At 45.8% G+C, this 47,323-nt stretch carries 33 protein-coding genes; 16 read left to right on the forward strand and 17 right to left on the reverse strand.

Translation table 11 applies throughout. The annotated features are described in order from the left end of the window. Positions 1 to 348: 348 nt before the first annotated feature. Together Q0174_RS09505 and Q0174_RS09510 are read right to left on the reverse strand one after the other, a co-directional pair. Positions 349 to 567 carry a hypothetical protein gene (locus Q0174_RS09505; RefSeq protein WP_298043568.1) on the reverse strand — a complete coding sequence of 73 codons (219 nt, stop codon included), beginning with the start codon at positions 565 to 567 and terminating at the stop codon, positions 349 to 351. A 342-nt stretch (positions 568 to 909) separates the two neighbouring features. Beyond that, positions 910 to 1,266 (reverse strand): histidine triad nucleotide-binding protein, encoded by a 357-nt coding sequence (locus tag Q0174_RS09510; RefSeq protein ID WP_298043569.1) that lies wholly within the window; start codon positions 1,264 to 1,266, stop codon positions 910 to 912. A 128-nt stretch (positions 1,267 to 1,394) separates the two neighbouring features. Here Q0174_RS09510 and pheS point away from each other — a divergent pair, with 128 nt between their 5' ends. From pheS to serA, 6 genes are all read left to right on the forward strand, one after another. Further along, positions 1,395 to 2,390: a phenylalanine--tRNA ligase subunit alpha gene (pheS, locus tag Q0174_RS09515; protein WP_298043570.1), complete on the forward strand. Its 996-nt coding sequence runs from the start codon at positions 1,395 to 1,397 to the stop codon at positions 2,388 to 2,390. After that, entirely contained in the window at positions 2,387 to 4,717 is a 2,331-nt protein-coding gene (pheT, locus tag Q0174_RS09520; RefSeq protein ID WP_298043571.1) for a phenylalanine--tRNA ligase subunit beta, read from the forward strand. The genes pheS and pheT overlap by 4 nt, the downstream gene beginning before the upstream one ends. Beyond that, entirely contained in the window at positions 4,714 to 5,988 is a 1,275-nt protein-coding gene (gene aroA / locus Q0174_RS09525; RefSeq protein WP_298043572.1) for a 3-phosphoshikimate 1-carboxyvinyltransferase, read from the forward strand. The genes pheT and aroA overlap by 4 nt, the downstream gene beginning before the upstream one ends. After that, positions 5,978 to 6,814, forward strand: coding sequence for a 4-hydroxy-3-methylbut-2-enyl diphosphate reductase (locus tag Q0174_RS09530; RefSeq protein ID WP_298043573.1), 837 nt, complete (start codon positions 5,978 to 5,980; stop codon positions 6,812 to 6,814). Before aroA ends, Q0174_RS09530 begins: the two co-directional genes overlap by 11 nt. Positions 6,815 to 6,926: 112 nt before the next feature. Next, a complete protein-coding gene (locus Q0174_RS09535; RefSeq protein WP_298043575.1) occupies positions 6,927 to 8,594 on the forward strand; it encodes a 30S ribosomal protein S1 in 1,668 nt (555 codons plus the stop codon). A 56-nt stretch (positions 8,595 to 8,650) separates the two neighbouring features. Then, a complete protein-coding gene (serA, locus tag Q0174_RS09540) occupies positions 8,651 to 10,228 on the forward strand; it encodes a phosphoglycerate dehydrogenase (RefSeq protein ID WP_298043577.1) in 1,578 nt (525 codons plus the stop codon). A gap of 599 nt (positions 10,229 to 10,827) precedes the next feature. Here serA and Q0174_RS09545 read toward each other — a convergent pair. The 3 genes from Q0174_RS09545 to Q0174_RS09555 form a co-directional block, all read right to left on the reverse strand. Next, the gene (locus tag Q0174_RS09545; RefSeq protein WP_298043578.1) at positions 10,828 to 11,778 is read right to left on the reverse strand and encodes a DUF3137 domain-containing protein; all 951 of its coding nucleotides are present in this window, start codon (positions 11,776 to 11,778) and stop codon (positions 10,828 to 10,830) included. Positions 11,779 to 12,018: 240 nt separating this feature from the next. Continuing rightward, positions 12,019 to 14,322, reverse strand: a complete 2,304-nt coding sequence (locus tag Q0174_RS09550; RefSeq protein WP_298043579.1) for a DUF1007 family protein — start codon at positions 14,320 to 14,322, stop codon at positions 12,019 to 12,021. A gap of 3 nt (positions 14,323 to 14,325) precedes the next feature. Continuing rightward, positions 14,326 to 15,252 (reverse strand): zinc ABC transporter substrate-binding protein, encoded by a 927-nt coding sequence (locus Q0174_RS09555; protein ID WP_297963392.1) that lies wholly within the window; start codon positions 15,250 to 15,252, stop codon positions 14,326 to 14,328. 113 nt (positions 15,253 to 15,365) lie between these two features. Between Q0174_RS09555 and Q0174_RS09560 the strand changes: the two genes are divergently transcribed. Continuing rightward, positions 15,366 to 15,719, forward strand: coding sequence for an HTH domain-containing protein (locus Q0174_RS09560; RefSeq protein WP_298043581.1), 354 nt, complete (start codon positions 15,366 to 15,368; stop codon positions 15,717 to 15,719). A 133-nt stretch (positions 15,720 to 15,852) separates the two neighbouring features. Next, positions 15,853 to 16,293: a hypothetical protein gene (locus tag Q0174_RS09565; protein WP_291939615.1), complete on the forward strand. Its 441-nt coding sequence runs from the start codon at positions 15,853 to 15,855 to the stop codon at positions 16,291 to 16,293. A gap of 861 nt (positions 16,294 to 17,154) precedes the next feature. Here Q0174_RS09565 and Q0174_RS09570 read toward each other — a convergent pair. The 4 genes from Q0174_RS09570 to rpmB all read right to left on the reverse strand — a co-directional run bounded on the left by Q0174_RS09570 (position 17,155) and on the right by rpmB (position 20,157). After that, the gene (locus Q0174_RS09570) at positions 17,155 to 17,385 is read right to left on the reverse strand and encodes a YdcH family protein (protein ID WP_005873127.1); all 231 of its coding nucleotides are present in this window, start codon (positions 17,383 to 17,385) and stop codon (positions 17,155 to 17,157) included. 245 nt (positions 17,386 to 17,630) lie between these two features. After that, positions 17,631 to 18,824 carry a bifunctional glutamate N-acetyltransferase/amino-acid acetyltransferase ArgJ gene (gene argJ / locus Q0174_RS09575; RefSeq protein ID WP_298043583.1) on the reverse strand — a complete coding sequence of 398 codons (1,194 nt, stop codon included), beginning with the start codon at positions 18,822 to 18,824 and terminating at the stop codon, positions 17,631 to 17,633. Continuing rightward, positions 18,817 to 19,947, reverse strand: a complete 1,131-nt coding sequence (locus tag Q0174_RS09580; RefSeq protein WP_298043585.1) for a potassium channel protein — start codon at positions 19,945 to 19,947, stop codon at positions 18,817 to 18,819. The genes argJ and Q0174_RS09580 overlap by 8 nt, the downstream gene beginning before the upstream one ends. Before the next feature lie 18 nt (positions 19,948 to 19,965). Next, on the reverse strand, positions 19,966 to 20,157 hold the full coding sequence (gene rpmB, locus Q0174_RS09585; protein ID WP_040304421.1) for a 50S ribosomal protein L28: 192 nt from the start codon (positions 20,155 to 20,157) through the stop codon (positions 19,966 to 19,968). A gap of 145 nt (positions 20,158 to 20,302) precedes the next feature. Here rpmB and rpe point away from each other — a divergent pair, with 145 nt between their 5' ends. Both rpe and Q0174_RS09595 read left to right on the forward strand, forming a co-directional pair. Further along, entirely contained in the window at positions 20,303 to 20,944 is a 642-nt protein-coding gene (gene rpe, locus Q0174_RS09590) for a ribulose-phosphate 3-epimerase (RefSeq protein WP_298043586.1), read from the forward strand. 21 nt (positions 20,945 to 20,965) lie between these two features. Beyond that, positions 20,966 to 21,772, forward strand: coding sequence for a 3'-5' exonuclease (locus Q0174_RS09595; RefSeq protein ID WP_298043588.1), 807 nt, complete (start codon positions 20,966 to 20,968; stop codon positions 21,770 to 21,772). A gap of 1,859 nt (positions 21,773 to 23,631) precedes the next feature. Here Q0174_RS09595 and Q0174_RS09600 read toward each other — a convergent pair. The 8 genes from Q0174_RS09600 to bamD form a co-directional block, all read right to left on the reverse strand. Next, on the reverse strand, positions 23,632 to 24,768 hold the full coding sequence (locus tag Q0174_RS09600) for a glycerate kinase (protein ID WP_298043590.1): 1,137 nt from the start codon (positions 24,766 to 24,768) through the stop codon (positions 23,632 to 23,634). 393 nt (positions 24,769 to 25,161) lie between these two features. After that, positions 25,162 to 26,538 carry a GntP family permease gene (locus Q0174_RS09605; RefSeq protein ID WP_298043592.1) on the reverse strand — a complete coding sequence of 459 codons (1,377 nt, stop codon included), beginning with the start codon at positions 26,536 to 26,538 and terminating at the stop codon, positions 25,162 to 25,164. 1,150 nt (positions 26,539 to 27,688) lie between these two features. Next, the gene (locus tag Q0174_RS09610) at positions 27,689 to 28,111 is read right to left on the reverse strand and encodes a Sua5/YciO/YrdC/YwlC family protein (RefSeq protein WP_298043594.1); all 423 of its coding nucleotides are present in this window, start codon (positions 28,109 to 28,111) and stop codon (positions 27,689 to 27,691) included. Positions 28,112 to 28,124: 13 nt separating this feature from the next. Beyond that, the gene (locus Q0174_RS09615) at positions 28,125 to 29,024 is read right to left on the reverse strand and encodes a DMT family transporter (RefSeq protein ID WP_298043596.1); all 900 of its coding nucleotides are present in this window, start codon (positions 29,022 to 29,024) and stop codon (positions 28,125 to 28,127) included. A gap of 244 nt (positions 29,025 to 29,268) precedes the next feature. Continuing rightward, positions 29,269 to 29,820: a hypothetical protein gene (locus Q0174_RS09620; RefSeq protein ID WP_298043598.1), complete on the reverse strand. Its 552-nt coding sequence runs from the start codon at positions 29,818 to 29,820 to the stop codon at positions 29,269 to 29,271. A 2-nt stretch (positions 29,821 to 29,822) separates the two neighbouring features. Next, a complete protein-coding gene (locus Q0174_RS09625; protein ID WP_298043600.1) occupies positions 29,823 to 31,112 on the reverse strand; it encodes an ATP-binding protein in 1,290 nt (429 codons plus the stop codon). Between the two features lie 518 nt (positions 31,113 to 31,630). After that, positions 31,631 to 34,138, reverse strand: a complete 2,508-nt coding sequence (lon, locus tag Q0174_RS09630; RefSeq protein WP_298043602.1) for an endopeptidase La — start codon at positions 34,136 to 34,138, stop codon at positions 31,631 to 31,633. Positions 34,139 to 34,146: 8 nt separating this feature from the next. After that, the gene (bamD, locus tag Q0174_RS09635) at positions 34,147 to 34,794 is read right to left on the reverse strand and encodes an outer membrane protein assembly factor BamD (RefSeq protein WP_298043603.1); all 648 of its coding nucleotides are present in this window, start codon (positions 34,792 to 34,794) and stop codon (positions 34,147 to 34,149) included. Between the two features lie 254 nt (positions 34,795 to 35,048). Here bamD and Q0174_RS09640 point away from each other — a divergent pair, with 254 nt between their 5' ends. From Q0174_RS09640 to lepA, 6 genes are all read left to right on the forward strand, one after another. Further along, positions 35,049 to 35,795 carry a type II secretion system protein gene (locus Q0174_RS09640; protein ID WP_298043605.1) on the forward strand — a complete coding sequence of 249 codons (747 nt, stop codon included), beginning with the start codon at positions 35,049 to 35,051 and terminating at the stop codon, positions 35,793 to 35,795. Positions 35,796 to 35,807: 12 nt separating this feature from the next. Further along, complete coding sequence (locus Q0174_RS09645) at positions 35,808 to 36,872, forward strand: type II secretion system protein (protein ID WP_297894025.1); 1,065 nt, start codon at positions 35,808 to 35,810, stop codon at positions 36,870 to 36,872. An 8-nt stretch (positions 36,873 to 36,880) separates the two neighbouring features. Continuing rightward, the gene (locus tag Q0174_RS09650) at positions 36,881 to 37,405 is read left to right on the forward strand and encodes a hypothetical protein (protein ID WP_298043607.1); all 525 of its coding nucleotides are present in this window, start codon (positions 36,881 to 36,883) and stop codon (positions 37,403 to 37,405) included. Between the two features lie 15 nt (positions 37,406 to 37,420). Further along, complete coding sequence (gene raiA, locus Q0174_RS09655) at positions 37,421 to 37,963, forward strand: ribosome-associated translation inhibitor RaiA (RefSeq protein WP_177388896.1); 543 nt, start codon at positions 37,421 to 37,423, stop codon at positions 37,961 to 37,963. A gap of 284 nt (positions 37,964 to 38,247) precedes the next feature. Beyond that, complete coding sequence (locus tag Q0174_RS09660) at positions 38,248 to 44,325, forward strand: hypothetical protein (protein ID WP_298043608.1); 6,078 nt, start codon at positions 38,248 to 38,250, stop codon at positions 44,323 to 44,325. Positions 44,326 to 45,046: 721 nt separating this feature from the next. Continuing rightward, on the forward strand, positions 45,047 to 46,843 hold the full coding sequence (gene lepA, locus Q0174_RS09665; RefSeq protein ID WP_298043610.1) for a translation elongation factor 4: 1,797 nt from the start codon (positions 45,047 to 45,049) through the stop codon (positions 46,841 to 46,843). Positions 46,844 to 47,323: the final 480 nt, after the last annotated feature.

A 47,323-nucleotide genomic window follows, 5' to 3' on the forward strand; every position in this document is an offset into this window, starting at 1 on the left:
GTAGGAATAGAACAAGGTCCAATATCCATAACATCTAATTCTTTTCCAGCAATTTCTTTTAAAGTAAAATAATCTTCAATATTAGAATTTGGTTGTAATTTATTTTTAACCTTTTCCCATTTTTCTAACCATTCTTTTGTTGGTTGCATAATTATCACTCCTTGTTATAAATTATTTAATAAATTTTTCATTTATATTTTTACTTGCGACAAAAGCGCTACTCCAAGCCCATTGTAAATTAAATCCTCATGTTTTACCTGTAACATCAACAACTTCTCAAATAAAATATAGTCAAGAAACTTTTTTCGCTTGCATATGATTATCTAGCTCATTAGTAGAAATTCCTCATCAAGTTGCTTTTGCTTCTTTCCAACTTCTCCAGTTTTGTAAATCCAGGTTGATTAAATTCTTTTCAGAACTTAGTTCAAAAAATTTTAAAATTCTAAGATTGTAATTTTGCGCTAAAATTTTAAATTCTGCTTGAAAACTGAAGCTAAATCGCTCATTCAAAGCAAAATTCATGTAGGTTTTAAATTTCATATCATCGAAATTTAACTCATTTGCCATGTAAAAACATAACTCTTTTTGTAAAGCTCGGTTTCATTTAAAATTTTGCCGCGTCGTTAAAATTTCTTGCCGATTTCAAATTTCATAGCCGTAAAAATTCTAAGAGCTAAGGCTTTGTAGCTAAAGAGTGGCATTTGCTAAGAGTTCGTTTGTGATAAATTTATATTGCTCTTTAGCCGTCTGATGATAAATTTTAGCTTGTAGTTTTACTATTTTGATTATTTTTAAAACTTCGGTGTTTATAAATGAAGCGGAATTTTAAAAATTTCAAAGAATTTCGCAAATTCCGTAAAATTTTATAATTTCACGGAATTTTAGTTTTTATAGAATTAAGCTCTAGTCTTAAAAATTCTCTTCGGTATTGCGGTCGCTGACACGGTCCCACGGTAGCTTCATTCCGCCGAGGATATGAAAGTGCAGATGCATCACCTCCTGACCCCCATTTTCGCCACAGTTGCAAACGAGACGGTATCCGCTCTTATCAAGCCCCATTTTGCGAGTTACTTCTTGGATAAAAGCGCTCATTTTGCTCATCACTTCAGGCGGTGTTACTTGAAAGTTTTCGTAGCATTTTTTAGGGATCGCCAGGATATGGATCGGCGCTTTTGGGTTGATGTCGTGGAATGCCAAAAATTCGTCGTTTTCAAGCACTTTGTTGCACGGGATTTCGCCGTTTACGATCTTTTCGAAGATGTTCATTTTAGATCCTTTTATGAGGTTGAAATTTAGCCGCGATTATAGCCAAAAAATCCAAACACGCAAATTTACCTAGCTTTTATCAAATTTTAACTACAATCGCGCCATTAATTTAACCACAAGGATAGAATTTGCAAGAGATTAAAGCAAAAATCGACGCCGCATCGAGCCTAAGCGAGCTGGAAGCCGTGCGCTTGGAGCTTTTCGGCAAAAAAGGCATCATAACGGCGCTTTTTTCCGAGCTCAAATCCGCAGCGCCCGAGCAGAAAAAAGAGCTTGCCGTAAGCGCGAATGAAAAGCGCGATTATTTCAGCGAGCTCATCGCCGCAAAAAGGGCGAGCTTGGAAGAGGCGGAGCAAAAAGAGGCGATGAAAAATGAAGCGAGCGACGTCACGCTTTTTAACGAAAACGTAAGCTGCGGCGCGCTGCACCCCGTGATGGAGACGATGGATAAGATCATTGACTACTTCATCGCGCAAAATTTCAGCGTCGAAAGCGGCCCGCTCATCGAGGACGACTTCCATAATTTCGAGGCGCTAAATTTACCCAAATACCACCCGGCACGCGATATGCAAGATACGTTTTATCTTGGCGACGGGCGGCTGCTGCGCACGCACACTAGCGGCGTTCAGATTCGCACGATGGAGAAATTTAAAGCTCCGCCTGTGCGTATGATCGCCCCGGGCGCGGTATTTCGCCGCGATATGGATCTAACCCACACGCCGATGTTTCATCAAGTGGAGGGTCTCGTAGTCGAGCAGGGAGACCGCGTGAGCTTTGCGAATTTAAAATACGTTTTGGAGGAATTTTTGCGCTATATGTTCGGTAGCGTACAGGTGCGCTTCCGTCCGAGCTTCTTTCCGTTTACGGAGCCTAGCACCGAGGTCGATATCAGCTGTATTTTCTGCCACGGCGAGGGATGCCGCGTCTGTAAGCAGACGGGCTGGCTCGAGGTGTTAGGCAGCGGCGTGGTCGATCCTAACGTCTTTAAAGCGGTAGGCTGGAAAAACGTCAGCGGATACGCATTCGGGCTCGGCGTGGAGAGATTTGCGATGCTGCTACATGGTATCCCCGATCTGCGCTCGCTATTTGAAGGCGATATTAGATTATTGGAGCAGTTTAAATGATAATAACGAGAAATTGGTTGCAGGAGTGGATCGACATAAGCGAAATTTCAAGCGAAAGGCTGCTTTCTACGCTAAATTCTATCGGTCTTGAGGTTGACGCTCACGATAAAATTTCACTTCCTAAAGGCGTCGTAGTAGGACTCGTAAAAAGTAAGCGTCGTCACGAGAATTCCGATCATCTAAATGTCTGCGAGGTTGATGTCGGTAAGCAGAGCCTGCAGATCGTCTGCGGCGCGAAAAACGTCGAGGCAGGGCAATATGTCGCGGTTAGCCTCGTCGGCGCCGTGCTGCCTAGCGGACTTGAGATAAAGCCCGCCAAACTTCGCGGAGTGGAGAGCTTTGGCATGATCTGTTCGGCAACCGAGCTCGGGCTTGCTAAGACGAATGACGGCATTATGGTGCTTGATAGCAGCATCGGCGAGCTCGTGCTGGGCAAGGAGCTGCGCGAGTATGAAATTTTTAATGATGATCTTATCGAGATCGAGCTTACCGCTAATCGCGGCGATTGCCTTAGCATCTTAGGCATAGCGCGCGATCTAGGCGCAGCGCTTGATCTGCCGCTAAAGGAAAAGCACGAGTTTGAAGATGCCGACGGAGCGCCTGGTATCGGTAGAATTTTAAGCGTGCGTGCAAGCGATGAGGTAAGCGCTAAATTTGCTTTTCGAGCTTATGAGATCAAAGGCGAGCTGAAGTTAAATTTAAAGCAGACCTTGCGTCTTGCAAGCGTTGGTATTTTGCAAAGCTGCGCGGTGCAAAATTTCATCAACTACGCTACTCATTCTACCGGAGTGTTGCTGCGTGCTTATGATTTTGAAAAGATCGCTTCCGCAGACGGCAAGGTGGCGCTTGACATAAAGCCTATGCCAAACGGCGAGTTCGGCGTTTATGCGGGCAAGAGATTGCTTAGCGTAGCAGGGATTTGCCAAGACGCGGAGCTAAAGGCGTGTTGCAGTAGCAAAGTGGTGCTATTAGAGGCAAACTACACCGCGCCACTAATTATCGCCAAAGCAGTAAACGAAAACAAAGGCCTAAAAGGCGACGAGCATGTGTATCGCTCAAGTAGAGGCAGCGAGCCAAAGCTTAGGGCGGGGCTCGATCTGCTATTTAGATTGCTAGCAAAAAACAGCGCCGTTAGCCTATATGCGGGCACACAAAAGATTTCAAATGCTTTGGAGCCGCTTATCGTGGGTTTTAGCGAAAAAGAGATAAACTCAATGATCGGCGCGCAAATTCCACGCGACAAGATCGTAAAAATTTTAAAAAGGCTGGGCTTTGATGTGGGCGTCGAAGCCGATCTAATCACCGCCAAGGTGCCGCCTTTCCGTCACGATATCGTAAATTCTCACGACGTGTGTGAGGAGATCGTGCGCATCGTAGGCATCGACAATATCGCCGCAGCGCCGCTAAGCTTCTACGAGAAAAACCGCCTAAACGATACCTACGTAAATTTACAAAACGGGTGGAAGCTTCGCAGCAAGGCGGCCGCAGTGGGATTTTTCGAGTGCGTGCATTATGTGTTTGACGACGGGAAAGCGCTGGAAAGCTTAGGCTTTGCGCCGTGCAAGGTTAAAATTTTAAATCCGATAAACGGCGAGCTGGACGCGCTAAGACCGACGCTGATTAATCATCTGCTGGAATCTGCTGAGCGAAATTTAAAGAATTCTCGCAGAAGCGTCAAGCTTTTTGAGCTAGGAGAGGTGTTTGATGCGGACGGCAAACAGAGTCTAAGACTGGGCTTTATCGCTAGCGGACTAAAAGCCGAGCCCTCTATTGCGGCCGGCGCAAAACCCGCCGCGGTCGATTTTTTGTATTTTGCAAATTTAATCCAAAGCGTCATCGGTAAATTTAACGTCAGGTTGCCTGGCGAAAATTTGAAATTTTTAAGCGAATTCGAGCAAGCTCAGATCGAGCAGGGCGGGCAGATAGTGGGCTTTATCGGGCGCGTGGATTACGCCGTAGAAGCGGGGCGCGATCTGGATAAAAGCTATCTGTGCGAGATCGATTTTTCCAAGCTTAAATTTAAAAATATCGTAGCGGACGTTTATTCGAAATTCCCTAGCGTATCGCGCGATCTAAGTATTTTGGTGCCGAGCGGAATGCGCTTCGAGCAGATCAAGCAGTGCATAGACGCCCTTAAAATCGAGGCGCTAAAGGAATTCATCCCGAGCGATCTTTACGGTGACGAAAGCCTGGGCGATTCAAAGAGCCTAACGATCAGGCTTATATTTCAAGACCTTCAAAAAACGCTCTGCGACGAGGAAGTAGCGGGTTTTACCGATAAAATTTTGGCCGCGCTTAGCAGCGAGCTAGGGCTTAGACTGCGATGAGAATTTTTGCGCAAGCGAGCCCTTTGCGAGCGGATATCTCAAACATAGCCGCGGATAAATCGATCTCGCATCGTGCGGCGATCTTTTCGCTGCTAGCGGAGGGGACGAGTAAAATTTCAAACTATCTAGCCGCTGAGGATACGCTAAATACGCTAAAGATTGTGGAGCTTTTGGGCGCTAGCGTGCAGCGCGTAGGGGGCGAAATTCTGATCACTCCGCCGGAGGTTATTAAAGAGCCTAACGTTCCGCTTGATTGCGGCAACTCGGGTACGGCGATGCGGCTATTTATGGGCTTTTTGGCGGGACGAGAGGGCTTTTTCGTGCTATGCGGCGATCGCTATCTAAGCGAGCGCCCGATGAGGCGCGTTGCGGATCCGCTTTGCAAAGTAGGCGCTAAAATTTACGGACGAGCAGGCGGCGAAAAGGCGCCGATTGCGGTGCTGGGGCAAAAGCTTGGGTATTTTGAATACGCGAGTAAGATTGCGTCTGCGCAGGTAAAGACCGCCCTGATTTTAGCGGCCTTGCGCGGCAGCGGATGTAAATTTAGCGAGCCCGAGCTTAGCCGCGATCACAGCGAGCGGATGATGAAAGCGATGGGTGCGCAAATTTCGCGAAACGGCCTTGCGATCGAAGTCGCGCCGCTTAGCTTGCCGCTTAAACCGCTTGAAATTTTTATCCCAAACGATCCCAGCTCGGCGTTTTTCTTCGCCGTAGCCGCAGCGATAATCCCAGACTCGCGCATCGTGCTAAAAAATATGCTGCTAAACAAAACTCGCATAGAGGCGTATGAAATTTTAAAACGCATGGGCGCCGAGGTTAAATTTAATAAAACGAGCGAAATTTACGAGCAGATCGGCGATATAGAGGTCGCTTACGCGCCGCTTCACGCCGTGGAAGTGAGCGAAAATATCTCGTGGCTGATAGATGAGGCGCCTGCGCTTGCGATCGCTTTTGCCTGCGCGCAGGGAAGTAGCGTGCTTAGAAATGCCGCCGAGCTGCGCGTGAAGGAGTGCGACCGCATAAAAGTAACCTGCGAAGGGCTTCGCGCCTGCGGTATTAAGGCGCGCGAGCTGCAGGACGGCTGGCAGATCGAAGGCGGCGAGGCAAACGCGGCGATCATCACGCCGTGCGGAGATCACCGCATCGCGATGAGCTTTGCGATTTTGGGCTTAAGATCGGGGATGATCATCGAAGATAGCGATTGTATCGCGACGTCGTTTCCAAATTTTGCCGCGATTTTAAGACAGATCGGAGCCGGCGTTGAAGATTGAGATGGCCAAAAGCTACGGCTTTTGCTTCGGCGTCAAGCGCGCGATCAAGATCGCAGAAAGCGCCGGCGAGGCCGCTACGATCGGCGAACTCATACATAACGCCGAAGAGATCAATAGGCTAAGGCAAAATTTCGGCGTCAAAACCCTGGGGGGCGTTAGCGAGATCAAGGACGAGCAAAAGCTCATCATCCGCACGCACGGCATCCAAAAGGACGATCTGCAAAACCTAAAAGCGCAAAACAAGCAGCTCATCGACGCTACCTGCCCCTTCGTGACTAAGCCGCAGCAGATCGTAGAAAAGATGAGCGCGGAGGGCTATGATATCGTGATCTTCGGCGATAAAAATCATCCCGAGGTAAAGGGGGTGAAATCCTACGCCAAAGGAAGAGTTTACGTAGTGCTAGAGCCCGCGGAGTTGCTACAGATCAAGCTTGGGACTCGCGTCGCGCTCGTTTCGCAGACTACGAAAAAGATAGAAAGCTTTACCAAAATCGCGGATTTTTTGATGCAGCGCGCTAGGGAGCTGAGAATTTTTAATACGATTTGCAATGCGACGCTGGAAAATCAAGAGGCCGTAAAAAGCCTGTCGCAAAAGGCCGACGTGATGATAATCGTAGGCGGGAAAAATTCCTCCAACACCAAACAGCTTTTTTTAATTTCGCAGAATTTTTGCAAAGACAGCTATCTCATAGAAAACGAAAGCGAGCTTGAACGCTCGTGGTTTGAAAACAAAAGCCTCTGCGGCATCTCTGCAGGAGCTAGCACGCCTGATTGGATCATCAAAAAAGTAGTAGCGAGAATCGAAAGTCTAACGCAGAATTTATAAGCCCTCTTATCAAATTTACTCTTAGAAATTTATCAAATCGAAAGCAAATTTTGGCTAGAATCGCGCATTTTAGTTCTTTTCAAAAAAGCACAAATAAATTTAAAGGAAGCATATGGCTGAGGTGAACGAGAAGGTTCAAAACCACGCAGAGGAAGATTTTGCGACATTGTTAGAGGAGTATGACGCCGGGAAGTCTCGCGACGAGGTCGTCACAGGTAAGGTTATCGCCCTTAAGGACGGCGAGGTTTTCATAGACGTAGGCAGGAAGTCGGAGGGCATTTTAGATGCCGCCGAGGTGAGCGACGATCAAGGAAACCCGCAGGTTAATGTAGGAGATGACATCAAAGTCGCTATTATCGGAAGCAGAGGCGGTCGCCCGGTCGTATCGTATAAAAAGGCTCTAAAGAAGGAAAAAGTAAAGGCGTTCATCGACTCCTATGATGAAAACGCAGAGAATGTCTATGACGTTAAAATTCTATCATTTAATAAGGGCGGTTTCGTTTGCGCTAACGCAGATGATGTGGAATTTTTTATGCCTCGCTCGCAAAGTGCGCTTAAAAACCCAAATGGCGCTGTCGGTAAAAATTTCAAGGTAAAGATCATCAAAGTAGATAGAGACGAGCAAAGCGTCGTCGTATCGCGCAAGAAGCTACTTGATGAGGATCGCAAAGCAAGCAAAGAGGCGATCGAAAAGGTGGTCGCTACCGAAGGCATTATCGAGGGCGTCGTCAAAAAGATCACTACCTACGGTATGTTCGTAGACGTAGGCGGCGTGGACGGGCTCGTACACTATAGCGAGATTTCATATAAAGGCCCGGTAAATCCAAGCTCGCTTTACAAAGAGGGCGATAAGGTTCCGGTTAAAGTTATCAAATACGACAACGATAAAAAGCACCTCTCCCTTTCGATTAAAGAGGCGATGCCCGATCCTTGGAACGAGATCAAAGATAGCCTGGAAGTGGGCGATACTATCCGCGTAAAAGTAAGTAATATCGAGCCTTACGGCGCGTTTGTCGATCTTGGCAACGACATCGAGGGCTTTTTGCATATCAGCGAAATTTCGTGGGATAAAAATATCAAAAATCCGAAAGATTTCATCAGCGAGGGTGAAGAGCTTGACGTTGAGGTCGTAGAGATCAACCCTAGCGAGCGTAGATTGCGCGTGAGCCTTAAAAATTTACTCACCAAGCCTTTTGACGAGTTCGTCGCTAAATACAAAGTGGGCGATGTGCTAAAAGGCAGCGTCACTACGATTACGAATTTCGGCGCGTTTGTGAGGATCGACGGCGTAGAGGGACTTTTGCATAATGAAGACGCTTCGTGGGATCGCGGCGAGAAGTGTAAAAATTTATTCAAAGTAGGCGACGAGATCGAAGTTAAAATCATCAAGATCGACAAAGACACTCAAAAAATTTCTCTAAACCACAAAGAGCTCGGCGATAGCCCTATTAGCGATTATGCCAAGAGCCACAATCAAGGCGATGTCGTAAAAGGCAAGATCCGCGATATTAAAGAGTTCGGAATTTTTGTCGAGCTTGGAGGCGGTATCGACGCGCTTATCCGCAAGGAAGATCTTGGCAACGTAAGCGTAGATAGCCTAAAAGTGGGCGACGAGATCGAGGCTGCGATCGCCTTCATCGACGAGAAGAAAAATAGAATCCGCCTAAGCGTGCGCAGGCTGACTCATCAAAAAGAGCGCGAGGCGCTAAACGAGATCAATAGCAACGACGACGAGAAGCAAAGCCTAGGGGATCTGATCAAAGATCAACTAAATAAATAAAACTCTTTCCGCAAGGCATCTCCGCCTTGCGGACCTACTTCAAAAGGTTAAATTTAATGAAAACTATCATAGTCTGCGACGCAATCCACAAAATCGGTTTTGATCTGCTTAAGCAAGAATCGGACATTAAAGTAATCGACGCTACGAACGTGCCCAAGAGCGAGCTTTACGGAATTTTAGGCGATGCGGACGTCGCGATCACCAGAAGCTCTACGGCGGTGGATGAGAAATTCCTTGGCGCAGGCACCAAGCTAAAAGCGATCGTGCGTGCTGGCGTGGGCGTAGATAACTGCGATATCGACGGCTGCTCCAAGCGCGGCATTATTTTGATGAACGTACCTACGGCAAACACCATCGCCGCGGTCGAAATGACCATGTGCCATCTGCTAAATGCGGCGCGCAAATATGTAAATTCCTGCAACGATCTGAAAATTAATAGAATTTGGAAGCGCGAGAAGTGGTACGGCACCGAACTTTATAAAAAGAGCCTCGGCATCATCGGCTTTGGAAACATCGGCTCGCGCGTGGGGATGCGCGCGCTTGCGTTTGGGATGAACGTCATCGCCTACGATCCGTATATCGAGCCTGAAAAGGCCACGAAGCTCGGAGTAAAATATACGAAGAATTTCGATGAAATTTTATCTTGCGACTTCATCACGATCCATACGCCGAAAAATCAAGAGACGATAAATATGATCGACGAGCCGCAAATAGCGAAGATGAAGGATGGTGTGCGCCTAATAAACTGCGCCAGAGGCGGACTTTACAACGAAAAAGCACTTGCAAACAATCTACGCAGCGGCAAGATCGCATATCTCGGCATAGACGTTTTCGACAAAGAGCCTGCTACCGATCACGAGCTTTTGGATATCGAAAATTTAAGTGCGACTCCACATCTTGGCGCAAATACGCTCGAATCGCAAAGCAATATCGCCAGGGAAGCCGCAGAGCAGGCGATCAGCGCCGCGCGCGGCTTAAACTATCCAAACGCTTTAAATTTGCCGCTTAAGCTTGAGGATCTGCCGCGCGGTATCGAGCCGTATATAAATTTGGTCTCGAAAATGGCCTATCTTGCGGCGCAGATCAACAAGGGCCCGATCAAATCGATCGCAATCGAGGGCAGCGGCGAGGTGGTGCAATATCTAAAATCGATGCTCGTTTTTGCGATCGTAGGCGCGCTGCACGATTCTTTGGGCGATTCGCTAAATTACGTCAATGCTAAATTTCTTGCGGATGAAAAGGGGATCGAGACGAGCTTCGGCGAGCTTGCAAACAGCGTCTATAAAAGCGAGATCGCGGTAAAAATCATGACCGACGAGGCGATCTCAAACGTCGCGGGCACGGTCTTTGACGGAAGCGAGGAGCGTATCGTAAATATCGGCGGATTTAAGACTGATTTTAAGCCGAAGGGCAAGATGATAATATTCAAAAACACCGACGTGCCGGGCGTTATCAAATCCGTAAGCACGATCCTAGCCGACGAAAACATCAATATTGCGGACTTCCGCTTAGGCAGAGGCGAGGAGGGGGACGCTTTGGCGGTCATTTTGGTCGATTCCGAAGTGCAAAAAGGCACGCTTGATAAGCTGGCGGCGCTTCAAACCTGCCTAATGGTGCGCTACGCGGCGCTTTAATACCTTCTCTGCTTAAGAGGCGGAATTTTAAATTTCGCCTCATCCAAATTCTTTAATAATTTAAATTTACAATCCAACCTACGACGGCGTTTGATTAGGCGATGCAGGAGTGCGAGGCTAGGATTTTAGCGGAACTTGAGTACGTGCAGGCAAGCGCTTGCGGTACGTTGTGGCTGTGTCCAGGCAGACACCTTTTGGCGCGCGGCTTTTGTAAACGCCGCGCGTGCTCTAAATTTAACTCTCGCCCTGAGCTTGCTTTTAAATTTAAATTTCTTCCTTGCAGAGCTGCTTTTAAATTTAATCATCGCGGGCGCCGCCGATTAAATTTTGCCGCTACCTAGGTTTGGCGCTCAAAGCACTGTGCCACGATACAAAACGCGGTCAAATTTTATTTATTAGACACGGCAAGGCGCTTTTGATTCAAATTTATGCGCGGCAGGCGCTTCATCTCTCTAATCGTATCGCCAGTTTAAATTTATGCAGCCGCCGAGAGATTGCGCCGCTGATTAAATTTTACGTTTTGCCCAAATTACGCTTCGGTGAAAATTCCGCCCGGCCTAAATTTAGTCGATGCAAAATTTCAGCCGTAATGCGCCCTGCTAATTTGTGAGTTTAAGTGTTTCGATTAAGCTTAAAATTTTGCGGATCTGCGTTTGGTATTCGCGCGCGAGCTCTATGCTAGCGGGCCTATCAAAAAGCGTAGTTTCAAAAAGATCGGGCGCACCGTTTAAAAATAGATATAAGCGCTCATCCATAAATACCGCGCTCAAGCTGAACTCGCCGCTCGTTTCGCGATTTATTTCGCGCAGACGCTCCATAAACGCGGGCGTTAGCAGATAACGCGCTTCTACTTTGTCATCCGCAAACACGCGAAAATCGCGCATAAAATCCACATCATCCATCATCTCTTTTTCGCCGAAGATCTTGGCGTTTAGCTCCCTGCTTACCACTATCGTTTTGCCCGAGGTTTTTTTCGCGAGCTCGCAGATCAGTACGTTGCCGTCAAAGTCCATATAGTTATCGTAGAATATCTTGATCAACATAATCGCCGCTATGAGCGGATTATCCGTTTTCATGTAAAACCTGCTATTGCTATGTACCTCGCTGAGGCTAAATTTAATCCCGCAGTGCGCACCCGTAATCCGATCCTCGCTTTTGATCCTAGATTTCCTATAAATTCTAAATTTTTGAAATTCCTCTTCTTGCATACCGGTATATGGATCATATTTTAAACCGGCATCTATATCGTTTATTACGGCGCGGACGAATATCTCTTTGTAAAATTTGTAGTAGCGAATTTCTGCTTCAGTTTCTTGACCGGCACAATGAAGAAGAAATATCCAAAAGATCTGAAAAAGGATCAAGACGCCCAAAAATTCGGCAATTTCTATTAGAGGAGTGTCTGCTTTAACGCCGTTTAGAAACACTAATACGAACAGGACCGCAAAAAAGGCGGCTATACTGAGGTAGCGGTATCTATTAAAAATTTTAGCGCACGCTTTTTGCTCGATTAAAGTTTGCGAAATAGCATCTTGCAAAGAAGGCGACATATCTATCCTTGAGAAAATTTCGCCAGTATTGTAGCGAATTTAGCGGAATTCATAAAGAGCGAATTCCACTGCATAATTAAATAGTAGAGATCGAAATTTAATTTACGCAGTCCGTGAGGCGTAAAATTTTAAAATCTTACTCTTTGAAATCAGATCCGCGCCGGATTTTAAAATTTAACGCATTGCGTAAGCTTATATTTCACGCGAGCCGCTTTTGAAATTTGCGTTTAAATTTTGCGATCACAGTATCCTGAGGCTGTCTGAGATGAAATACATAAAAATCCCGAGCCCGAACATCACGAAAAGCCCCAAAAATTCGACGTAAAGCTTCAAGCTTACGAGCCGTTTTGAGCTTAGTTCGTTTGCTTTCGCGCCGAAAAGCGCGGCTAAAAATATCACGACGCTCATTCCAAAACCGATGAAAAGCGCACTCGCGACGCTAAGCGCGAAGCTTCCGAGGCTGAAGGCAAGCACAAAAATAAGGATCGTGCCGGGGCAGGGCACGAGCGCCGCAGCAAGCGCGATAAGCCACTCTCGCCCTTTCTCGCCGCCGCTAGTCGCGCCATTTTGTAGCGAGCGAGATGAGGTTTGGTTTTTGAAATTTGTAGAATTTAAAGCCTTTTTTTGCTCGTTTTGGCTAGACGAGTTTTCTTGTAAATTTGCGGTTAAATTTGAATCCGAATTTAGCTCTGCCGTTGCGGCGCCTAAATTTTTGGCATCCAAATACTGCGCGGATTCGCCGCTAGGGGTTTTAAATTTAGAAAATTTATAGCTCTTTGATGCTGCGTGAGCGGAATCCCCAGCGTTTGTAAACGCCGTATTTTTTAAGTGCGCGTCCGTCCCTGCAGTGTTTGCGGCGGAAGCGCAAGCGGCGCAGGAGCAGCCCGCATCGTGGCGGGCGCCCGATCTTACGCGGCGAGCTTTGTCGTAGATGATGAGCGCCGTTATGACGATGATCAGAAGCGCCGAAATTTTCGTAGTGATCGAGGCGGAGTTTGCAGAGACGAGGCCTGCGACGTTTTGCAACACAAACATGCTCGCGCTTACCAAAACGAGCGCTCCTAGGACGTGTAGAAGCCCGATTTTAAGGGCAAATCCGAAGGCCTTGACGTAGCTGCCGCCATGGGCTAAGAAATAGCTCGCCGTTAGCAGCTTCGCGTGTCCCGGACCCGCCGCGTGGAAAAAGCCGTATATGAAAGAAAGCGCTAAGACCCATAGAATGGTACTTGCGCTTGCATGCTCGCTGCTTGCGCGAAACGCCGTTTTGAGGTTTTTCATAAAATCCACCGTCTTTTGCGCGATAAATCCCAGAGCAACCTCTTCGTGCGGCTCGTTTGAAATGTCGCCGCTACCGGACGCGGCGCCGTTTTTGCTCGCTCCATTTTGCGCCAAATTTAAAGAGCTCTCCTCAGGCGGCGTCGCAAAATTTTGCGTAGAATGCGCGGAATTTAAAGAATTATCTTTAGCCGCCGCTAAATTTCTGTCCGCGTATTCATCTGCAGGCGCCGCAGAATTTGCAAATTTGTTAGAATTTATCGCAGCGCTCCTGTCGCCTCCGTTTTGCGCTAAATTTGAATCATCGCCTAAAGAAGCCGCGGTTTTTTCGCCGTTTTTTGCGGCGGCTTCTAAGCTTTCGCTGCCTAAGTGGCCTGAATTTGCGGGACCACCTTTTGCTTGCGCGTCCTTTTTGGCGGCTTTATTAATCTGCGCGAGAGCATCCGAAGCGGCGATATTTTTTTGCGCCTCTACTGCAGCCTCCGAAACGATATCACCAACCGATCTTTGGTTTGATCTGCGCGCCGAGCTGACATTAGGTTTTCCTTGCCCGCCTTGCGCAAGTTTATCCTCTGAGCCCGCAAGGCTCTGCTCGCTAGATGTAAGTTTGTTCTGCGTTAAATCGGAGTTCGGCGCGCCTGAAATTGGCGGCTTTTTATCTGCGATCTTTGGTTTTTCGCCGCTAAATTCTATAAAAGTGGTGGCTAAATTTGAATTAGGCTTCGCTACAAAGCCCTCGCCTAGATTAATGGGCTTGTCGTCAAGCATTTTGAAATTGAAAAATCCCTGATCGTCGTTAATGGAAATTTTAAGAACGCGGTTATTGCGCAGCTCGAAGCCGACCTTTTGATCGAACTCAAACACGAGTCTGCCCTTTTTGACGAGGCTTATTGCGTTTTTAAAATTTCCTTTGATCTGCGTGCCTACGAGGTTGCTAAGCGCAGGCTTTGCGTTTTTTGGCGCTTGATCGTAGAATTCCGCCTCGCAAAGATAGTTTTTGGGGGTTAGATAATCGGTCATCGCCTTAGTTATCTCGGCAAGCTCGCTATTTTCAAGCTTGCCATTGGAATTTATATCGTAGGTCTGCATTATGACGTCGGTAAAATTTTGAGAGAAAAGCCACGAAAAATGCAGGTTCACGATCTTGCCGTCTTGTGCGACGGGAGTGATGCTAACGTGCGCAGTGGGCGTGTATAGGGCGCACAGAGCGCACGCAAATATCCGCGAGCTAAAGATCGCGGATAAAAGTAAAATTTTAATAAATTTCATCAACTACAAATTTTCTCCGAAAACGTCGATCGTCTTTTTCATCGTCTCGTACCAATCTAACGGCAGCTGATCGATCTCCATCACCTTTGCGCCTGTTTGTGCGGCGATAGTTTGCGCTGCCTTTTTGGAAAACTGCGGTGCGACGAAAATCACCTTGATCTTTTCCTCTTTGGCTTCCTCGATCAGCTCGGCTAAATCCGCAGGCTTAGGCTCTTTGCCCTCCACTTCGACCGCGATCTGCTCCAAATCGTATCGGTGCGCGAAATAGCCCCAAGACGGATGATAAACCATAAATTTCTTTCCCTTGACGCCCGCTAATTTCTGCTTTGCGTAAGCGTCCAGCTCGTCAAGCTTTTTAGCAAATTTATCGAAATTTGCTTCATAAATTTTAGCATCCTTAGGATACTGTTTGGTTAACGCGTCTTTAATATTTTTAGCTTGAATTTTTACAAGCTGCGGATCGAGCCAGATATGTGGGTCTAAACCGCCGTGATGATGATGGTGCTCATGCGCCTCGTGGTCTTTGTCGCCATGCTCATGATGCGCGTCATGATCGTGATCATCGTGATGTGCGCTATGATCATGTTCGTCGTGATGGTGATGCTCTGCCATAGCCATTTTGGTAATGCCATCTTCGGTGCGGATTATTTTCATCTTTGGATACGATGCGGCAAGCTTTGGTAGCCAGACTTCATCAAATTCTATACCGACTGCAAAATACAGATCGCTATTTTCTAGCATTTTCATCTCCGAAGGCTTAGGCTCGTATGTGTGCGGATCAGCGCCTTTGCCGACCATCGTATTTACCTGCAGGGTATCGCCTGCGATCTGTTCAACAAAATACTTCGTAGGAAGTATGGTCGTGGTGACCGTAGGTTTGGCGAATGCTACGCAACTAGCTGCTAAAAGCGTGAAAACAAGCTTTTTCATAAAATTCCTTTCCAAAAAAATTGCGGAAGTATATCAAAAGCAACTTAGTTGCAACTTAATATAAATTTATCTAAATTTCGCTATCATCGCTTAAATTTTAAAAAAGGCGTAAAATGGATCCCAAAGATTTTTTAGCGAGTCACGATATCGCTCCTACAGCGCTTAGAGTGCAGATCGTGCAGATCCTAAGCGAGAAAAAATGCCCGGTAAGCTATGATGAACTAGTAGAACTAACAGGTGCTAATAAAACCACGATATATCGCAATATAGCGCTTTTGGAAGAGAAAAATTTGATAATTACCAGCGAAAATAATCATAAAAGCTTTTATGAGCTCACCGATGGCGCCAAAGCGTATTTTGTCTGCGAAAGCTGCCATAAAATGGAGGAGATTTCGATGCCCACTTTGCCACAAAAAAATGTCAAAAGCGTACTCGTGCGAGGATTGTGCGACGAATGCGGCGGTTGAGGCGGGAAATTTAATCAAAAGCGCTCAAAAAGCTTGGCTAAAATGCTAGGGCAAAATTTAACCGATTTTTAACGGATTTTTATAAAACAAACGATATAATCCGAGCGTTTCATATTTTAAAAGGGAAAATTTAGTGAATAAAAACGATACGATAAAAGCAATAGAGAAGTTTGTAAGTTCTCAAGAAATGACGATGTTTCGCCTGAAAAAGGGTATCTACGGCGATGCGATGAAAAACCTGGATCAGGTTTTTACGCCGTATAAGGAGTTTGCCGAGTTTTTCAAAAATCCCGCGAATAGGCTGCAGGAGCTGTTAGGCAACATCGCGTACGAATCGATTTTAAACTACACTGAAGCAGGGCTATCGCACTGCGAGAAGATCCACTCGATCTATTTTGTGGAATCCAAAGGACTTTTCAAAAGTGGTCTAAAGTATATTGAGCCTGATGCGACCGCGAGAGAAAGAGCCAAGAGCTATTACGACAAATTGCTGGAAAACAATGAGAAGCTTAACGAATATATCGATATCGGCTTGCAAAGGCTACATGGCTTAGAAGCGAAGGTTTTCGAGTAGGCTAGGCTAGCTTTGGGATTTGATTTGCGCGGCGAAATTCTATCGCAAATCCTTAGCGCTTAAAATTCTATGATTAAATTTCATACCTTTTGTAGATCGCAAACTTATACTATTTAATTCCGCGTTAGCGCCGCTTTTAATTGCACATATGGTAATAGGGCGGCTTGAGCAATTCCGTGGCGGTAGGCATTATCCGATACGATCAAAGAAATAATCTAAATTTTTAAAGCTCAACGAAGCGGGTTAAAATAAGCAAGCTTGGCTAAATTCTTTGAAGAGATTAAAGCAGGCTCTAGCATAAACTAGCGCTTGGTCGGAGTCTGCGAATTTGAAATTTCGCGGTTAGCGCGAACGGGAATTTAAAATTCTAGCGCCACTTTAGATTTCTGCGAAATGCGGAATTTTAAAAGTAGGTATTGCGCCTGAAACAAGCAAAACGCAAGATTTGAAATTTACTAGAAAATGCTCGCTGCAAATTAAAATTTAAAAGCCAGGCTGCAGGGCGATGCAGTATAAATTTAATTTACTCTGTAGCGCAAAACGAATTCAGCAAGAGATATTTTCGGAAACAGAAGGGGCGATAGAGAGCCGTAACGAATTATATTTGATTGCGCTAATACGGGCATTGTTGGTATATGCAGTGATGTAGCCGATGCGTAAAAATTATTTAGCGGTGTCAATATGGTGAAGCGTGCGGTATAAATTTTAACTCGTTTTGGCGCGCTGTTTTTATTTATCGTGCGAGGCAAACTTAAGCGGTAAACTTATTGAGATTAGAAAATTCTAAACACGGATTAAAGCTTAGCGGCGAAATTAGCCTTGCTAGCATTCTGCTGCATCTTAATTTCGCCGCAAGCAACTTTATTTATCTGCCTTTTCGGCTTTATATTGCGCTAGCAAGCTGCCTAGCTCATCTTTTATGCGAAGCTTTTCTTTCTTCATCGCATCGATCTCCAGATCGCTCATATGCACTCTGCCGGCCTGCGCGTCGGCGATCTTGTGATCCAGCTCGTCGTGCTTCTCAAATAGCGAATCAAATCGCGCGTTTTTGCCTTTTAACTCAGTGATTAAATCTCTGTATTCATGAAACATGCCTACTCCTTTGAAAAATTTATTCAAGTATATCAATAAAGCGCTTAAAACCTAATTTCAGCTATCAAATTTAGACTGAATTTCACGCATGAGATTCCAGATTTTAAGAGGTAGAATTTTAGCTTTAAAAATTTAAAACAGGCAAATTTAAATGATAAAATTTTAAGAGCAGAGCTCTAAAACCCTGCCGCTATTCGCTATTTTCGAGACGAGATTTTTATTATTAAAGAGTAAGCTGTGAATCTTTATGATCTATAATCGGCGTTGATTTTTACGTAGTCGTAGCTAAGATCGCAGCCGTACGCGCTAAAATCGCCCTCTCCGAGCCCTAAATCGCACCAGATCGTAAAGCTTTTTTGCTGCATCACGGCGTGAGCCGCAGCCTCACGCGCGGCGTCCAGCTCGCGATTTTGCGCATCATAAAGCAGCACATCGTCGTATTTGATGCGCAGCTTTTCTTCGTCGCATTCGATACCGCAGGCGCCTATGGTGGAGGCTATGCGACCCCAATTCGGGTCTTCGCCGAAGATCGCCGTTTTAACAAGTGGCGAATTGCTTAGCGCCTTTGCCGCCGTGCGGGCGTCTTCGGCGTTTGCGGCACCGCTTACTCTAAATCGCACCAGCTTGGTCGCGCCTTCGCCGTCTTTTACCAGCATTAGCGCAAGCTCGCGCGTCAGGGCGTTTAACGCGGACGCGAAGGCCTCCTTTTCGTAGGCGCATTTGGCGCTGCTGCAGAGCATAATCGTATCGTTGGTGGAGGTGTCGCCGTCGACGCTTACTGTGTTGAAGCTCTGCTCCGCTGCTTTTTTTAGTAGTTCGTCCATATCCGCGCGCGGTATTTTTGCGTCGGTTAGGACGAAGCAGAGCATGGTCGCAAGCGCGGGATTGATCATGCCTGCGCCCTTGCAAACGGCTGCGATGTGAAATTTCTCGCCGTTTTCTAAAGAAATTTCATATGCAAGCTCCTTTTTTATCGTATCTGTCGTCATAATGGCGGTGGCTAGGGCGTTCGAGTTTCGTGCCGAGAGGTCAAAATTTTGCGCGGCGGTGATAATTTTTTCCTTTTTGAGGCGGTATCCGATGACGCCGGTCGAGCTCATGACGGGGTTTATCAGAGGGATTTTTTTGCCAAGCTCGCTAAAAATTTCATCGATATCGGCGATGCCTTGCTTCCCGGTCATAGAGTTTGCGTTTTTAGAATTTACGAGGATAAAATTTGTTTTAAGCTCTCCGCCCGCGCGCTCTTGCGCCCTTTTGAAATGCCTAATCGGCGCGGCTTGAAATTTATTGCTCGTAAAGATCGCGCTTACGGCAAAGGGCTCATCTGCGCGGATAAATCCTAGATCGTTCCCCTCTTTTTTAAAGCCCGAATTTACGCCGTCAAAATAAAAGCCCCCGACGTTTTGTAAGCCGCCATCGAGCTTAGTGATTTTAAACATATCTCATCTCCTGCGGCTTGTATTTGCTGCGGATCAGTTTTTTGGTGTTACGGATGCCCTCTGCCGTGCCAATGACTAAAAATTTCACCCCAGTACCGATGAGGTAGTCGCCATCCGGCATCGGGATAAAGCGGCTGTTGGGCTCTTTGATTCCCACGACGTCGGCGTTTGTAAAATCGCGCAAGCGAGTTTCTTTTAGACGCTTGAAGCGGATCCACGAAAAATCGGGCACCGTGATCTCCTCGATATCGATGAGAGAGTCTTTTTTATACAAAAACCGCTCCAAAATGTTTTCCATATCAGGACGCACACTGATTGCAGAGAGCCTTTGTGCGGCGAGCTTAGAGGGTGAGACGATAGAATTTGCGCCGAGTTTTTTTAGCCTCTCGGTGTCGCTGTCATCATCGCTATTTGCCATGATGAAGTAGGGGGTGATGCGACCAAGCTCCTTTTCGTAGAGGCGCACCAGCGAGATTATTGCAATATTATCGGCTAAATTTGAAGCCAGCGTGATGACGCATTTGGCCGATGAGAGGTGGGCTTTTAGCATCGTGGTTTCCACGTGCGGCTCGCCTACGATGAAGTAGGGGTAGCGGTTTTCTTCGGCGATTTTGGCTAGAGCGGGATCGGGGTCTATCACGACAAAAGGTAGATGATTTTCGCGAAACTGCTTGGCAAGCTCGGCGCAGTAGATGTTGTTGTAACAGATAATGTAGTGGTTTTTGAGCCTTGCGATGTTGTTGATCATTCGTTGCTCCCTAAGTAAATTTTGAAGTTTGCCGTTTTTTATGACCTCGACGACGACGCCCAGGCAAAACGAAAAGGTTCCAAAGCCCATGAGGATGAATAAGACGGTAAAAATTCTACCAGCGGGCGATATCGGCGCTACTTCGGTAAAACCTACCGTCGTAAAGGTCATGCCTGCTTGATAAAAGGCGTCTACGAGCGAAAAGCCCGCTATAAAAACATAGCCTAGCGTGCCGATTAGCATCATCAGCACGATGGTTATAAGCGGTAAGCGAAAAGGGCGTAGCTGGTCGTAAATTTCTGTATAGAGGTTGATGTCCGGCTTAGTCGAGCCGGACCAGTCGAGGAATCGCTTGATCTTGTCCAAAACAGACATAAATTCCTCTTTAAGAGGTTATTTTGATTGTTTTTTCATAGTTCGTAGAGTTGAGGCGGCGACTTTGATTCGTCTGGTTGAGCCGTCTTCTAGCTGAACGCGGATGGTGCGTAGATTGACCTGGAATTTCTTTTTGGTTCTGTTATTTGCGTGGCTGACATTGTTTCCTACCATCGCACCTTTGCCGGTGATTGCGCATCTTCTTGCCATAATAAATCCTTGATGATTAAAATAAATGGCGATTATAGCGAAAAAATTTCAAATTATGCTTAAAATCCGCTGCGGTTTAAATTTAGCGAAATTTATGACAAAACTAAGTAAAATTTCGCATCTTGAAATTTTATAAGGAATCTTAATGTATGTAGCACCCAGCATTTTATCGGCGGATTTTGGAAAGCTTGCGGAGGAAATCCGCGCAGTCTGCGAAGCGGGCGCCGATCTCATTCACGTAGATGTGATGGACGGGCATTTCGTACCCAATCTCACGATCGGACCGCTCGTAGCAAGCGCCGCGGCAAAGGCGAGCAGCAAGCCTTTAGACATCCATCTGATGGTTAAAAACGTGCCGTTTTTCGTCGATCTTTTTTTGCCGCTAAAGCCAAAATTTCTTAGCTTCCACATCGAGGAGGAGCAGCACCCTCTGCGCCTCATAGATCATATCCGCCGCAGCGGCGTCTCGCCCGCGGTCGTGCTAAATCCGCACACTCCGCTTAGCGCGCTGGAGTTTATCTTGAGCGAGGTCGATATGGTGCTTTTAATGAGCGTCAATCCAGGCTTTGGAGGGCAGAAATTTATCCCATCGGCGCTTGAGAAAATTAAGCAGCTGCGCGAGTTGATAGATCGCAAAGGCGCAAAATGCCTCATCGAGGTCGACGGCGGAGTAAACGGGCTGAATATCGCAGATATCGACGAAGCTGGCGCCGACGTCGTGGTAGCGGGCAACTACATATTTTCTTCAAAAGACTACGCGGAGGCGATCCGTGCGCTTAAAATTTAGGCGCGGCACGGGAGTAAAATTTTGACGCGTCAGATCGAAAATTTAATAAATTTACTGGCTCAAAAGAGCATAAATTATTACGATTTTATCTCAAAAGCAAGCGATATTGCCGAAATTACCGAGCTTTTCGAGCCCAAAGACCTTTCGATGTGGCGGGCGCTGGGCATAGAGATAATAAAGCTCGACAACGGCAAAATCACGCTCAAAACCCGCGAAACGGATATTTCGGATGAAATTTTTTGCTTCGTGGACATCGAGACGAACGGCGGGCTCTCAAACGGCCAGATCATCGAAATCGGCGCGATAAAAGCGCGCGGCACGCAGGAGCTGGGCCGCTTCGAGAGCTTCGTTTACGCGCCCGCCGTGCCCGAAAATATCACGGAGCTTACTGGTATCCGCACGGACGATCTAGTGGGCGCGCCGCCGCTAGCTAGCGTGCTGGAGCGGTTTAGACTGTTTTTAGGAGATAGCGTTTTTGTGGCGCATAACGTCAAATTCGACTACGGCTTCATCGACGCAAGCCTGCAAAAATGCGGCTTCGGGATGCTTTTAAATCGCAGGCTCTGCACCGTCGAGCTCGCGCGCCGCACGATCGAGGCGCAAAGATACGGGCTCGGCTCGCTAAAAGAGCTTTTAGGGGTACAAAACGTCCACCACCGCGCATTTAGCGATGCCGTTTCCTGCTTTGAAATTTTCAAATTCGCGCTCTCGCGGCTACCGTGGAGCGTGCAAAGCACCGAGGATCTGATACTTTTTAGCAAAACCGCAAAGAGCCTGGCGCTGCCTAAGCCGCAGATTTCGGGGCGCGGCGAGGGCGAAATTTTATAAATCGCACGCCGAATTAAGAGATGAAATTTTAGTAAAATTTCGCGCTGCCGTTTGAGGGGTAAATTTTGCGCTTTTAAGCGACGGCGCTTTAATCTGCGCGGATTGCGGTAGCATAAATTCGATCCGAGCGATTTTGGGCGGCGCAAATCGGCGCGTATGGACCTAGATTTTGAAATTTTACCCTTGCCGTAGCGATTGAATACGCACAAATCGCGGCGGCGCAAATTTAAAGCGCTACTGCGGCGAGATGTGATTGCGAGCGAACCGAAACGGCGCGAATTTAAGCAGGCGTGGTTTTAAATCGCAATGCGATCGCACCGGATTTAAGTGTAAATGCCCGCAGCGGCGCACTCCGCGTATGCCGGCTAGGCGGATCATGCGATTTTAATTTGCTCGGGCGGGTGCGGCAGCGAGTGCTCGTGGAGCCTTTTTGCTTTCGCGGATTTTATTTTCGCGGCGATAAATTTTGCGGCCGCCCGCGGTTTTACAACCTTGCTTCGGGCGAATTTTATGAGCGCTTGCAGTCGCGCGGATGCGCCCGAAGCGTTGCGCGCTTTAAATTTAAAATTTAGCCTAGACGCGCGAATTCGATGCTTTAAACGCTAAAATCAATAAATTTTGCCCGCGCCTGCGCGTCTTTTGCGTCCTAAAAGCGATAAATTTAGCGTGCCCGTACCAGCGCCGCAGATACGCTAGGCGCGAGGGTTTTCCGCATTCGTCGCTTGGAATTTTGATATTTGATTTTGGCTTGACGACCTGATCAGTACGTGCCCGTGCCGCAAATTTTAAAATGGAGTGTTATAAAATTTTTTGGCGCCGATCGCAAATGAAATTTCATAAATTTCTATCGCAAAATACAGCGCGATCGGAGCAAATTTAAACGCAAGCCAGGCTTTGTCCTAGCGGCGTACGGAGACCGCATCCGCGCTAAATTTAGCGATAAGCAAATCCGCGATCTTAATAATACAAATTTACGCAGACGCAACTCGCCTCTCATCAAAGCGTCATCGGAAGACTGACGGGCGTTGTGAGTGAGCGGAGTAATGCGTCGCCGTCATCTTTGCAAGAAGCGCGATCTTGCGATTGGGCGGTCTTTTACGCCTCAAAAAGGGCATATCGCGGACTAAAATTCGAAACGGAATTTCATAAGGCGGATCGCTGCTTTTAAATTTACGTTGCAAATCTCATAGGCTGCGAATACAGTGATTAAATTTTAAAATTCTGTCTGTCTTAATCATGCCTTGAGGTTATGTATTGCGAGGGTTCGCGAACCGCTTGATTGGAAAATGAGTTTTAGATCGCGCCTTGCGTATATCCTGCGTGCAGCGAAGTAAAATTGCGCCATAAAATTCATGTCGCCCGCCGCTACGCTACTGCCGAGCCGCCCGTGCCTTTTCGAACCGGCTAAATTTCAGCGAAGCTCCGCTTGGGTTTTGCTCTAATGCAAAATTTACTCGCTTGCCGCAGACTGCGGCGGATGAAATTCTGCCGCTCGCCGCAAGCTGTGCGCGGTATTTGCTTGTCGTGCATGCGCGTCACGGCCCAGCGGGGTTTTTTCGTATCGGTTGTGCGGTTTGCTTACCGCGTATACGCGTCATGGACTAGCATCCGTCTGCCGCGAGCCGTCGCCGCTCATCCGTCTCGTTACGCATATTTTTGTGCTGTAAGCCACGCGAGCGCTGTATCTGCGTCAAGGCTGCACCGCGTTTTTCAAAAGCACGAAAATTTATCCTACTACAATTTTCGCTTCTTTGCCGCGTCGCCTGCTGCGAACTGTCGCCGCGCTGTATCCCTGCCCGCACTCGCCGTACCCGCTTCGAGTTTTAGCGGATGCGCCTTAAAATTTTGGTCCAAAAGCCCTATTTGGCGCCGCGTCCGAGCATAAACAATCTCACTGCTTGTTCGGCGACGCGGGCTAAATTTTGTGTCGCGATCTCTTTTCCCATCGCGCGCTCAAGGCTCATCGGTTCGTTTAGGATGCAAAAAAATGCGCCTATGCCACGCTCGTTACAGCCGCCGGCACAGGGCGAGATACCGCCTGCCAGCGCGATTACGGGCACACCGTAGGAAGCGGCGATTTTCGCAACACCGCAAGGGGTTTTACCCATCGAGCTTTGAAAATCGAGCCTTCCTTCGCCTGTGATGACGAGCTCGGTGCCTTGCATATCGCGCTCTAGCCCGATCTCTTCGGTGATGATGTCGATGCCCGGCTTAAGCGTCGCGTTTAGAAAGCTTACAAAACCAAAGCCCAGCCCGCCGGCAGCTCCTGCTCCGGGGCTATTCCAAAGCTCGCGTCCGAGGTGTTTGCTTACGACGCTTGCGAAATTGATAAGTCCCGCATCGAGCTGCTTTACCATCGCCGCATCCGCGCCCTTTTGCGGGGCGTAAATATATGCTGCGCCGTTTTCGCCAAAAAGCGGATTATCTACGTCGCAGGCGATAAGAAACTCACACTCTTTAAGATGTGGTAGCACCGAAGTGCAATCTATCGTGGCGAGTTTAATCAGATCCTCGCCCGCTCCCGCAAGCTCTGCGCCATTTGCATCTTTAAATTTAAAGCCGAGCGCGCGCAGCATCCCCATGCCCGCGTCATTCGTAGCACTTCCGCCGATGCCGATGATAAACTTTCGCGCGCCGTGTGCGATCGCATGCGCTATCATCTCGCCAAAGCCATAAGTGCTCGTTTTTAGCGGATTGCGGCGCGATTTTTCGATGAGCGGCAGACCCGATGCGGACGCCATCTCTAAGATGCCTAGCTCGCCTTTTAAGGCGTAGCGCGCGGGCGTTTTTTCGCCTAACGGATTTGCTACGATGACGTCCATGAACCTAGCTTTTAGTGCGTCGGCAAGGGCTTCAACGCTTCCTTCGCCGCCATCTGCGATAGGCTTGACGAGCACCTCGCAGCCTAGCTTTTCGATGCCTGATTTTACGGCGTTGCCCGCCTCAAGCGAACTAAGCGAGCCCTTAAACGAGTCGATCGCGACTAAAACTTTCATATTTTTCCTTTGGCTGGTATTTTAAAATTTTGGAATTTTACAGCGCGTAGGCTAAATTTACGATGACGAGACTGAAACAAGAGTAGAATTTTAAAATCTCGTTGCCGAATTTATGGGGCAAATTTTAAAATTTCATGTCGTGGAATTTTAAAATTTTGTAAGCCACAGAATTTCGGCTAAATTTTAAAATTCCGTAGCGATAGAATTTTAAAATTTCGCTCCTTGAGGCTTTGTGTGTAAATTTAAAACTCCGCTATACGAAATTTTAATATTAAGGCATTTGCGCGGTACGGCTAGCTACGTAAATTTAAAGAATCTTATGTAGCTAGCCGCTGGTAGATGCCCGTAGCGCTCCGCACTGATTTAGCGTGGTAGCGGCTAGAATAAGCTAGCTTAGATCAAAAACAGCGACAAAACCCACACGCTGATCATGCCCGTAATGCCCATAATTAGGGTTAGCATAGTTTGGGTGCGGTAGCCTTGCTGCGGGTTCATCTTGCTGAAATTCGTAACGACCCAGAAGTAGCTGTCATTAGCGTGCGAAACCGTCATCGCGCCCGCTGCAATCGCCATTACCACAAGCGCTCCGGACATTTCGGAGGTGAAGCCCAGTACCTGCATTAGCGAGCCATCTGCGTTAAATGCGCCCATAATCGAAGCTGTAGTGATGATCGCAACGGTGGAGCTTCCTTGCGCGGTTTTTAAGACGGCCGAGATTAAGAACGGGAAGAAAATCCCCGCGGCTTTAATCGCGGTCGCATTGTCCTTGATGTAGGTTACGAAGCCGGCGTCGGTGATGACCTTGCCTAGCACTCCGCCCGCTGCGGTTATAAAGAGGATCGGGCCTACGATCTTTAAGGATTCGTTGGTGATCTCGCTAAATTCGCCTAGTTTGCCGGTTTGTGCGAGCAGAAATACCGCAAAAACTACGCCCAAGGCTAGCGCGATGATAGGATTTCCTAAAAATTGCGAAATTTCGCCCGCAAATCCGCCTACTTTTAGGATCTTGGCGACGGAGCCCAGTGCCATAAATAGGATCGGTATCAAAATAGGGGCTAAGCTTAAAAATCCGCCCGGCAATTTGCCGTATTGTTTAAGCAGATCGTCGTAGCTTTTTGCGATGACTTCATTCGCTTCAGCCTCGCTTATATGCACGCTCTTGGCGACTTTTTTAGAAAAAAAGTATGTGGCGATCAGCACCGGCAAGGACACCACCGCGCCCATTGCGATTACGAGCAGTAGATTGCCGCCTAGACCCACGGCGCCTGCTGCGGCGATCGGCCCTGGAGTCGGCGGGATGAATACGTGCGAGGCATAAAGTCCGCCGGAGAGCGCTACTGCAAGAGCGATCGGATTTTCGCCGATTTTTTTGCTGATCGCTTCTCGGATCGGGTTTAAAACGACGAAGCCGCTGTCGCAAAATACGGGGATACCTACGATCCAGCCCATTATGAGCATCGCAAGCTCGGGGCGCTTTTGCCCGACTACGTTTACGACCATATCGGCGAGTTTGAGCGCCGCGCCGGTCTTTTCGAGCACGGTGCCGATGAGCGCGCCGAAGATTATGACGATACCGATACTCTTAAACGTGCCGCTGAATCCGTCGCCGATAATCGCGGGAATCTTGGCTAGCGGTATGCCCGCGACGATCGCGAGCGCCAGAGAGATAAGCATTAGCGCCAAAAACGGGTGAACGCCTGCTTTGGAGATCAAAAAAATCATCACGACGACCGCTATGGCGAAGCAGATGATTAACGCAACACCGCTCATAAAAGCTCCTTGAATGGATTTAATTTGCCCGCAAGCGGTTTAAGCTAAGCCGTTTGCGCTTCAAATTTAATGCGGTAATTTTAGCGAAATTTTAATATAAAGCAAGAATGGCGGCGTTAAATTCATGAAAATTTATGATTTATACGTGAATGAAGGACTAGCTGGCGGAATTTATCGGTTGGAGTTTATCGGTTGGAGTTTATCGGTTGGAGTTTATCGGTTGGAGTTTATCGGTGCCGCGCGGCGAGAGCGGTTAAAATTTTAAAATTTGCAGCGTTTGCTTTGATACACTGCGCGGCGGCGGAAATTTTATCGCGGTTCAGTTGTCGTCGTGACACAGCAATGGCAGTGCGCTTGCGCTTTACGCGCAGCTTTGGCAGCTAAAGGGCGTGAGCGACGCGGACGCTTTGCGACGTTTGCTGCGGCGACAATAGCGGCGAGGTAAAGTAGTAATAACAGCGATGGAGGTGACGGTGATAGTATCGGCGACGGCGGCTATGAGGCAGCGGTGGAATTTTTGATATATAATCGGCGATGATAGAATTTCGATTGGAATTACTCGCACGCGGCGATGAAATTTTAATCAAAACTATCGGCAGAAGCGGCGAAATTTTAATTGAAAGCAGGCAACATAGGTAGAGCTTCGATCAAAATATCGCGCGTAGCGGCTCTGGTAAAAATCGGCGGTAACGCCTGAGCTACAAAATTTAGATCGAAAACACTCGGGATGCGAGAATTTCTAGCGATAATCTTAGCTCGCCCAATTCGGAATTTTGATCGAGAGTATTTGGGCGATAAAATTTCATTCAAAGGCTATCTGCGGTGGAATTTTGCGTTTTTGAGAACGGCAGGAATTTTACTACTTGAAAGCAGCGGGGATTTGCGGCTTTTTATATAATTTTTCTGCGAGTCTGCCGTGATCTTTTTTGGATTTTTCAAAATTCCTGGCGGTCTTTGCGCGGTCTATCTGCGGCGGGATTTCGCGGCTTGGCTAAATTTACAGAGCCATTTTAAATTTTAGAAGGTCGTTTAAAATTGTGCAGAGGACAAAGTACCGAAACGAGGCATCCGGTTTTAAATTTGTAAAGCGGATTCGCTCTCGCCTCTTTTTTTGAGCGCTCTTAGCACGCATAAATTTTAATCGGCAGCTCTATCTAATCCGCAAAATTTTAGTTTTTGAGATTTTATAAATTTTCGAGCTTTCGTTTTGGCTGAAATTTTGATCCACGACCTGATCCGCCGCCGCTTTCGCCCAGGCTTCATCGAAATTTTGCCCGTTTAAATTTGCGCTGCTGGAGTAGAGCCAGTCAAATTTACGTAAAAACTCCTCGTGGGCGCACTCTTTTACGACACGCACGGCTTTGGCGTTTGGATATAAAAAGGTCGTTTTCCTCGCGCGGCGCACTAAATTTTTAAATTTAGCTGGCACGCGAGCGAGATTTTTTAGCTCGCTAAGCTTCGCCGTCGTTATGAGGCATGGTTTATCCGCAGGACGGCGTTTGAGCGCGTTTATCTCGCGAAAATCCTTACTCAAAAACCCCGCCGTCGTATCCGTCTGCGCCAAATAGATCATCTCTCCTCCAAATTTACGCCTTTTTCCTATCTTTAGCCAGCAAAAATATGCACGAGATAATGAGCGTAAAGCCCGCAAAATCAAGAAACACGAACTCCGTCCCCAGCCAAAAATAGGCAAACGCCGCCGCACTCACAGGCTCGATGCACGCTATCATGCTCGCCCTGCTCGCGCCTATTATCTTTAGCCCCGTCATGTAAAAGCTAAACGCGCATATCGTGCCCAAGATCACCACCGCCGCAAGCGCCGCAAAGCCGTCAGCGTCGCTCACGCCGCCTAGCTGCCAAACACGTGTATAAAGCGCAAGCGCGCCGCCGCCGATGACCATGCCCCAGCCTAAATTTAACGCGACGGGGTATTTTTGATTTAGCTTAGTCGGGATGAGGCTGTAGATCACGACGCCAAGCGCGCTAATTAGGCACCAAACCAGCGCCTCCGCGCTGATAACCAGCGAGCCAAGATCGCCGTGGGTGGCGAGCAGCACGACGCCCAGCACCGCGAAAATGAGCGCGATGAGCTCGACCTTTTTAGGCGCGCGCCGCTGTGAAAAGCAAACGACGGCAAGGATGAGCGCGGGCGCGGAGTACTGGATCACGGTCGCGACGGCGGCGTTTGAGAGCTCGACACCGCAAAAGTACGAATACTGCGTCATCATAAGCCCAAAAAACGCGTAGATGAGCAGCTGCGGCAATAGCGCGCGATCTTTTAGCGGCGCGAGAGCTGCGCGCGGCGAACGCGCTAAATAGTACGCCACCATCGCAAGCCCGGCAATGCTCAGGCGGTAGGGCACGAGCCAGTCGGCGCTGACGCCTTTTTGCGTGAACAGATACTGCCCGCAAACACTGCTAAATCCCCATAATACGCCGCCAAGAAGGGTGATAAATACGCCAAAAAATTCGCTCTGAGATCTCATTTGCCGCCTTAAATTTAAAGCCAAAGTATATAAGCTTATGCTTAAGCTGGGGTTAAATTTTGGGGTTTGAAAATTGTAAATAGGTGGTAGAAATAAGCAGAAATTTTAAAGTTTGATTTTGAAGGCAATATATAGAAGTTTAAAAATTTAAATCATTTGGATTATAAAATTTACACACTATTAAAAGCCGGGATAGATGATGGTCTAGAGATAAAAATTTGATAAATCATTTGAATTACATTAGCTAATCTAGGCTAACAGGAGATAACCCATTGCAATCTATTTTATCCCATTGCTTGGGCGGTAATGACAACTCTTTGCATCCCACAACTGTTCTAACTTGTTTTACACAATAGCTATAATCTTTACAATCTTCCTTATATTTCGACATTTGATAAAGCTTTTTGGCTAGCTTCGTACGCACGCTATTTATATTTTTAGGTATTTGCGAAAAACTGTCGCTTACTATAAAAGCTCTTAATTTTATCTTTCCTGAAATAAAGTCATTTTTATACTTTTGTTCTAAGATTTCTAAAGATGTTAGAAGTTGTTTAGGGGCATCAGACAAATTACTGGCACCTTTAAGCTCAACTAAATATAAAGATTTCTTACCGGAGATTATATAGTCGCACTTATAAGAATTATTATCGTTACACAAGCCTTTATCAAATTTCGTTACACATAGCTCATTTATTGCTTTAAAAAATAATTTAGACTTATTTTCTGAAATACAATCGCTTTTTTCTTGTTGTACAATTCTTGAAAAGCTCTTAAATTTATTACACAAATCAACCATTATTAACTTTCCAGACCAATAAGCTTTGTGTATTGATTATTTATTATATCTGAAACTTCATCGATAAGCTCCGATTTTATATCGTTTTCGTCTTTTACTTTAAGATCTTCTTTTATTGTATTATTTTTATTATCGATTGAAATTTTATATATATTACTATTTTCCGGGTTTATATACTTGTATTTACCAGTCACTTTTTCCGAATTGATATTTTTTAGCTTTAAAGCGCCGGCATAATAAAGTAAATTTGAGTTAGTTAGCATATACGGACTATGTGTTGTAATTAGTACCGTACTACCAGTAATATTCATAAAGTAGCATATAAAGTCCAATAAATATTTTTGCATAGTTGGGTATAAGTGAGCTTCTGGCTCTTCTATTATTATAAAATTTTTTTCATCTTTTAAAAGCCAAACATAAAGCAAGTTTAATACCCATAGTGCTTCTTGCTGACCTGATGATATGTAGTTTATTAATACATTATCATCTCCTACCTTTAAATACTCTCTTTGACCTTCATTAAAATATTCCCCCTTTAGATTTTTTATAATATCATTTGCTATAAGACCTGGATCAAATTTTCTCTCATTTTTTGGATAGAATTTTGCTAAATTTTGTATACCGCTATTAAAATTTGGACTAAATATCTCAATAAGATTCATAAAGTATCTTGTAACTAAGTCTATATTATCGTAACTGAGTCTCGTTTTTTGATTTGTCAATAATGTCAAAAGGCTTCTGCCTGCTGGAATATAATATGTTGGCAACTCATCATCACCAAAAATACTATTTACAACTTTACTTATATTTTCTCTAAGCATATTATTGATATTCAGACTTATAGAATAGATATTTTGCTTTTTATGATTATTAAGTGCCTCACCTTTTAATTCTCTAATTTTTTTAAGGAGTTGAGAGTTAAATTTAATTTCTAGATAATTCTTATTATTCTTTTTATTTAACAATACATCAATTATGATTTTATCTGTATATTCGTAGCTAAATTTTAAATTCTCTGGCATATCCCAAGTATATCCAAAAAGTAATACAAAAAGTTCCTTGTTTTTACTATTTAAAGCTTGCGGAAAGTGACTATTTTTTTCACGTTCGCCATTAATACTTATATCGTAAAGGTACTCTACAATATTACTTTTTAGTAACCTAAAAAAATAAATTGCCTTGCATATCGTACTTTTGCCAACACCTTGTTGCCCAATCAAAATATTGAATTGTTTAGTTTCAAACTCAACATTATGCAATGGACTTAAATTTTCTACTATCAGTCTAGACATTTCTTATCCTAATTAAATTTTTTATTTATCTTAACATAAGCCTAAAGACATATTTAAAACCAGATATGCTTTTATAGCCTACCTTTTATATTGTCTGGTACTATTTTAAAATATGGATTTAATTTCTATGCCTATATCTTACTTTATTTATTTTAAATTAAGACTTAAAATTTATCAATTTATACATTAATTTAATTTATATTCTTTTAGATGCTCTTGTAAGTTCTTACATTCAGTGCGTTGATATCACCGTAAAATTAAATCTTAAAATGTGCGATATTTTGTCATCCTTGCTATTCGGCTTGTTGGCGAGAGTTCACAAATTCTACATCGCGCGATTACGCGAATGCAAAATTCTACGAAATTTTACGTTCGCCACATCGTTACAAGAAATTTTGCCGCAAGCGCGTCAATGTCCAGTTGTGCAATAAAAAACGCCGCTACAAATATTTTAAAATTCCGCCGGAGCGCGCGGCTAAAGTGGCTAAAGCGGCTAAATTTAAAGCGGCGCTTTAAATTTAAACGAGCGCCAGCTTCAGCACCTCTTCAATCCGATCCACCGGCGTTATTTTCAGATCATTTTTGACCTCGTCCGGGATCTCCGCTAGGTCGCGCTCGTAGTTTTTGCGCGGGATCAAAACCTCGGCGATTTTGGCTTTGTGCGCGGCGATGAGCTTCTCCTTAAGCCCGCCGATCGGCAGCACCTTGCCGCTTAGCGTGATCTCGCCCGTCATCGCTAGATCGGCGCGTACCTTGCGCTCGCTTAAAATCGACGCGATCGCCGTGCTCATCGTGATGCCCGCGCTCGGTCCGTCCTTCGGTGTCGCGCCTTCTGGCACGTGGATGTGAAGGTCGAATTTATTATAAATCTGCTCGGAACTTTTGGAATTCTCCTCCGCGTCTAAATTCTGTGCCGCCGAGCTTTTAGATGCGCCGCCATTTGCGCGTAATGCGGAGTTTTTGCCCGCGCGTGAGGCTTTTGCGGCGCCACTCTCCGCGTCTTGAGCGGCTTTGAGCTTGCCCTCGTCGATCAGCACCTTTACGATGCTAAAGGCGATCTGCGCGGATTCTTTCATCACGTCGCCGAGCTGGCCCGTGATCGTCATCGCGCCCTTGCCTTTGATCTTGACTGCTTCGATCTTGAGCACGTCACCGCCTACCGCAGTCCACGCAAGCCCGTTTACGATACCGATTTGATCGCGCTTTTCAACTTCGTCGATCTCGAAAACCTTTTTATTTAGAAATTCGCTTAAATTTTTCGTCGTAACGACGATTTTTTTAAACTCTTTGTCTTTTAAAATTTTAACCGCAACCTTGCGGAAGATCGCTGCGATCTGGCGGCGCAGGTTTCGTACGCCGCTTTCGCGCGTGTACTCTTCGATGATCTCGGAAAGGGCTGCCGGGTTGATCGCTACGTCGGCGGCTTTGAGCCCGTGGCGCTGCAGCTCCTGAGGGATCAGATAGTCCTTAGCGATCTGAAATTTCTCCTGCGGCGTGTATGAGCTAAGCTCGATAAACTCCATCCTGTCGCGCAGCGGCGCGGGTATGAGAGATACGTCGTTTGCCGTGGCGATAAAGATGATCTTGCTAAGATCGATATTGAAATTTAGATAGTAATCCCTAAAGCTCGAGTTTTGCTCCGGGTCTAAAATTTCAAGCAGAACCGCCGTCGGATCGCCCTTGTATGAGCTTGAAATTTTATCGATCTCATCAAGCACGATGACGGGGTTCATCTGATTTGCCTCGATGAGGCCCTGCACGATGCGGCCCGGCATCGCACCAATGTAGGTGCGGCGGTGTCCGCGTAGCTCGTTTACGTCCTCAAGCCCGCCCAAAGCGATACGGATGAGTTTGCGCTTAAGCGCGGTCGCGATAGAGTTCGCAAGGCTCGTCTTGCCCACGCCGGGAGGGCCGTAGAAGCATAAAATCGCGCCGCCGTTTTTGCCGTCCTCTTTGCTTTTCTTACCGCTTGTGCCGCGAAGCTCTAAAAGCTGCTTTAGCGCGAAATATTCTTCGATACGCGCCTTGGGCTTTTGCAGGGAGTGGTGGTCTTTATTCAGCTGAGCGGTAACGCCCTCGATGGACATCTTGTGCTTGGCGGTCTTTTCAAAAGGCACCTCCAAAACCCAGTCCAGATAGCTCTGTACTAGCCCCGCATCGGCGCTATCGGGGTGCAAGCGGGCAAATTTATCGATCTGCTTTTTGATCTCTTTGTAAGCATCCTCGCCTAAATATGGCTTTTTGGCTTCCAGCTTTTTGCGGTACTCCTCAATCTCGACGTCGCGATCGGCGTCGCCGCCGAGCTCCTTTTGGATCTGTTTGAGCTGCTCTTTTAAAAAATACTCTTTGTTCGTCTTATCGATCTTGGAATGAACCTTGCTTTTGATCTCCTTTTCGAGCCTCTGCGCTTCGATCTCGTCGGAGATGTAGTTGATGAGGTTGAAAAGGCGCTTTTGCAAGTTGCTCTCTGTAAAAAATGAGTAGGCTACCTGCTTTTTTAGGCGCAGCGCGCTTAAAATCAGGTCGCAAACGCGCGCTGCGTCGGTGCCGTCGTCGATGGTTTTTAGTAGATCGTTCGGGAAAAAATGCGTAAGCGTGCTAAGCGTCTTGGTTTTTTCCTTTAGCACGCTTACCAGAGCGTCTAGCTTCTGATCGTTGCCGCGCTCGTCGTGGATGATATCGACGGTAGCGATTAGCGGATCTTGTGAAATTTCTTTTACGATTTTGCCTTTTAGCGCGCCTTGGAATAAAATTTTAACCCGACCGTCAGGAAGCGGCACGGTTCTCATCACGGAGCCCACTACGCCTGCGTTATAGATACCGCCGAAGCTTCTATCGCCGCTAAATTCCGACTTTGAGCTTACGACCATTATCATAGATTCGTTTTTGGCGGCTAGATCGAGGGCTTTTTTGTTATGCTCGTCGCCGATGAAAAGGGGCGCTATCATAAACGGATATAAAAATAGCTCGTCCTCGACGATGATGGGTAGATCGCTAGGGAAGGTTGTATTTTGCATCAGTTGCATCGCTCCTCCTACTCAAAAATCGCGCGATACCAAGGTGAGCGCGGTTTGATGACGTCGGTACCGTTTAATGGGGATTCTTCGATGCGCTGCTCGTAAATTTTGGCAGAACTTTCGCGGTCGGTGCGCTGGTAAAGGTCTTTGATGTCGATATTTAGCTGATGCTCGGCAAGCCTTAGCTTCGTTAGCATCGTCTCAAGTAGCGGACGATACTCGCTCTGCGGGTATTCAGCTATAAATTTTCTAATTTCGTCGATGCTGTTTAGCATTAGTTTTTGGTTGCGATTTGGGCGGCTAAAGGAGTCGAAATTTGCTCTGATCTTTAGAAATCTCGCGTATTCGATCTTTTGCGTCGTGCCGTAGAGGCGGATGTATTCGTCTAGGTATTTGTTTGCTTTCTCGTAGTTTTCGTCCTCCACAAAAGCCCACGCCATAATGAGTGTCATCTCCTCAAGCAGCGGAGAGGCGATATGCTCGCTCGAAAAGCTAGTGTAATGCTTCTCGGCATCCTCCATGCTGGCGTTATTGATATCTTCTAAAATTTTAGAATACCACGCTTCGGGGCTTAGATTAAAAAGCTCGCCGTCGCCTTTGCCACTGCAGCCGCCGATAAAAGCGACAAATAGGGCGTAAAATAGAATTTTGTTTAGATTTGTCATAAAGAAATCCTTGGAATTTATTTAGCTTGTAATTTTATAGTCTTAGGGTAAATGCAAGCTTAAATTCCGCGTTCAAATTTAAAAATGAAATTTCTTTAAAATTTTTTATGCGTTCGGGCTTAAAAATCTTTGTAAACCAAAAAAATTTACGCGATAAATTCTAAATTTAAGTTTAACAATAGTATAATTAGCGCCGATAACGCAGAGTAAGTTTGCGTTTCCGTAATTTCAAAATTTTAAAGAAAGGATGTAAGATGAAAAAAGGTTTTACTCTAATCGAGCTGATCTTTACCATCGTGATTTTGGCGATCACGACGATGGCGATCCCGCGTATCGTCGCGCAAACCACCGAGCTAAACGCCCTCGCGATCAAAGAGGAGCTCGTATATAACGCCAAAGCTTTAATGTCTCGCGTATCTAAGGCGCAATGGGATAGTGCGTATGCTAATGATGCTACATGCGGAGGCGATGCGAGCTGCATGGATAGAATTTTGACCGTAACTCCAGGCGTAGATGATTCGGGCAATAGTACCAAGGAAGTTAGACCGGGGATTTTGCCGGAAGCTAGTCAGCGTGGAATCAGCTCCCAAACTCCGGCTACAAAAAAGCAATTTGGTAGAAATGGAATTTCTTTTGGTGGCGGTCGTTATAACGATATCGACGATTTCGACCAGTTCACGACCGATATAACAGTCGGTAATTTGGTGGGCTCTAGCAGTAGAGGTGATTTTATCCTCAATACTAGGATTAATGTCGATGTAGATTATGTAGCAGAGCCTTTTAGCGCGGCGGAATATGCTTCCGGTACCGATATAAGTGGTGTTCTTAGCGATCAACCATCTAATGGCGCCGTTACCAATATCAAGATGGTTAGGGTTGCTGCTACGGATCTAAACGACGCCGTAGCGAGAGACGGTGCTGCTAAATCAGTTGTTTTAAAGGCATTTTTATCTAATATCGGCGTCGGCGTTCAGACAACCGTCACTAGACTACATAACTAATAGGAGCGCGAGATGAAAAGAGGCTTTACCCTTATAGAGCTTGTGTTTGTTATCGTAGTGCTAGGGATCATCTCGATGTTTGGCGCTGATCTATACACCAAGATCTATAAATCTTACGTGCATGTACGTGCGGTAAATCAGCTGGAAGCCAGAACGCAAAATGCAATGATGCTGATCACAAATCGCTTAGAAGATAGAATAAAAAGCTCTACCATAGGCAGAGATCTTGCCGTAAATGATTTTGTGCCGATTAGCGATCTTACCGATCCGAGATTTGATATATTAGAGTGGATCGGACAAAGTGTAGAGACGAGAAATATAAATCAGAGAAATCCTGGCTGGAGCGGCTTTATGTCAATGTCTCAACTCCGAGATAGCACATGGAAAGCGGATGCAGATAAAGGAGATGCCGGCTATATCGCAGATACTAGGGCTGCGTTTAATATGGTATCCTTGGGTAGTAATTTTCCGCAAGTAGCTAGGATAGTTGGAAATTTAAGGGCTACGACATATAATAGACCTTCTACTAACACCCAAGTTGCTGTTATTTTTAGGGTCGTTACTAACGATGCTTCGCCTACTAGCGTAGGCATAGGCTTCGGTTACGATAGGGCTGTTCGGGCAGACGGTAGAAACCGCGTGCTAATCGCCGTAGGCACTCCTAGTGATGCGGGTAGCGGTAGTATGGAAGGTGAAACTATCACTATCAATCAATATCCGTTCAATCCAAACAACGCTAACTCTCAGGAATTTTCTGAGCAGTATTATATAGCTCATAGTGCCTATGCGATCGTCCCCGCTAATGTCGTAACTTATACGAAAGACAATGCGGGAAATTTGAGTAAGAATTTTGATCTAGTATTGAGGTATAACTATCGTCCATGGAGCACTGTTGCAAATGATGCGCACTCATATAACACTGCTAGCAGCTCGTTACTAGCAGAGGATGTGAGCTTATTTAGGTTTAAGGACGATAATGGCGCCGTTGCGCTTAAACTATGTATGAGGGATGACGGCAGAAATTTTGATCCTGCAGAGCTGGATCTAAACGTTTGTAAAGCACAGGTGGTGTACTAATGAAAACTATGCAAAAAGGTTTTGCTCTAGTAGCGGCCATATTTTTTATCATCATTGTAGCAACTACGGCGATTACGGCACTATCTATAGCATCTATGACGGCTCGCGATGTCAATAATATCCAAGGCAGAGAGCAGGCGCTACTACTAGCTCAGAGTGCTACGGAGCTAGCCGTTCTTGCTATGCAAAAGCATCAGTATCTAACTACCCCGCTTAAGGCAGGAGGTGCTACTGCTGCGACTAATCCTACATTAAATACGATTACTCTTGAGTATCCGTCAAATGATCCGGCTCAAAAGATGTTTGATATCACCGTGACATTCGGATATTTCGATAGACAGCTGGGTGCGCCCGGCAATCATACCGTCGCTTATAGTAATTTTGGGCAAGGCTCGTCCGAAACACTTGCAAATGGTAGTGTGGGCAGAATTCTAAGCCATGCTGCGCTTGTAGATGTGGTAGTAAAATCTAATGTAGCGGTTATGGGAAGGCCACAGATCACATATCATAGGCGTACTATTCAAAAACCATAATGCAAAGGAGAGACGATGAATTTAAATATCGTAGGTAAGCAGTTTGAGCTAACGGAAGCTATTAAAAATTATGTCGAAAACGCATTTGAGACGCTAGAAAAATATAATCTCGACATCATCTCGGGGCGTTGTGTAATTTCTGCCGACGAGAAGCAAGGCAAAAAAGGTTTTGTAGTGGATTTTTCATTAAATTTAGCGCATCAAGACACTATCGTCGTGCGCCAAAAAGATAAGGATCTCTATGCCGCCGTCGATCTCATCGTAGAGCGCGCCTCAAAAGTGCTTCGCAGATACCACGATAAGGTAAATTCTCACAAAAATCGCGACGAAATGAAACAAAACGCCGTAGATAATGCGGTCGGTGCCAATAAGCCAAATTTAAACGATGAAGTTGATGAGATCGTCCCTACCGAGCTGGATCTATATAAGCCGCTAGAGATCGATGAGGCGCTAAATAAGCTTAAAGAAAGTACCGATCAGTTCTTGGTATTTAACGATATGGATGCTAAGATGCGTGTGCTTTATAAGCGTAAAGATGGTAAATTCGGCTTATTTTAGAATTTTAGAATTTTAGAATTTTAGAATTTTAGAATTTTAGAATTTTAGAATTTTTAAGGCGCGGAATTCTCGCGCCTTTACTTTAATTGTTTGAGAGTTGTTGTTTATTTGTTATTATATTATTTTTAATGTAGCCCAAGATAAACAAAATCGCATTTTATAAAATCTTTCTTTTAGGAAATCTTTAAAATTTATTTATATTTGTTCCATATCCATATAAAATTTAAGCAAAAAAAATGTAAAATAGTAGCTAAAAATTATGTTATTGACCGGAGGGTAGTATCATGAAAGTTAAGAGTTTTAGCTTTGCGCCCATTTTGGCGCTGTTGTTTTGTTTCGCGACGGGAGTATTCGCAGATGATGTTAGGTCGAACGTGAAGATAAATTCTGCTACCCCAATGAGCAACGAGTATCGTGACGATGGCGTGCTGGACGGAAAGAAAGGCAGAAGTGGTTGGGATTGGCACGGAGATCAGGGTTTGTATAATTTCACCACTATAAAAAATCGGTCTGACGAATTAAACCAAAAGCCGATAGTTAGATTCGGCGGTGCGGGCACATACGTCTTTGGAGACTACGCCGTGACCGGAAAGCCGGTGATTAGTTTAAGCTGGCCTTCTGCTACAGGCCGTGATTACATGTGGGGAGCAAAAGGCACATACATTAAAGATGACGGCGACGGACAGTTTTATTTGAATAGTTCAAAAGCTGTTTTGAGGCTTCCTAAGGGCGTGACTAAAGACGATATAGTCTATGCGAGACTTTATTGGCAGGGAAATATATTCAGCACGACTGATTTTGACAGCGAAGCAGAATACAACAGCAAAGACGGAAAAAAATTGACCGGTTTTGCTAAGGGGTATACACGGGTGAAATTTAAAATGAAAAGCTCGAAAGGTAAAGCTAGCATAATAGAAGATGTTTATAGAGATAGATGCGAAGGAACGGCTGCTTGGAACTTTTTGGCAAAATCTCACAAGCCCTTACGTTTGCGTTTAAAATATGGCTGCACTAAAGATATTACCGATCTAGTCAAGCAATATTTTAAAGATTATTCCGACAGCATTGAATTTACTGTAGGAAACGTAAAAACGAGTGATGGTGAGGATCAAAGCGGTGCAGATTTTACCAATGGAGAGTTCAACAGCGTTCGTCTTGGGCCGTACGGCGGATGGGGAATAATCGTAGTATATGATAAAACCGCCCCGTCCAGAAGGGCTTTGCTAGATAATTTACAATCTAACGATAGCGTAACGGGTCAAAAAATGACTTATAAAGAGGCCGTAGAATATAAAAATAAATATTTTAAACCAAAAAACGTAACTATTTACGGCGATTATTTTGTCCTCACCCCTTGGGATCATGGATATACGCCTATAAACATTAACGCTACCATCAATGGATTTTATACACCTAGAAGTGGGTCCGTAAGTGCAAAGCTAGGGTTTTTAGGGTTTGGTGGCGAGAGAAAAATGACCTCCGACGAGTATTTTAAAGTTCAACACAAAGGAACCGCACAAATGGATTCGCTATACGGATCCGGTGTGGTTAATCAACGGTTAGCTAACGATCGCGCTAATATATACGACGGCTCTGTCGCTTTACTTATAAATGATAACGGCACCTATAAGTATAGCTATCCATACGGCACTGGTTATTTAGGTGGATTTGATCTGGACGAATTCGATATCGGTTCAAAGATGAAGAATGCGCAATCTAGTCTAAACATCTCTTTGGGTGCGGCGTTTGAAAATCTCAACGGAGGTCAAGCCGATCAAAACTTCATAAGTATGATTGCTATTTCCGCCGATTTGTATGTCCCTCAAATGTGCTATCAGTATGAAGTCTATAACGCCTCTAACTGGGTTAAATTCTTTGATAATGATGGTAACCGAAGAAGCGAAGAGGATGTAAAAAAACTACATGAACCTCCTGAGCAGATCAAAAACCCGGTAGTTGCGGGTGAAAATATCTATTATAGAATGAAATTTGAAAATAGATTGAATGGCGGCGATAGCGAAGATGCAGCAGGTGCGGTAGTATCGATCGACTTTGGTCAAGCCGGCGCTACCTATACCAAAGATAGCGCTACTATAAATAACGAGCTAGTCGTAAATGATCCTATCACTACCACTACAAATACCATACCTGCGGCGGCAGCCGATGAACTAGTCTATTTACGCGATGGTCAAAAGGGTGCATACGAGACTATGAAAGACGTCATAAAAGGTGGCACTCCAAACGTTACGAAGGCTATTTATAAAGATAGGCAGTTTACTACACTTGATGGTAATATATTGAAATTTTATATAGGTCAAGGCGCGGGAGACTTAACTCCTTCTTCAACACCGGGCGGTAGTCCTGTACCTGTAGGCGGATTAATGCAGCCAGGTAAAGCGGCGTATGGTGAGTTTAACGCCACCGTCAATACGGGCGCAACCATATTGCAGGCTCCTGCCGTGACACTAAGTTATAAGATGAGTTTAGATATAGGCGGCGGTCAGCGAGTCTTCATAGAGATGGATAGCGCTTCTGAACTTGAATTATGCGATGTGACAAAGGTTTCTAAAAGCGTTAATATCCTACCTTTAAGCGGTTTGCAGGTAGTCAATAAGAATTTTAGTAAAAATGACGACGATGATAGACTATATACTCAAATCTCCGATAAGCCTTTTGATGCGAAACTTATCTTTAGACCGGATTATGAAAGCCAATATTGTAAGTCTTATGACGATAAAACTGGTAAATGCGAGGAGTATATTGATGCGGCTGCAAATTCCAAATACTTTAAAAGGGATCCTCTTACGGGCAAGCTTGTATATATCGGTAGCGAGGCTAGAAAGCTTGAAAAATTTGATTTGAGTGGTAAATTGTATTTATCCGTTGTCAGGGCGAGAAATGCCGCTACTACCTCGGATAAAGTTGCCGATAGCGATAAGGGGAATAGCGCAGTTTACTCATGCCGATCCGTAACAGACTCTTTAAAAATTCCATTTAAACTAAATGGCGATGCTTATTCCATAGATAAGAAAGTGGATTTTAAAGACAAGTCTATTTTAGAGCTAAATAATATAAAAATAGGAGACGCGTATCAGGGTCTTACGTTTATGCTTAGCTATCGTCCGGACGAGCAAGCTACCTCAAGATCTGATTTAGATCAGTATATAAAAAATAAAGATTTAAATAATAGCGATCCTAAGGCTTATTATTTAGAGCTTAAGAAATGGGAGCTTAAGAAGCAATACGGGTATTGTGAAGCCAATGAAGATTTTGATTGGTGCAATAAAAGTCTGACTGCGGAACAAAAGAAGGATATCTGGGATAATATCATACAAAAGAAGCTAGACGAGCTTAAAAATAGTATAGATACGGCTAGCGATGAGTTTGGTATTAAAATGTCAAAAGACGGCTCGTTCCACATATGCGGTAGCGATAACTTCGTGCTTCGCCCTGCATATTTTAATGTAGATACAGAAGCGCTGAAGAATTCGGGCAAGTATAGCAAGATCGTAGACACTACCGCTAGCGGCGATATAACTAAAAAAGGCGTTAGTACCGATGTTTATAATCCTACCGAACTTCGCGTGGGTGGTGACTATGAGCAGAACGCAGATATCTTGGCTCATGTAATATCGGCCAGAAGCTATAGTGACAACGGCGTACCTAACTACACAGCAGAAATCGGTGGCGATCTTGGCAATCAACGTTATCATCTGCGTAAAAGTTATGGTGCAGATTCCGACGATACTCAAGATATATCAACTAAGATTCGCGGTATTCAAACCTACTTGCGTCCGTTTATATCTAATGAATGCGCGGCTAATGTCTCTACTCAATCCTATTATGTAGATAGAAAGAACGCTTCCACTACATTAAAACGTGGTGTTAAAGAAGATAGTTGTTATGGCGGTACCGCAGTGGAATATTCCGGTGCTAAATACAATGCCGAAACAGGCAAATATGAGATTGATCCGGAAGCTATCAAAAAAGGCTCTTTTGGCAAGAGCGATGATGTCTCGTGCGTATTAAATGGTACAAGCTCAAAATTCGACGCATCGTATAGAAGAGTATGGGATAAAAATGCCGTAAGCTTATGGGCGAATTTTAACGCTAGAAATATCGTAGAAGCAGGAGGCGTTGCGAAATTTGATAGCAAAGGTCATGTTCAAGGTGCATATCTGATGACCCAGTCCAGAAAAGATCCGGAAGCTAAAGATAAAAGCTATGCCGTTATCTATACCGAAACCATAGGTAAAGATGCCGATAAAATTTTTAACTACTATAATGTCGGCGATGTACTCGTAAACATCTATGATAATTCGTGGACGGATGCTTATTCCGATCAGACATACTCTAAAAAGTGGAAGAGCGCTAAATGCATTATCAATTCATCTAGCAATACTCCGGACGCTAAAGGCATGGTAGGTTGCGACGTAGGCATGAGAATTGCTGCTAACAAAGATAAAGCTATAAACGACAATATTGTATTGCGTTATAAGCCGGATCGTATCAGAGTGTCGCTCGTAAGCCTTGATAATGGTATAACAACCGGCGTAGGCGATAATAATATCACGGGTGGAACATCTGCGTATACATATTTCAATGCTCCGGATATTGAGAATAATGTAGTAATATATGGTAGTGATAACTCTACGCAAAATTTAGCGGTGACGCATCAGATAAGTCAGCTAGCTAAGCTTAAGGTTAATGCCGTAGCGTATCTATCTGACAAAGTTTATAAGGATGTCATTGCTACGCTTTATGACGGATATAAGCAAGATGTTGGCGGCACTCCTCAAGCCGTGTGCGGATTTTCGAGCGATCTTGATTTTGCGCTAAATTTTGGATTTGATTGCGCTAGCAATAGTGCCGACGGACGTTGCTCCACAGCTATCGCTCGCAGAACCGGCGGAGCTACAAATTACGTGCCATATCCTAATAGACCTACCGTTGTCTACAATATCCCTGGTGGTACACAGTTTTTTGCTAAGAATTCTAACGAGTGCCTAGGCTCTACGGGATATGATAGCAGATGCTATACGTATAACGCAAGGACCTTAAGCTCAACTGTTACCGGAGGTTGGGAGGAAGCTGCTTCCGCTGCTGATACGGGCTACGGCTTGCCTATACCGCTTGGAATAGCGCTTAATTATTATTCCGACGCTTCATTAATAGGCGGACTTATTAATAGACCAAAAGGCGGCACAGGAATTAATTACGATTCTAAGTCAACGGATTTCAGGATTTTAGCACAAGGATTTAGAGAGGGGCAGACCCCTGGTTCAACTGTATATTTTAATTTCGCTAGGATGCATAAAACCCCTAGCACTCCGGTGCTTATCTACGCTAGTGACTTTAATATCGGAAATGGCACGATTAGTATCGCCGAAAATTTTTGGCCGTCAAAATTTGATAAATCATACAATGCTATCTCAGATACAACTTCGGAGCAATATAAGAAAGATGATATAAAGCTATCTCATGAGAGCTTCGATGACTTTGTTACTAGGAAAGTAGAAGAGACGACGGGAGTTAAAAATGCGAGCGTAGCAGACAAGGCTGCTTATATTGTCGCCGCTAATTCCAATACCAAAACTTACGCGACCGGTACGACCGTTACGGATTTTAGTGACAATATAGGCACTTATGCGCTATTTGTCTACGGTACGTCATATGACAAGAGCCTGGGATCTAGAGTGTATCAAGCCACTACCAGAACCGGGGTAACCGTACCTATTTATACGCAGATCTATTGCGGCAGAACCGATAGGTGCGCGAATATGCCTGCTCCTAGCGCAGAACTTGCTTATGAAGCCCCTAACTCGAATATATTTACCGTGCTAGCGGCTCAAGATCGTAGCCTAACTGATTTTACGAAGTTCGTAGTAAATACTAGGGCTACCCTAAATAATATAGGAGCAGAATTCGTAAGCGCTTATACTAGCTTTACACCTACTGGCGTAACTGTTCGCAGGGGTAATGTAGTAAGCGGCGGTAAGGAAGATATAGCTATCCAGGCTACCGTACCAGGTCAGGCTAGGATACGTATTGAAACTAACCCATGGCTTATCCATACGCCTGCTGGAAATCAGAGAACTATGTTTACCGTACCTCCTACTACTGGAGCTTACTCTAGCAGGTTCCCTGGTGTGCCACAGTATTTCAATCCTCTTACTGTAAACGTAAGAGCTGTTAGTCCTACAGTCTGGGGCGGCGAGGGTCAAGTCAAGTCCGGTACGGAAGATGACGTGGGATCATTCGCTGGCGGTAGTGCATCGGATAATAGCACTAGCGATACTTCGACGAGCAAGCTAGGTACGGGCGACATTCGCGATATCTACAATCAAAAGACCGATTGGTAGCGTTCATGTTAAGTTCGCAATGCAAAGGCTAGCCCTTCGGGCTAGCCTTTTTTTATGGGCGGAATTTCGGTTTTCTTGGCGATAGATCTTTCAAAATTCTGCTTTGCAAATTTTTGCCTAAAAATTCTATGAGATAGAATTTTTTGAAATTTTAAATTACGAAATTTCGCTGCGAAGCTTAGCGGTAAAATTTTTACTTACCGATATTTGTGCGTCGTAATGACATATAAGTTTACGCGCTAATTTCAATTGGTAGAATTCAAAGCAAAATCTCGTATGAGGGATCCCTCCTATTGCTTATTAAAATTCTCAGCCATTAGCATTGCAAGTTTCGTGCAGCGTGATAATGCAAAGCTTGTTGTAAATTTTTTATTGCGCGAGATTTTACATTTCAATACAGCCGCAAAATTCAATTAGTAAAATCTACACTAAGCGAGGTATAAAAGATCTCAGTCACATCCAGGACGCAGAATTCCATTAGTAAAATCTGCTCTCAACTCTCATCATAAAATTCTATCGCGGCAAAACGCACCGCCGATAAAATTTAAAATTACTCAAAGTCGCCCGTATTCCCCCTATCCTTCAAAATTTTATTTCGTAAAATTCCAATCCGCCTAGAGCCGCCTTATAAATTTCGCCTCATAAATTCTATTCGCTCATTTACCCGTTTTTAAATGAAATTTCGGCACAATGCGGCTTAAAATTTCATCAGGGAAGCCACTTGAAAACAAAAAATATCAGAAATTTCAGCATCATCGCGCATATCGACCACGGCAAATCCACGCTCGCAGACCGCCTGATCAGCGAGTGCAACGCCGTCGAGGCGCGTCAGATGAGCAGCCAGATCATGGACACGATGGATATCGAAAAGGAGCGCGGCATCACGATCAAGGCGCAGTCCGTGCGGCTCGAGTACGAGCTTGGCGGCGAGAAATACGTTTTAAATTTGATCGACACCCCGGGCCACGTAGATTTCAGCTACGAGGTCTCGCGCTCGCTGGCTAGCTGCGAGGGGGCGATCCTCGTCGTGGACGCGAGCCAGGGCGTACAGGCGCAAACCATCGCAAACGTCTATATTGCGCTACAGCACAACCTCGAGATCATCCCAGTGCTTAATAAAATCGATCTGCCCGCCGCCGATCCGCAGCGCGTAAAAGAGGAGATCGAGTACGTCATCGGGCTTGATTGCAGCAGCGCGATCGAGGTCAGCGCCAAAACGGGCGTGGGCATCAAGGAGCTTTTAGAGGCGATAATCACTCGCATCCCCGCGCCCAAAACGGACGATGCCGCGCCGCTTAAAGCGCTCATCTACGACAGCTGGTTTGATAACTACCTAGGCGCGCTCGCGCTTGTGAGGCTCTACGACGGCCTGCTGAAAAAGGGCGACGAGGTCTATATCATGGGCAGCGAGAACCGCCACGAGGTGCTCGATCTGATGTATCCCAACCCGCTTGCGCCCGCCAAAACCCGCGAGCTTAGCAGCGGCGAAGTGGGCATCGTCGTGATGGGGTTAAAAAACGTCGCCGACGTGCAGGTGGGCGATACGATCACGCTTTTTAAAAAACGCGCCGCCGCGCCGGTGGGCGGATTTGAGAAGGCAAAGCCCTTCGTGTTCGCGGGCATCTATCCCGTGCAGACCGATAAATTTGAAGATCTGCGCGACGCTTTGGATAAGCTGAATCTAAACGACAGCTCGCTTAGCTACGAGCCCGAGACCTCGCTCGCGCTAGGATTCGGCTTTCGCGTCGGGTTTTTGGGGCTACTGCATATGGAGGTCGTCAAGGAGCGGCTCGAGCGCGAGTTTGATCTCGATCTCATCGCCACGGCGCCGACCGTCACATACGCCGTGTATCTCACGGATGGCTCGTGCGTGCGAATACACAGCCCCAGCGAGCTTCCCGCGCCAAATTTTATCGAGCGCATAGAAGAGCCCTACGTCAGGGCGACCATCATCACCCCGAGCGAGTTTTTGGGCAATCTCATCAGCCTTTTAAATTTGCGCCGCGGCATCCAAACCAAGATGGACTACATCACGCCGGAACGCGTCCTGCTCGAATACGACGTGCCGACAAACGAGATCATAATGGACTTTTACGACAAGCTCAAGTCCTGCACCAAGGGATATGCGAGCTTCGATTACGAGCCGATCGATTACAGGCGCGGCGATCTAGTCAAGCTCGACATCCGCGTCGCGGGCGAAGCGGTCGATGCGCTCTCTATCATCGTGCCCGCCTCAAAGGCCGAATCCAAGGGGCGCGACCTCGTCAAAGCGATGAAGGAGATCGTGCCGCGGCAGCTTTTTGAGGTCGCGATCCAAGCAAGCATCGGCAACAAGATCATCGCGCGCGAAAATGTCCGCGCCATGGGCAAAAACGTGACCGCCAAGTGCTACGGCGGCGACATCACGCGCAAGCGCAAGCTCCTCGAAAAGCAAAAAGAGGGCAAAAAGCGCATGAAAGCGATCGGCAGGGTAAATCTGCCGAGCGAGGCGTTTTTGAGCGTGCTTAAGATCGATTAAATTTATCGCGCGGGTGGTCAAATTTCATCTTTTGCCGCGCGGTCGTAAAATTTGCTTTTAAATTTTGACGATCGCTCGGGCGGTTTAAATTTAGCGGCTCGCCGTTCGGTATGAAATTTCGTCTTTAAATTTCACTATCTCAAGAGGTGATTTAAATTTTATGACTGCACGGCTTTAACTATCGCTTGCTGCCTGGGCTGATACATTCGCTGTTGCGCGCGTCAGTTTTGCACCGCTTTAAGCTCTAGTACTCGCTGCTCGGCCGTAGAATTCTGCCGCTTGCCGTTAGGCTAAAATTTCGCCTTTCAAATTTAACGATCGTGCAGGCGGTTTAAATTTAGCGGCTCGTCGTTCGGTATGAAATTTCGTCTTTAAATTTCACTATCTTAAGAGGCGCTTTAAATTTTATGCCCGCACGGCTTTAACTATCGCTCGCCGCCCGAGCTGATACATTTGCTGCTGCGTGCCAGATTTGCGCCG

The organism is uncultured Campylobacter sp., assembly GCF_937996225.1.
Classification (GTDB): Bacteria; Campylobacterota; Campylobacteria; order Campylobacterales; family Campylobacteraceae; genus Campylobacter_B.

Bases quoted from the DNA above. Each gene is read 5' to 3' on its own strand.
- Q0174_RS09505 (WP_298043568.1), bottom strand. From the start codon at position 567: ATGGCAAATGAGTTAAATTTCGATGATATGAAATTTAAAACCTACATG.
- Q0174_RS09510 (WP_298043569.1), bottom strand. From the start codon at position 1,266: ATGAACATCTTCGAAAAGATCGTAAACGGCGAAATCCCGTGCAACAAA.
- pheT (WP_298043571.1), top strand. From the start codon at position 2,387: ATGATAATAACGAGAAATTGGTTGCAGGAGTGGATCGACATAAGCGAA.
- aroA (WP_298043572.1), top strand. From the start codon at position 4,714: ATGAGAATTTTTGCGCAAGCGAGCCCTTTGCGAGCGGATATCTCAAAC.
- Q0174_RS09535 (WP_298043575.1), top strand. From the start codon at position 6,927: ATGGCTGAGGTGAACGAGAAGGTTCAAAACCACGCAGAGGAAGATTTT.
- serA (WP_298043577.1), top strand. From the start codon at position 8,651: ATGAAAACTATCATAGTCTGCGACGCAATCCACAAAATCGGTTTTGAT.
- Q0174_RS09545 (WP_298043578.1), bottom strand. From the start codon at position 11,778: ATGTCGCCTTCTTTGCAAGATGCTATTTCGCAAACTTTAATCGAGCAA.
- Q0174_RS09550 (WP_298043579.1), bottom strand. From the start codon at position 14,322: ATGAAATTTATTAAAATTTTACTTTTATCCGCGATCTTTAGCTCGCGG.
- Q0174_RS09555 (WP_297963392.1), bottom strand. From the start codon at position 15,252: ATGAAAAAGCTTGTTTTCACGCTTTTAGCAGCTAGTTGCGTAGCATTC.
- Q0174_RS09560 (WP_298043581.1), top strand. From the start codon at position 15,366: ATGGATCCCAAAGATTTTTTAGCGAGTCACGATATCGCTCCTACAGCG.
- Q0174_RS09570 (WP_005873127.1), bottom strand. From the start codon at position 17,385: ATGTTTCATGAATACAGAGATTTAATCACTGAGTTAAAAGGCAAAAAC.
- argJ (WP_298043583.1), bottom strand. From the start codon at position 18,824: ATGTTTAAAATCACTAAGCTCGATGGCGGCTTACAAAACGTCGGGGGC.
- Q0174_RS09580 (WP_298043585.1), bottom strand. From the start codon at position 19,947: ATGTCTGTTTTGGACAAGATCAAGCGATTCCTCGACTGGTCCGGCTCG.
- rpmB (WP_040304421.1), bottom strand. From the start codon at position 20,157: ATGGCAAGAAGATGCGCAATCACCGGCAAAGGTGCGATGGTAGGAAAC.
- rpe (WP_298043586.1), top strand. From the start codon at position 20,303: ATGTATGTAGCACCCAGCATTTTATCGGCGGATTTTGGAAAGCTTGCG.
- Q0174_RS09600 (WP_298043590.1), bottom strand. From the start codon at position 24,768: ATGAAAGTTTTAGTCGCGATCGACTCGTTTAAGGGCTCGCTTAGTTCG.
- Q0174_RS09605 (WP_298043592.1), bottom strand. From the start codon at position 26,538: ATGAGCGGTGTTGCGTTAATCATCTGCTTCGCCATAGCGGTCGTCGTG.
- Q0174_RS09610 (WP_298043594.1), bottom strand. From the start codon at position 28,111: ATGATCTATTTGGCGCAGACGGATACGACGGCGGGGTTTTTGAGTAAG.
- Q0174_RS09615 (WP_298043596.1), bottom strand. From the start codon at position 29,024: ATGAGATCTCAGAGCGAATTTTTTGGCGTATTTATCACCCTTCTTGGC.
- Q0174_RS09620 (WP_298043598.1), bottom strand. From the start codon at position 29,820: ATGGTTGATTTGTGTAATAAATTTAAGAGCTTTTCAAGAATTGTACAA.
- Q0174_RS09625 (WP_298043600.1), bottom strand. From the start codon at position 31,112: ATGTCTAGACTGATAGTAGAAAATTTAAGTCCATTGCATAATGTTGAG.
- lon (WP_298043602.1), bottom strand. From the start codon at position 34,138: ATGCAACTGATGCAAAATACAACCTTCCCTAGCGATCTACCCATCATC.
- bamD (WP_298043603.1), bottom strand. From the start codon at position 34,794: ATGACAAATCTAAACAAAATTCTATTTTACGCCCTATTTGTCGCTTTT.
- Q0174_RS09640 (WP_298043605.1), top strand. From the start codon at position 35,049: ATGAAAAAAGGTTTTACTCTAATCGAGCTGATCTTTACCATCGTGATT.
- Q0174_RS09645 (WP_297894025.1), top strand. From the start codon at position 35,808: ATGAAAAGAGGCTTTACCCTTATAGAGCTTGTGTTTGTTATCGTAGTG.
- Q0174_RS09650 (WP_298043607.1), top strand. From the start codon at position 36,881: ATGCAAAAAGGTTTTGCTCTAGTAGCGGCCATATTTTTTATCATCATT.
- raiA (WP_177388896.1), top strand. From the start codon at position 37,421: ATGAATTTAAATATCGTAGGTAAGCAGTTTGAGCTAACGGAAGCTATT.
- Q0174_RS09660 (WP_298043608.1), top strand. From the start codon at position 38,248: ATGAAAGTTAAGAGTTTTAGCTTTGCGCCCATTTTGGCGCTGTTGTTT.